The organism is Paraburkholderia sp. AV2 (assembly GCF_054968425.1).
Map to the genome: position 1 here is coordinate 1 of NZ_JBANLK010000026.1, position 56,301 is coordinate 56,301.

A 56,301-nucleotide genomic window follows, 5' to 3' on the forward strand; every position below is an offset into this window, starting at 1 on the left:
GTCGCTCACTCAAAGCTGACAGGTTCTGAATAAATTCAAAAACCTGACTTACTTTAGTGTGAGACTCTTGATACTTGTGCTTTCCGACAGACTCCGAAGAATCCACCGGCCCGCCCACCGCATCAAGCGCCCACACCTGTCGGCTGTAAATTTTTAAAGATCGTTCGCAAAAACGCCGCTAAAACTCATCAACTGCCGGCTTCTTCCTGCGTCGCTGCGTCTGCAGCAGAGAAACGAGATTATGGAGACTGCCGGGTGATCTGTCAACAGGTTTTTTACTTCGCTTAACCTGCCGCCAACCTGCCCACCACCCGGAAGACCCCGGCGCCACAAGGCTTTCGCCCCAGGCTTCCCGTCTCCCCGCGCTCTCGTCGAAAGCGCGAAAGACCGAGATTCTAGTGACCCGGTCCCCTTCTTGCAAGCGGTTTTTTTGACCTGACCATCCGGGTATCGCGCAACGCACCTGCCGATCGTCCAGTCCATCCGGATGAAGTCGATCCCAGACCGGCCTCGCTCTACTATCGCCCCGCTCCACGTCATATAGACATATACGCCTGTCGTGATGCTGCGGCACAAACCGATGGCGCGCACGGAACCGACTAGAATACGAGGTTCTCTGCATTCCAAATCACAGATTTATGCGCTCGCGAATCGCCAAACGCCTTCCTCCAGACGCCGACAAACTCGTCGGCCTGTCGCTCGCCCTGTTCGCCTCGGGCAGCCGCACCGAAGACCGATTCTGGGAGGCCAAGCTTGACACGCTGCTAGCGAAGATCGTGCGCAACGGTAACCAGACGACGCTCGACGCCGCACTCGACCATCTGCAGCAAAACCATCCGGACGCCTACGGCGCCCTGGCGGACATGGCCGAAACGCACAGCGAATCGTTCATCGTCGAGCATGAAGGCGCTCAATACGAGGCGCTGCTCATCGCCGCGCCGGTGCTCGCCTGGACACGCTACGTCATCCCGTCGGGGCCGCTGAAGGCCGACAATTCCGACGCCCTTCGCAACCATCTCCAGGCCCACGTGCTGGCAAACGGTACGCGTGTGGCGATGGCGCCCTACCTCTACAGCATCGACCAGTTGCCGCGCCATCACGTCGAAACCTGGCGCCTCGCCCAGCAGCTTTCGCACGCCGCGTTAGGCGGCGCCGCCGCAAAGATCAGTTCCGGCGAACTGCCCGAGACATCCCCCATCCTCGCCGACCCGCGCTTCCTGCTCGCCGTTGTGGCAGCACCGGTCGGCGCCCCGCTCTTCCGCTGGCAGGAAGAGGAGCACAGTTCGCGCATCGAGCGCGGCCAGTGCCTCGAACAGTGGGCAACCCAGGGCGGCGCCAATCTCGCCGTCGTGATGCCGGGCTGCGAGTTCGAATGTCTGCTGCCGGACGCGTATTACTCGGCCTGCCGCGACGCCGACGAGCGTGTACGCCCTCACACGATCCGCACGGCTGTCCGTTACCTGCTCGACACGATCGGCGGCGGCGCGCAAGACCTGCGCGCAGTTGTCGCGGGCTTCGGTGAGCGTCGCATCGACGAATATCGCATCGGCTTCACGCGCCGCGGCAGCAACGACGTCCTCTACGGTGTCGTCTGGCCGCTGTACGGGCGTGAAAACGGCGACGCCGAGATCGACGAGGAACCGACAGAAGAAGGCGCCGGCAGCGGTCCGCTCGAGGAAATCGTGGCGCTGCTGAAGGAGTCGGGCATCACCGAGATTCGCCGTCATGCCGGCCGCTTCGAGCCGGAATATTGCGACGACTGCGGCGTACCGCTCTATGCAGACCCGCTCGGCGAGATAGTCCACGCCGAGATGCCAGAAGATGCTGAGCCCGTGCAGCCACATTTCCACTAAGAAACACGTCATATTCCTACCCGGTCCCGCCTGTGCGCGGGACTTTTTTTTGCCATTTGTCTTATGCCATCTGGACAGGCCGCCACGCTGCAAGCTTTTTGTCATCATGGCGACGTGGTTCCTCGCCAAGCGGCGTGCCCAGTAAATGCGCTGTGCATTCATTTCGAGAGGGCCTCAAAAACAGGAGGGCTTGTCCATGCGGTTCGCAGTATTTAATCCGGATGCCGAACGGCGCGAAGGGCTCAAGGCCCTGCTTAGGCAAATCGACCGTCGCGCACGCTTTAACGATGCTCCCGACTGGCGCAGTGCCGAGCGCGCCATGCAGCGTTTCGCACCGGATCTGTTCGTGGTCGACTGGCATGCCGGCATTCGCGCGGGAGAGCTCCGGAATTTCGCGAATCGCTACCGTAGCCTGCCGATTGCGGTCATCGTGGACGCAGAAACGCCCCCCACCGCGGTCCGCGACCTGCTCGCGGAAGGCGCACGCGGGATCATCCGTCGGACTACCGATTCAATTTTGATCGTCAAGCTGCTCGAACTCATCCTGCTTGGCGGCAACCATCTACCGGCCGATGTCCTCGCCGCGCCATGGCCGTCGCCGCAGCCGGCGCAACAGCCGGCGAGAAGCGACACGACGACGCGCCCTCGCCGCCCCGTGGTCCACCTGTCGCCGCGTCAGCAGCAGATTCTCCGTTGCGTCCACATGGGCAGCACGAACAAGATGATCGCCCGAGCCCTCGGCATTAGCGAAGGCACCGTCAAGATCCACCTGACCAGCATCTTCCAGCAGCTTGGCGCACCCAACCGGGCGGCGGCCGTCGCGATCTACAACGGTCTGCTCGCGAACCAGCTCGAGGTGCTGCGTGTCCAGATGGACCGCGCGCCCAAACCCATGCACGGCGAGCATGGCCCTATGCCGCTGCGGCCGCGCGAAACCGATTCGTTCCGGTACCCGTTGCTGACAGGCGACACCGCGCCGCCGCTGGCGATGGCTGCGGAACCCGATTGTCCGTGGGGAGAAACCGGGTTAGCGCAGTGCAGCGAGCCTGGCCTCGACAGCGACGGCGCCGACGACAATCCACCGGGGCCACCCTGCGCACACGTTTTGTCATCCAACGAGTAATATGAAGCCATGGGGTTCCTGTATACGCCGCTTCCGCTGTGGGTCGTCATCGGTGGGTGGATTGCCGCCGTGGGCCTGCTCGCGCTCGCGGTATGGAACAACCCGTTCAAGCGTCTCCAGGACGCTACGCTCCAGCACGTATGGCTCGCGATCGTCGTAGCCGTATCCGTGCTGTGGGCGAGCAATGCATGGCTCGAAGACGGCACCGTGCTGCATCTGCTCGGCGCAACGCTCGTCGTGACGCTGTTCGACTGGGACCTCGCACTCGTTGCGATGGCGGCGGTCGTCGCACTCGCGGCGCTCGTCTTCGACACGCCCTGGGACGGCGTCGCGCTCAGCTTCCTCGTATTCGGCGCCTTTCCGGTCGGAGTTTCGGCTTTGCTGCAACGAGCCTGCATCGCGTGGCTGCCGCGCAATCTCTTTATGTTTATCGTAGGTCAAGGCTTCGTCTCTCCGGCGATTGCCGTGGCCTGCGCAGCGTATCTCGCGCTCGGTACTCATATCGCCCTGAACGGCGACTCGATGGTCGTCGTGCCGGTCGGTTATGCCTTCAGCGTGTTCCTGCTGGCATCCGGCGAGGCCTGGTTCACTGGCATGGCTACGGCATTGATCGCCGTCTATCGACCGGCCTGGGTCACGACCTACGACGTGCGGCGATACCGGCTAGGCGGTCCACGCACCTGAGAACGCCCTCCGAAGATCAGGTCGTCTCTGCGCTACACACCAGTCTTCGCATCGCGCGTAGCGCCGCAGCACGAAGCGGTCTCGTGCACACCGTCCCGGCGACGGCACGGCCTTACGTAGGCACAAAATAATTGTTTCAGAATTGAACTCGCCCACGCATCGCAAGCTCTTATTGAGCCTGACGTCCCACCCCGCTTCGACATTAACCAGATGGACCGCAATTCCGCATCTCGCCGGTTGCTGACAATGGCCGGCCGACTGGCAGCATGCGCCGCAAGCCTCGCGCTTGCCCTCGCACTGCCCGCCAAGGCCGATCAACTCGATCAGCACAACGACCTGGTCAACACCTACATCAACCAGATGCATGCCGATCCGCTGGTCGCCGACTGCGCCGCGCATGGCAACTTCGTCGCCAGCACCTCGACGGCGCTCGACCACGTCGAGTTTCCCCCCTCGTCGTTCGATACCGCCCATGCCACCGTCACCCCATGGAACGATTCGTTCGACGAAGGTAAGCAGCGCGTGAAGGTCGATACGATCGTGACGGTCGACGGCATCGGGATTCCGCACGATAGCGACGCTTCGCCCTACGACCTCAAGTTCCGCTGCGGCTACGTGGGCAATCAGATGCTCGCCTTCAGCTGGAACGACCCCGTACCGCCGGCGCGCGCTCGTGCGGAGACCGGCGGGTCGTCGCACAGCAATGCGCACGGGCATGGCAAGCACTCAACGAAGAAGTCGACGGGCAAGACTTCGAAAAAAGGCACATCGAACAAGTCGAGCCGCAAGCCGGGTTCGTCCTCGAAGAAGACAACCGCGAAAAAGACAGCCTCGAAAAAGACAACGACGGCCCAATAACCGCCCACCGGCGCGGGCCAGCAAAAAGGGGGAAGCGACCTGGATCGCTTCCCCCTTTTCTCGTCTACCCCGCTCGTTACGCGAACGTCTCGACGTGATGCAGGATGGCCTGCAGCATCGCTGCGCCAAGCGCGGCGCTGCGCTCGCCATTCCAGCCCACGCGCTCGTCCGGCAGGTTGGCGTTGTCCTTGAACGGCATCTCCAGCGTCAGCGAAAGGCAGCCGTAGCGGTGGCCGATGTATTTGGACGCGAGCTTGAGCGCGTCCTCCCGGTAGCGGCTCGACTCGTAGCCGTGCTGGTCCTGAAAGTCAGGGCTCGCGATCTTGAACGCGTCGATAAACGCCTTTTGTTCGACACGCTGCTGCCCGGTGAAGCCCGGCAGCATCTCCGAACCGGCAACGAATACGTACGGCAGCGACTCGTCGCCATGGATGTCGAAGAAGAGATCGACGCCCGTGGCCTCGATCGCCTCTCGCACCACCAGCACCTCCGGGCTGCGCTGCGCGTCCGGCTCCATCCATTCGCGGTTCAGGTTCGCCCCGGCTGCATTCGTGCGCAGGTTGCCGTGCACGCTGCCATCGGGGTTCATGTTCGGCACGATGTGGAACACCGCGCGGTCGTAGAGCTTGCGCGCCACCGGGTCGCCCGCCCAGTCGCCCCAACCGGCGAGCCGCTTCACGAGCCCTTCGACGAACCACTCGGCCATCGTTTCTCCCGGATGCTGGCGCGCGATGATCCAGACCGTCTTCTTCGGCTTGCCGTCCGGTGTGGTGTCGCCCGCCGTGCCGAGCGTGAGCAGCGACATGGGCCGCCCCTCTCCCGTCTGGCCGAGTTCGGTCAGCGTGGCATGAGGCAGTTGCTGCAGTGCGCCGAGGAACTCCGAATGACGCTCCTCGCTGTACGGCTCGAAGTACGCGTAATAGACGCGATCGAAATCGGGCGTATGGTCGATCGTGAGCTTCTGGCCGTCGTACGAAGTCGGCACGCGGAACCAGTTCACGCGGTCGTAGCTCGCCGCCGCCTGGTAATTGCGCCATCCCTCCGGAAATGCGCAGGCCGCCGCGTTCTCGAACGTCATCACGCAGCGCTCGCCGCGCGCGCCCGAGAGCCGGAAGTAGAACCACTGCGCGAACTCCGACTGATTGTCGGAGCGCACACGCAGGCGGATATCGTCGGCGCGTCCGCACGACAGGACTTCGATCGCGCCGGCGTCGAACTGGCTGGTAATGGCTAGGGTCATGACGGTTCCTCTCGCTTATTCGGCAATGCGCCGGCGAAATATCCAGGTCGAGTCGTTGGATGCATCGGCATCGAATGCGTAGCCTTCGGCGTCGAAACCCTTGAGCGCCTGAGGCTCCGAGATGCGATGCTCGACCGCATAGCGCGCCATCAGGCCGCGCGCACGCTTTGCGTGGAAGCTGATGACCTTGTAGCGGCCACCCTTCCAGTCCTCGAACACCGGTGTGATAACCGGCGCCGCCAGCTTCTTGGGCTTGACCGACTTGAAATACTCGTTCGACGCGCAGTTCACGAGCACGCGCGCACCCTTCGTACGCCGGGCGTTATGGTCGAACTGGGCGTTCAGTGCGTGGGTGATGCGCTCGCCCCAGAAGGCATAAAGATCCTTGCCGCGCGCATTCTCGAAACGCGTGCCCATTTCGAGGCGATAAGGCTGCAGCAGGTCGAGCGGGCGCAGCAGACCGTAGAGGCCCGAGAGCACGCGCACGTGCTGCTGTGCGTAGTCGAGATCGGCGGCGGAGAGCGAGCGGGCCTGAAAGCCCTCGTACACATCGCCGTTGAACGCGAGCACGGCCTGCTTCGCGTTGGCCTGGCTGAACTGTTTCGACCAGTCGGCGTAACGCTGGAAATTCAGCCGTGCGAGCGGATCGGATAGGCTCATGAGCGTGCCGATCTGCTGCGGCGAAAGACGGCGCAGGCCGTCGATCAGTTCGGCCGCGTCGTCGACGAAGTCGGGAATCGTGTGGGTTTCGACGTGCGCCGGCGTGTCATAGTCGAGCGATTTGGCCGGCGACAGAACGATTATCATAGAGCGCTTGCAATGTCCAAAGGCGAAAGCCCGATTGTAGCGAATGTCCAGAATGACCGGTTTTCCGCCCCAGGCGCCCGCCCACGCCATCTCGGTAGTCCTCGATTCGAATGTGTGGATCGACATCCTCGTGTTCGACGATCCGCATACGCGTCCGATACGCGCCGGCCTTGAAAGCGGTGCGCTTGGCGCCGTGATCGACGCACGCTGCCTCGCCGAACTCGCGTATGTCCTCGACTACCCCCAGTTCGCAGGACGCGGCATCGAAAAGGCCGACGCGCTCGCCGCCATCTCGCGCCTCGCGCGTGAAATCGTGCCGCCCGCGCTCCCCGACGACGCGCGGCCCCTGCCGCAATGCCGCGACCGGGACGACCAGAAGTTTCTCGAACTCGCGCGCGCGAGCGGCGCGGCCTGGCTCGTCTCGAAGGATCGCGCCGTGCTCAAGCTCGCGCGGCGCATGGCGCGCGACTTCGGCTTTCGCGTGGCAACGCCTGGCGTCTTCGTTGCCGAAACGGGGCTTGAAGCAGGATTTGAAGCGGGACTTGAAGCGAGGCTCGACGGCACCGGAACCGACGCTACCTGAAGCCAGTCAACGGGCACTCCCGGAACAAGCGCAGGACACCCGCACGAACCCGCGCCGATTTGCCTAAAATCAGACTTTCCCGCTCAACCCAGACCCACTGCCCGTCCGCGCCATGAACGCACCGCACTCGTCGAACGAATCGCCCGCCACGCCGCTCACGCCCTCATTTCCTTCGCGTCTGCCGAACGTCGGCACGACGATCTTCACGGTGATGAGCGCGCTCGCCGCTGAAAAGGGCGCAGTCAATCTGGGCCAGGGCTTTCCCGACTTCGACTGCGACACGCGCATCGTCGATGCCGTCGCGCAGGCCATGCGCAGCGGCCACAACCAGTACCCGCCGATGGCGGGCGTGCCGACGCTGCGCGAAGCCATCGCCGACAAGATCGCCCAGGTGTACGGCCGTCGCTACGACGCGGCGAGCGAGATCACGGTGACGGCAGGCGCGACCCAGGCGATCCTCACGGCGATCTTGTGCGCGGTTCACCCCGGCGACGAAGTGATCGTAGTCGAGCCGACCTACGACAGCTATCTGCCGTCGATCGAGCTCGCGGGCGGCAAGCCCGTATTCGTCACGCTGGAGGCGCCCGACTACGCCATTCCGTTCGACCGCCTGGCCGCCGCCATCACGCCGAAGACGCGCCTCATCCTCATCAACACGCCGCACAACCCGACGGGCACCGTATGGCGCGCCGAGGACATGCGCAAGCTCGAAGCCATCGTGCGCGGCACCAGCGTGCTGATCCTCTCCGACGAAGTCTACGAACACATGGTCTACGACGGCGCGCCGCACGAGAGCGTCGCGCGCTATCCAGAACTGGCGGCGCGCAGCTTCATCGTGTCGAGCTTCGGCAAGACCTATCACGTAACCGGCTGGAAAGTGGGGTACGTCGCCGCGCCCGCGCCGCTCACCGCGGAATTCCGCAAGGTCCATCAGTTCAACGTGTTCACGGTGAACACGCCGATGCAGGTGGGTCTTGCGCAGTATCTGCGCGACCCGAAGCCGTATCTGGAGTTGCCGGCGTTCTATCAGAAGAAGCGCGATTTCTTCCGCGCAGGCCTCGCGAACACACGCTTCAAACTGCTGCCGTGCGAGGGCACGTACTTCCAGTGCGTCGATTACTCGGCGATCAGCAGCCTTTCCGAAGCCGAGTTCTCGAAGTGGCTCACGACCGAGATCGGCGTGGCCGCGATCCCCGTGTCGGCGTTTTATCGCGAGCCGCACGAATCGGGCGTCGTGCGCTTTTGCTTCGCAAAGCAGGAAAGCACGCTCGCGGCCGCGCTCGAACGGCTCGCGCGGCTCTAACGGCATCCATGCGCGATGAATCCGCGGACGACATGGCGTTCCCGATCATCGCGCGACGCAGCGAGGCGCTGCGCACGCGAGGCGCACCGCGTACGCCTCGCGACCGTTGCACTGCCGTTACGAGTTCGCGTCGATATACGCCTTGCGATCCGCGTTGACGCGCTGCGCCGACGGCCGCTCACCCACCAGCTGCGCGTACGGCTTCCAGTCGATGCCGGCCTCGACCACCATATCCTCGCCATAGACCCGCTGCGTCGCCCTCGCGACGAGCGGCAAGCTCACGTAGGCCGCCGTGTCGACCACGCCGAACCGCTCGCCCGCCACATACGGCGTGAACTTCGCGAGACGCCTGAAGGCCGCGAGATAGCGGCGCAGACGCTTTTGCGCCGTCGCCTTGACCTCGTCGCTCACCTTGCCGCCGAAGAACGCCTCGCTGTAGAGTTCGCGCGCTTCGAGTTCAAGGTGCGTTTCGACGAAGGTGATCAGTTCGCGCTCCTTCGCGGCCTCCCACAGATCCGCGGAGAAAATCCGCTTCTCGGGGTAGCGTGCGTTCAGATATTCGACGATGACCGCCGATTCGCACAGAAAGCCATGCTCCGTTTCGACGAACGGCACCTTTCCTGCGGGCGAGTGCGCAAGCAAGGCCTCGTCGAGCGGGAGCTTGTTGAAAACTTCCTCGAAGGGAATACCGTGCTCGAGCAGCACGAGCTTGACCTTGTTGTAGTAGTTCGAGAGCGCGAATCCATGCAGCTTGATCATCCTCATTCCTCCTTGGGGTCAGGCGACTGCCGATACAACGTCGCCGATCTGTTTTCGTGAAAATGTACGACCGTGCTATTCTAGGACAATCATGGAGCGAAGTTTCTAATGGCTTCCCATCATTTCAACATTGAGACACCTGGCAAAGCCAACGAACCGAACGAGGCCCGCGTATGAGCGCCGAACTCCGCAGTGCACGGCCGCAAGGCCATGAATCGACGCTCGTCCTGACGCTGTCGAATCCCGGCGCGCGCAATGCGCTGCATCCCGACATGTACGCCGCCGCCATCGAAGCGTTCGACGCCGCCGAGCGCGATGCCTCGCTGCGCGCGATCGTGCTGACCGGCGCCGATCATTTCTTCTGTGCAGGCGGCAATCTGAACCGCCTGCTCGAAAACCGCGCGAAAGATCCGTCGGTGCAGGCCGCCAGCATCGACACGCTCGCGAGCTGGGTCACGGCGATGCGCCAGTGCAGCAAGCCGATCATCGCCGCGGTGGAAGGCGCGGCGGCGGGCGCCGGCTTCTCGCTGGCGCTGGCCGCCGACCTCGTCGTCGCCGCCGAAGACGCGAAGTTCGTCATGTCGTATTCGCGCGTGGGCCTCACGCCCGACGGCGGCGGCTCGTGGTTCCTCGCACGCGCGCTGCCCCGTGCGCTCGCGACCGAACTGATGCTGGAGGCCAAGCCGATCGGCGCGGCGCGCCTGGCGGAGCTCGGCGTCGTGAACCGTCTCGCGAAGCCGCACGGAGCGCTCGACGCCGCGCTGGCCTGGGCCGACGACCTCGCGAAGGTCTCGCCGAACTCGGCCGCGCGCATCAAAGGCCTCGTCAATGCGGCGGAAACCCAGCCGCTTGCCGACCAGCTCCTTGCCGAGCGCGAGAGCTTCGTCGCCTCGCTGCATCATCGCGACGGGCTGGAAGGCATTACGGCGTTCCTCGAAAAACGTGCTCCAGTCTACAAGTAAATGAGCGGCTTCCAGATGCCCACGCGCCGGCGCATTTTTCTGATGCGGCATGGCGACGTCACCTACTTCGACGGCTCGGGCCGCGCGATCGACCCCGACACGGTGCCGCTCAACGAAAACGGCCGCGCTCAGGCAACGGCCGCCGGCCGGGCGTTCGCGTCGCAGAACGTGCGCTTCGACCGCGTGATCGTGAGCGGCCTCAGGCGCACGGTCGAGACGGCACAGCTTGTGCTCGCCGAAACGGGTCAGCAGATCGAGCTCGAAGTCCAGCCGGCGTGGGAAGAGATACACGGCGGACGTCTTGCCGAGATCCCGCCCGACGAAGTGGAGAGCGCCTTCCTGCGCGTATTCGAAGGCATCGTGCCTGAAACCACGCGTTTTCTGGGCGGCGAAACGGTGGGCGAGCTGCTCGACCGCGTGCTGCCCGAAGTCGCGAAGCTGCGCGCCGATCCGTCCTGGGACACCGCGCTGCTCGTGCTGCACGGCGGCGTGAACCGCGCGATCCTTTCGCATGCGCTCACGGCGGGAGGCCGCACGTTCTTCGGACATCTGGCGCAGGCCACCGGCTGCATCAATGCGCTCGACGTCGGCTCGGCGCCCGCAGACTGGGTCGTGCGCCTGCTCAATTTCTCGCCGCCGTCGCCGCTCCATCGCGACGTGCGCAACACCTCGATGGAAATGCTCTACGCGCAATTTTTGCGCTACCGCCCACAGGGCTAGCGCTCGGCGCCCGAACAGCATAAGGGAGACAGACATGGCGCAAGCCACCCCGGATGGAGACGCCCCGAAGCAACCCGACTACTCGGCATTCGAGGGCACGCGCCCCGTCGCCGAACGCCAGCGCTTCGACACCGAGGCGCTCGCCGCCTGGCTGGCCGCCCACGTCGATGGGTTCGCCGGGCCGTTGACGGTCGAACAGTTCGCCGGCGGCCAGTCGAATCCCACTTTCAAGCTCGTCACGCCAACGCGCACCTATGTGATGCGCGCCAAGCCGGGGCCGAAGGCCAGGCTGCTGCCGTCGGCGCACGCCATCGAGCGCGAATACCGCGTGATGGCCGCGCTCGGCAACACCGACGTGCCCGTCGCCAGGATGCTCGCGCTGTGCGAAGACGAAGCCGTGATCGGCCGCGCGTTCTACGTGATGGAATTCGTCGAGGGCCGCGTGCTGTGGGACCAGTCGCTGCCCGGCATGACGCGCGCGGAACGCGCGGCGATCTACGAGGAAATGAACCGGGTGATCGCCGCGCTGCACAACGTGAAGCCGGAGGCAATCGGGCTCGGCGATTACGGCAAGCCCGGCAATTATTTCGCACGCCAGATCGATCGCTGGAGCCGCCAGTATCAAGCGTCGGAGACCGAACCGATCGAGGCAATGCATCGCCTGATCGAGTGGCTGCCGCAGCACATGCCCGACGATACGGGCTCGCGCATCTCGGTCGTGCACGGCGACTACCGGCTCGACAACCTGATCTTCCACCCCACCGAGCCGCGCGTGCTCGCCGTGCTCGACTGGGAGCTCTCGACACTGGGCGACCCGCTTGCCGACTTCTCGTACCACTGCATGGCCTGGCACGTCGATCCGGCGCAGTTTCGCGGCATAGGCGGACTCGACTGGGCCGCGCTCGGCATTCCGGACGAAGAGGACTACGTACGGCGCTATCGCGAGCGTACCGGCCTCGAGATTCGTGGTGACTGGAACTTCTACCTGGCCTACAACATGTTCCGCATCGCCGCGATCCTGCAGGGCATCATGAAACGCGTGGTGGACGGCACGGCGGCGAGCGCCCAGGCCGCCGACGCAGGCAGCCGCGCGCGGCCGATGGCGGAACTCGCGTGGCACTACGCGCAGCAGGTCCGTTGACACCGCGATACCGATAGCGGCACGACAGCTCATTTCAAGGCGAGGTCACAGATGAACTTCGATTACACCCCGAAAGTTGAGGCACTGCGCAAGAGACTGCTCGCGTTTTTCGACGAGCACATTTACCCGAACGAGTCCGTCTATCACGCGGAAGTCGAGCGCAATCGCGCGAACGGCAACGCGTGGGTGCCGACGGAAATCGTCGAGAAGCTGAAGATCAAGGCGCGCGAAGCGGACCTGTGGAACCTGTTCCTGCCCGATTCGACGCGAGGCGCCGGCCTGACGAACCTGGAGTACGCGCCGCTGTGTGAAATCATGGGCCGCGTGTACTGGGCGCCGGAGGTGTTCAACTGCAGCGCGCCCGACACGGGCAACATGGAGACCATCGAGCGCTACGGCACCGAGGAACACAAGCGCCAGTGGCTCCAGCCGCTGCTGGAAGGACAGATCCGCTCGGCGTTCCTGATGACGGAGCCCGACGTCGCCTCGTCCGACGCGACCAACATCCAGACCCGCATCGAACGTGACGGCGACGAGTACGTGATCAACGGCACGAAGTGGTGGTCGTCGGGCGCCGGCGACCCGCGCTGCGCGATCTACATCCTGATGGGCAAGACCGATCCCGAGGGGCCGCGCCACGCGCAGCAGTCGATGATCCTCGTGCCGGCCGACACCGCCGGCATCACCGTGCGCCGCCCGCTGACGGTGTTCGGCTACGACGACGCCCCGCACGGCCACATGGAGATCGCGCTCGAAAACGTCCGAGTGCCCGCCTCGAACATCCTGCTGGGCGAAGGCCGCGGCTTCGAGATCGCTCAGGGGCGTCTCGGGCCGGGCCGCATCCATCACTGCATGCGCCTGATCGGCCTCGCCGAGCGCGCGCTCGAACTGATGGCGAAGCGCGCGTTGACGCGTGTGGCGTTCGGCAAGCCGGTGGCCCAGCAGACGGTCACGCAGGAACGCATTGCCGAGGCGCGCTGCATGATCGACCAGGCGCGCCTCCTCACGCTCAAGACCGCGTACATGATGGACACGGTCGGCAACAAGGGCGCGCGCGGAGAGATCGCGATGATCAAGGTGGTGGCGCCGAACATGGCCTGCCAGGTAATCGACTGGGCGATGCAGGTGCACGGCGCGGCGGGTGTGAGCGGGGACTTCCCGCTCGCCTACGCGTACGCCTCGGCGCGCACGCTGCGTTTCGCGGACGGTCCCGATGAGGTCCACCGCAATGCCATCGCCAAGCTCGAACTGGCGAGGCATATGGACGCCGATGCCGCCTCGCGCGTCGAGATGCCGGTCACGCGGTCCTGAAGCGGCGCCCCGCCTGCCCGGCTGCGATCTGTGCGCCGGGCGGGCGCCGTGATCCCCACGGTCATTGCCCATTCGGCCGATGGCCCTGACGTCAACGCGGACTCCTGTTCGCCCTCGGCAGCGCCCGCCGAACTATGCTAATTTCCGCGAGATCCGGCGAGGCGCCAAAGGCACGCCCGCCGCCCTTCTATCGCGCCATGGAGCCACGATGATCGACGTCTACAGTTGGGCCACGCCGAACGGCCACAAAGTCCACATCATGCTGGAAGAGACCGGCCTGGCGTACCGGGTGCATCCGGTCGATATCGGCGCGGGCGACCAGTTCCAGCCGGACTTCCTCGCCATCAGCCCGAACAACAAGATTCCGGCGATCGTCGATACGGAAGGTCCGGCGCGCGAGGACGGCAAGCCGTTTTCGCTGTTCGAATCGGGCGCCATCCTCATCTATCTCGCCGCGAAGACCGGCAAGTTCATGCCCGAGGATCTCGCCGCGCGCTACGACGTGCTGCAGTGGGTGATGTTCCAGATGGGTGGCCTCGGGCCGATGCTCGGTCAGGCGCACCACTTCCGCATTTACGCGCCGGAGAAGATCGAGTACGCCGTCAATCGCTACACGAACGAAGCCAAGCGGCTCTACAACGTGATGGATACGCAGCTCGGCAAGACCGAATATCTGGCAGGCAATGAGTACACCATCGCCGATATCGCCGCGTTCCCGTGGACGCGTTCGTGGCAAAACCAGGGCATCGACCTCGACGCGCTGCCGAACGTGAAGCGCTGGCACGAAGCCATTGCGGCGCGCCCGGCGGTCAAGCGCGGCGTCGAGGTGCTGGCTTCGGCGCGCAAGCCGATTACCGACGACAAGGCACGCGAGGTCTTGTTCGGCGCGACGCAGTACAAGAAGCACTGAGCACCGCGCGCGCAAACGGACTCTGCAAAAAAGGGGCGCCCGGCCTTCACGGCCGGACGCCCCTTCTTCATTCATCGCGCCTGGATGCGCTCAGAAATAGTGCCGCGTGAGAAACTCCGCGACGCACGCGGGCCGCTCGCCACCTTCGCGCTCGATGGTCACGTCCCACGTTACCTGTACGCCGCCGTCGCCGACCTCGCTCACTTCCTTCACGCCGAAGCGCGCCCGCACCTTCGCTCCCACGGGCACCGGTGAAGTGAAGCGCACGCGGTTGAGCCCGTAGTTGACGCCCATGCGCTGACGCATCTGCACGGTCTGTTCGAGCAGCGCCGGGATCAGCGAAAGCGTGAGAAAACCATGCGCGATCGGACCGCCGAACGGCGACTCGCGGCGCGCGCGTTCCGCGTCGACGTGAATCCACTGATGGTCGCCGGTGGCATCGGCAAAGCCCAGTACCTGCGGCTCGCCTACTTCGATCCAGCCGCTCACGAACGGCGCGCCGCCTGCAAGCGCGCGCAGCGCGGCAAGGTCGGCGATCTGCACGATACCGCTCTCGCTCACGATGCGCTCCCGGTTTGGCCCACGCCAGGATGGCGCAATCCGAACAGCCCTTTCGAGCGCACCGTCACGACGGTCTCGCCGTGCTGGTTGACGCCTTCCCAGCGCGTTTCGACGATACCGCGATCGGGCTTGCTCTCCGACACGCGCTTGCTGACGATGGTGTTCTTCATCGTCAGCGTGTCGCCGACGCGCGTCGGCTTGAGCCAGCGGATCTCGTCGACGCCGGGCGAGCCCATCGAGGTCGAATCGCGCAGGAAGTGGCGCACGAGCAGCCCCATCATGACCGAGCACGTGTGCCAGCCGCTCGCCACGAGGCCGCCGAACATCGACGCCTCGCCGCCCGCCTCGCTCACGTGGAACGGCTGCGGATCGAACTGCTCCGCGAAATGCACGATCTCGTCGCGCGTGAACGTATGCGAGCCGACTTCATACGTCTTGCCCACTTCCAGGTCTTCGTAGCTCAAGCCCATCGTTGCTTCCCTCGCTGCTGCCGCGGTGTTCACGCCGCCGCCTTCGCAAAGCCCGGCAGCGCGGCGAACCGCTCCAGATGATGATCGACGTCGCCAAGCGTCGTGTCGATGATCGTGAGGCGCTTGAACAGATGCGCCGCGGCGACCTCGTTGGTGACACCCATGCCACCGTGCAGCTGCACGGCCTGCTGGCCGACGTAACGCGCCGCCTGCCCCACGCGCACCTTCGCGGCGGAAATCGTGCGGCGGCGCTCGTCCGGCGACTCGCTACTGTAACGCGCCGCGGCAAGATACGTGAGCGAGCGCGCCTGCTCGGCGTGGATCAACATTTCGGCCATGCGATGCTGCAGCGCCTGGAAACGCGCGATCGGCACGCCGAATTGCTGACGCGTTTTCGTGTACTCGACGGTCGCGTGATTGAGCGCATCCATCGCGCCGACGGCTTCCGCGCACAGCAGGAAGGTCGCGTAGTCGGCGATCTGCTCGAGCGTTGCCGCGCCCACCGAGGCATCGCCCAGACGCCGCGCGGGCGTGCCGTCGAACCTCAGCGTCGCGGCACGCTGGCCATCGATCGTGCGGTAATCGCTCACTGCAACACCCTCGGCGTCGCGGGCCACGACAAACAGCGCGATGTCGCCACCAAGACGCGCCGGCACGATCCAGTAGTCGGCCTGAGCGCCATGCTGCACGACGGACTTGGCGCCCGAAAGCGCAAAGCCGTTGCCGGTTTCCTTTGCCATGGTCTCGATCGAGAACAGGTCGTAACGCGCATCGGGCTCGTGAAACGCCACGGCAACGCGCGCCTCGCCTGCTGCCACGCGTTCGAGCAGTTGCGCGTTCTCGGGCTGCGCGGTTCCCGCCAGCCTGAGCGCCTCGACACCCACCGCCGTCGCCCAGTAAGGCTCGACCACGAGCGCGCGGCCAAGCTCCTGCATGACGACCAGCATGTCGAACGGCGTGCCGTCGAAGCCGCCCTGGTCCGCCGGCACCGGCAGCGCCGTGAGACCGAGTTCGACGAACGCGCTCCAGTGGTCGGCCGAGACACCTTCAGCCGTCTTCACGATCGCCTGGCGCGCTTCGAAGCCGTAGTTCTTGTCGAGATAGCGACGCAGTGCGTCGGTGAGTTGCTGTTGCTCTTCGGTGAAATTGAAGTTCATGCGCCGCTCCTCAAAGCCCCAGGATCATCTGCGAGATGATGTTCTTCTGGATTTCGTTCGACCCGCCGTAGATCGACGTCTTGCGATAGTTGAAGTAGTAAGCCGCGAGCGGGGCCGCATCATCGTCGCCGCCGGCCGCATGTGCGTCTTCGCCTTCGAGGAAGGCCGGATCGAACGGTGCGGCGAGCGGGCCGACCGCGTCGACCATCAGCTCGGTCAGCGCCTGCTGGACCTCGGTGCCCTTGATCTTGAGCATGGACGCCTCGGGACCGGGCCCGCGCCCGGCGCCTTCGCTCGCGATCACGCGTTCGACGGTCACCTCGAGCGCCATCAGCTCGATCTCGACGGCGGCGACGCGCGCCGCGAAGAGCGGGTCTTCGAGCAACGGCTTGCCGTGCTTCTTTTGCTTGAGCGCGAGCTTCTTGAGGAACGCGAGTTCGCGCTTCGAGGCGCCCACGCGCGCGATGCCGGTGCGCTCATGACCGAGCAGATACTTCGCGTACGTCCAGCCGCGGTTCTCCTCGCCCACCCGATTTTCGACGGGAACCTTCACGTCCTCGAAGAACACTTCGTTCACCTCATGCTCTTCGTCGAGCATGATGATCGGACGCACGGTGATGCCTGGCGTCTTCATGTCGACCAGCAGGAACGAGATGCCTTCCTGCTTCTTCGCAGCCGGATCGGTGCGCACGAGGCAGAACATCATGTCGGCGTGCTGGCCCAGCGTGGTCCAGGTCTTCTGGCCGTTCACGACGTAGTGATCGCCCGAATCGTCCTGGACCCGGACGGCGCGCGTGCGCAGCGAAGCGAGGTCGGACCCGGAGCCGGGTTCGGAGTAGCCCTGGCACCACCAGTCGGTTCCCGCCAGGATGCGCGGCAGATAGTAGCGCTTCTGCGCTTCGTTGCCATACTTCATAATCACCGGCGCGACCATCGACACGCCGAATGGCAGCACCGGCGGCGCGCCGATGCGTGCGCACTCCTCGTCCCAGATATGACGCTGAGCGGTGTCCCAGCCCGGGCCGCCGTACTCCACGGGCCACGCGGGCGCGGACCAGCCGCGTTGACCGAGCAGCTTGTGCCAGCTCGCGATGTCGTCACGACTCAGACGTTTGTGGTTGAGAATCTTCTCGCGCGCGGCTTGAGGCACGTTAGCCTCGAGCCAGGCGCGGATTTCGGCGCGGAATGCGTCGTCGGCGGGGGAATAATCGAGATCCATGCGCAGTGTCTCCTGGCCGCGGCCGGTGCGGGACAACCCCGCGCCGCGGCGAAGACCCGCAGGATTACTGCAGCGAGTCCTTCAGCGCGGCCGGAACCGGCAGCGGCATCACGTCGATGCCTTCTTCGACGAGGGCTTGCGCATCTTCCGCGGAAGCGACTCCGCGGATGTTGCGCGACGGCGCTTCGTTGTAGTGAATACGCCGTGCCTCCTCGGCGAAACGGTCGCCCACGTTCTCCGTCTTCTCCAGGACCTCGCGCAGTGCGCGCATCGCCTTAGCCTGCCAATGCGCCGCGCCATCCGGGGCAGGCCGCTGGCTCGCCTCGGCGGCACCCGACAAATTTAGCCGGGGTGCGGACGGCAGGCGGCTCACTTCCTTGGCGCCGCACATCGGACATTCGACCAGCTTGCGAGAAAGCTGCGACTCGAAGTCGTCAGCGGACGCGAACCAGCCTTCGAACCGATGGCCGTCTGGACACTGTAAATCGAGAACCTTCATGGGGAATCGGGGCTTGGCAACGAGTGTAGCGCAAAATGACGATTTGTGAACGACCGTTCGTAAATTTTCCGGCAGGCCGTTCTCGGCGTAACCATTTATTGTAGCGCTGCGTAGCTTGCGCCGCTCATGCCCTCAACCCTGCTCGATCTTGCCCAGCGGCCAGGTTCCCGAGAGTGCCTTCTCGAGCCAGAACGTGCCGATGATCGTCTTGACGTCGGTGATCTTGCCGTTGCGCACCCATTCGAGCAGTTCCGGCACGGTCGCCGTGAACGTCTCCAGGAACTCGCCTTCGTCGAGCTTCGCCTCGCCCGCGGTCAAACCGCGCGCGAGATAGATGTCGATGAATTCCGTCGAGTACGAGATGACCGGATGAATCTGGGTCAGGTAGAGATACTCGCGCGCCGTATAGCCCGTTTCTTCCTGAAGCTCGCGTTTCGCGCAGGCCAGCGCTCCTTCCTGCGGGTCGAGCTTGCCGGCCGGAAACTCGGTCATCACGCGCGCGAGCGGATAACGGTATTGACGCTCCATCAGCACGCGGCCGTCGTCGAAAAGGGGGATCACCATCACGGCGCCTGGGTGCACGACGAATTCGCGCGTCGCGTGCTTGCCGTCGGGCAACGCTACCGTGTCGCGTTTGAGGGTCAGGAAGTTACCCGAATAGAGCGTCGTGCTTTGCACGCACGTCTCGGCAAGTGCCGGGTCGTGTTTCTGATGTTCAGCCATTTTGAACCTCTGGATAGCGCACAGATGCGGCAGTGCAAAGAGAGTGCCCGCGCCTCATGACAAAACGAGGCGCGTGGGACGCAGATTACGCCGGGCGGCGCTTGACGAGATATTGCCAGGTGAAGCCGGGGAACGCGAACACCACGAACAGGCTGAACGTGATGGCGTAGAACTGCCAGCCCTGATCGAACCGGTTGCCGGCGCGCGCTTCGAACATGAACCCGAACGCGCCGACCACAAAATACAGCACGATCAGTTCGGCGATGCGCAGCCACGCGCTCTTCTTCTGGGTGCGCAGCGACACGACGCCGAACAGCCGTTGATTGACGAACGGCAGGTTGGCGCCGGCGAGCGCCAACAGCACGATAAACCAGCCCGCTGCCGACATTACAGCGGCAGCGTATGCGCGACGGCTCGCAGGCAGAGCGACATCAGCGGACCAGGAAGGATGCCGAGCACCAGCACGGCCGCACCGTTGACCGTGAGCAGCGCGCGGTTGAACGTATGGCCTTCGATCGGCGCCGTGTCGTTCGGCGCGTCGAAGTACATCAGCTTCACGATACGCAGGTAGTAGAACGCGCCGAACAGCGACGTGATCACCGCAAGAATCGCGAGCCAGGTCAGGCCGGCGTCCATCGTCGCTTCGAGCACCGCGAGCTTCGCGTAGAAGCCCACCGTCGGCGGAATGCCGGCGAGCGAGAACATCATGAGCAGCATGACGAACGCGAACACTGGGCTGCGCTGATTCAGGCCCTTGAAGTCGTCGAGCGTTTCGGCTTCGAAGTCGCGGCGCGTCAGCAGCATCACGATACCGAACGCGCCGAGCGTCGTAAGCAGATAGATGATGCTGTAGAACATGGCCGAACTGTAGGCGCTGGCCGCCCCGCTCGCCTTGCCGTCCACGATGCCGGCCAGCAGGCCGAGCAGCACGAAGCCCATGTTCGAGATCGCCGAGTACGCCAGCATGCGCTTGACGTTGCGCTGAACGATACCCGTGATGTTGCCGACGATCATCGAAAGCGCGGCGAGGATGATGAGCATTTCCTGCCAGTCGACGGCGAGCGGCAAAAGTCCCATCACGAGAAAGCGCACGGCCCACGCGAAAGCCGCGACCTTCGGGCCGCCGCCGGTAAGCAGCGTCATTGCCGTTGGCGCGCCCTGATAGACGTCAGGCACCCACATGTGGAACGGCACCGCGCCCATCTTGAACGCCACGCCCGCGACGACGAACACCACGCCGAACAGCAGCACGATGTCGTTGATGTGGCCCGACGCCACGGCCTTGAGCACTTCGTTCAGTTCGAGCGAGCCGGTCGCGCCATAGAGCATCGAGATGCCGTACAGCAGGAAGCCCGAAGCGAGCGCGCCGAGCACGTAGTACTTCATCGCGGCTTCGTTCGACTGGCCGGTATCGCGGCGAATCGCGATCACGGCGTAGAGCGAGAGCGACATCAGCTCGAGGCCGAGATAGAGCGTGAGGAAGTTGTTGCCCGAGATCATGACGAGCTGACCGAGCAGCGAGAACATGCCGAGCAGGAAGAACTCGCCCCGGAACATGTCCCGGTCTTCCAGGTACTTGCGCGAATAGACGATCGACACGGCGTAGCCGAGCGACACGACCGCTTTCATCGCGCTGGCGAACGCATCGACCACGTACATCCGCGAGAAGTAGTAGTACACGTGCGGATCGAACGCATTCGCCGCGAACCAGATGCCGGCCACGAGCGTGGACAGCAGTGCGATGAGGTACGTCGTCTTGCGGCCCGAGGGACCGGTGAACGTGTCGTTGAGCCACGCGACGACGACGGCGGTCATCACCAGCGCGTCGGGCAGCAGTTCGTTCATAGGGGCGTTTGGCATAATCTTTAAGTCCTCCGCTCGGTATTACTGCGACAGCGGCAGCTTCGACACTGCGACGTGGGAGAGGAGGTTATCCACTGAAACGTGCATCACATCGGTAAAGGGCTTCGGGTAGATGCCCATGAAAAGCGTCAGCAGCGCGAGCACTGCCAGCATGAGGTACTCGCGACGGTCGATGTCCTTCAGATCGCGGACGTGGTCGTTCACGACCGCGCCGAAGTACACGCGCTTGTACATCCACAACGTATAGGCCGCGCCGAGTATCAGCGTGAACGCTGCCGCGAAAGCGATCCAGAAGTTGAACTGCACCGCGGCCAGAATCACCATGAACTCGCCGACAAAGCCCGACGTGCCCGGCAAGCCGCAGTTGGCCATGGCGAACAGCATCACGAGCGCGGCGAACTTCGGCATCGTGTTGACGACGCCGCCGTAATCGGAGATCTGGCGCGTATGCATGCGGTCGTACAGCACGCCGATACAAAGGAACATGGCGCCCGAAACGAAGCCGTGCGAGATCATCTGGATGATCGAGCCTTCCATCGCCAACTGCTGGGATGGGCCGAACATAAAGAAGCCGAGCGTGACGAAGCCCATGTGGGCGATCGACGAGTACGCCACCAGCTTCTTCATGTCCGCCTGCACCATCGCGACCAGTCCGATATAGATGACCGCAATGAGTGACAGCGTGATGATGAACGGCGCGAGATAGTGACTCGCGTCGGGCGTGATGGGCAGCGAGAAGCGCAGGAAACCGTACGCGCCGAGCTTCAGCATGATCGCGGCCAGCACGACCGAACCGCCCGTGGGCGCCTCCACGTGCGCGTCCGGCAACCACGTATGGATCGGGAACATCGGCACCTTCACCGCGAAGGCGAAGAAGAACGCGATGAAGAGCAGGATCTGCGGCGTCATGCCGAGTCTCGCGGCCTGCCACGTGGCGAGATCGAAGGTGTGCGTCTCGCGGTACATGTACAGCAGCGCGACCAGCATCAGGAGCGAACCGGCCAGCGTATAGAGAAAGAACTTGAACGCCGCGTACACGCGATTCGGGCCGCCCCAGATACCGATGATGATGTACATCGGGATCAGCGTGGCTTCGAAGAACACGTAGAACAGCAGGCCGTCGGCGGCGCAGAAGACGCCGATCATCAGCCCCGACAGGATCAGGAACGCCGCATAGTATTGCGCAACGTTCCTCTGGATGACCTGCCAGCCCGCGATCACGACGATCACGGTCATGAGCGACGTCAGCACGACGAACCACATCGCGATGCCGTCGATGCCCAGGTGATAGGCAATATTGAACCGCTCGATCCAGACCGACTTCTCCTCGAACTGCAGGGCAGCCGTGGTCGTGTCGAAGCCCGAAACGAGCGGAAGCGTGACGAGGAAACTCAGCACAGAACCGATGAGCGCGAGCCAGCGGTCCGCGCTCGAGCTCCGAAGGGAACCCACTACCAGAACTACGATGCCGAACAGGATCGGCAGCCAGATCGCAATACTTAGAATCGGATATGTGTGCATTCAGTTTCCCTCGCCTTATTTGCCGCCGAGCGTTACAAACAGGGTCAGGAGGCCGAGCATACCAATGATCATGGCAAATGCGTAGTGATAGATATAGCCGGATTGCAGGAATCGAATAACAGTTGCAAACCAGCCGATAAACTTGGCGCTCCCGTTCACGACGCCGTCGATCACGACGACATCGCCCTCCTTCCACAGACCGCGACCGATCGCGACCGCTCCGCGAGCGAAGACGATTTCGTTGATCTTGTCGAGGTAATACGCGTTAGCCAGCAGCTTGTAGACCGGCGAGAACGTACGCGACACGACGGCCGGCAGATCTGGGCGCTTCATATAGAAGAACCACGCCACCACCACGCCCGCGAGCGCGAGCCACACCGGCAGGCCGGAGAATGCATGCGCACCCATCGCGGCCCAACCCTGGAACTCCTGACTCATGTCGGCAAGTCCCGGGTGGTTCTGGCCGATGAAGATGACGTTCTGGAACGCCACGCCCGGCGAGAAAAAGCCGCCGTAGAGCAACGGCTGGATCGCATAGGCGCCCGAAATCACCGAAGGAATCGCGAGCAGAACGAGCGGCACCCAGATCACCCACGGCGACTCGTGCGGCTCGTGCGCATGGTGGTGATCGTCGTGGTCGTGGCCGCCATGGGCCGCCGCATGGGCTGCCTGCGCGGCCTCGATGCCCATCGGCGACTCGGGATGCTTTGGACCGCGGAAGCGCTCGGCGCCATGGAACACGAGGAAATACATGCGGAACGAGTACAGCGCCGTCACGAACACGCTCGCGACCACCGCGAAGTACGCGAAGCCCGAACCTGCCAGGTGCGAGGCCTTCACCGCATCGATGATCGAATCCTTCGAATAGAAGCCCGAGAAGAACGGCGTGCCGATCAGCGCGAGCGAGCCGATGAGCGAGGTGATCCACGTGATCGGCATGTATTTGCGCAGACCACCCATGTTGCGCATGTCCTGATCGTGGTGCATGCCGATGATGACCGAACCCGCGGCGAGGAACAGCAGCGCCTTGAAGAACGCGTGCGTCATCAGGTGGAAGATCGCGACCGGATAGGCCGACACGCCGAGCGCCACGGTCATGTAGCCGAGCTGCGAGAGCGTGGAGTACGCGACCACGCGCTTGATGTCGTTCTGGACCACGCCAAGGAAGCCCATGAAGAGCGCGGTGATGGCGCCGATCACGACGATGAACGAGAGCGCCGTTTCCGAGAGTTCGAAGAGCGGCGACATGCGCGCGACCATGAAGATACCGGCCGTCACCATGGTTGCCGCGTGAATCAGCGCGGAGATCGGCGTCGGGCCTTCCATCGAGTCGGGCAGCCAGACGTGCAGCGGAAACTGCGCCGACTTGCCCATCGCGCCGATGAAGAGGCAGATACAGGCCACCGTAAGCAGGTTCCACGAGGTGCCTGGGAACGTCAGCGTGGCGAGCTCGTTACCCTTCGCGAACACGTCGCTGTAGTTCAGCGAGCCGCCATAGGCAAGCAGGAGACCGATGCCGAGCAGGAAGCCGAAGTCGCCCACGCGGTTCACGAGGAACGCCTTCAGGTTCGCGTAGATGGCGCTTTCACGCTTGAAGTAGAAGCCGATCAGCAGGTACGAGACGAGGCCCACCGCTTCCCAGCCGAAGAACAACTGCAGGAAGTTGTTGCTCATCACGAGCATCAGCATCGAGAAGGTGAAGAGCGCGATGTACGAGAAGAAGCGCTGGTAGCCGTCCTCGTCCGCCATGTAGCCGATGGTGTAGATGTGCACCATCAGCGACACGAAGGTCACGATGACCATCATGAGCGCCGTGAGCGAGTCGACGAGGAAGCCAACTTCGAACTTTAGCCCGCCAACCGACATCCATTCGTACACGGTCGCGTTGAAGCTCGCGCCGCCGAGCACGTCGAGCAGCGTGATGCACGAGAGCACGAACGCGATCGCGACGCCGAGAATGGTGACCGTATGCGCACCCGCGCGGCCCACGGTCTTGCCGAAGAGACCGGCAATCAGGGAGCCGGCAAGGGGTGCCAGCGGAATCGCCAGCAACAGGGATTCGTTGAGTGTTGTTGCCATAGCCGCCTGCCTTAGCCTTTGAGCTGATCGAGATCCTCGACGTTGATCGTGTCGAGGCTGCGGAACAGAGTCACAAGAATAGCCAGACCAATCGCGGCTTCCGCTGCCGCAACCGTTAGCACGAAGAACACGAAAATCTGTCCGTGTATATCACCCAGATAGTGCGAGAACGCGACGAAATTCGTGTTCACCGCCAACAGCATCAGCTCGATCGCCATCAGGATGATGATGACGTTGCGCCGATTCAGAAAAATGCCGACGATCGAGATCGCAAAAAGGATCGCGCCGAGGACGAGATAATGGGCCAGGGTCAACATGGTTCGCTCCTCCGCGCTTTAAGCCTTGGTACCGGCCGGGGCGTCGCCCGCGGCGGCGCCATCGGTTGCCTGCACCGTTTCCGGCACTTCCTTCTCCGGCTGCATCTTCACGAGGCGCACGCGATCCTGACGGCGCACGCTCACCTGCTTCGCGACGTCCTGGCGCTTGGAGTCCTTCGGCTCGCGCACGGTCAGCGCAATCGCCGCGACGATCGCCACGAGCAGCACGAGACCCGCCACTTCGAACGCGAAAATGTAGTCGGTATAAATGATCTTGCCGATCAGATGCGTGTTCGACACGGCCGTTGCGGCAGCGGCCGACGTATCGGGCACGGGCTGCAAGGTCGCGCCGTAACCACGCCACAGGATCAGCGCGGTCTCGACCACGATGATGCCGCCCACGATGGTCGCCACCGGAATGAAGCGCTTGAAGTCGCGGCTCAGCACGTCGACGTTGATGTCCAGCATCATCACCACGAACAGGAACAGCACCATCACCGCGCCCACGTAGACGAGCACCAGCAGGATCGCGAGGAATTCCGCCTCGAGCAGCATCCAGATCGCGGCCGCGTTGAAGAACGCCAGAACGAGGAAGAGCGCCGACGCAACGGGGTTGCGCGACGTGATCACCTTCAGCCCTGACAACGTCAGCAGCAGGGCGAAGATGTAAAACAGGACGGTCGTGAATTCCATGATTACGGGTTCATCGTTGAGGCCATCTTAAGGCGGGTTGCGCGGCGCAGGCTGGCGGCCAGACCAGGGAGCGTCGCGCCGCGGCGTTTCGGGCTGGGGAAAGGTGCCGTTTTCCGGCACAGCCCTTCCCCACAGCCGGCCCCGCCGCGGGCCGATGCAGCGTCAAACTGAATATCAACGGTACGGTGCATCCGCTGCCTTGTTTGCTGCGATCTGTGCTTCGTAGCGATCGCCAACAGCCAGCAGCATGTCCTTCGTGAAATACAGATCGCCACGCTTCTCGCCGTGATACTCGAGAATGTGCGTTTCGACGATCGAATCGACCGGGCAGCTCTCTTCACAGAACCCGCAGAAGATGCACTTGGTCAGGTCGATGTCGTAACGTGTCGTGCGGCGCGTGTTGTCCTCGCGCACCTCGGATTCGATCGTGATCGCGAGCGCGGGACACACGGCCTCGCACAGCTTGCACGCGATGCACCGCTCTTCGCCGTTCTCATAGCGGCGCAGCGCGTGCAGGCCGCGAAAGCGCGGCGAGATGGGTGTCTTTTCTTCCGGGAACTGCACGGTGAACTTGCGCTTGAAGGTATAACGGCCAGTCAGCGCGAGACCTTTGAGAATCTCGGTCAGAAAAAACGTCTTGAAGAAGTTTTGGATAGCGTTCATTGCGTCGCCCCTTATTTCCAGATGCTCAACGGCGACATGTACCAGAAGCCGACGACGATCAGCCACACCACGCAGACCGGAATGAACACTTTCCAGCCCAGACGCATGATCTGGTCATAGCGGTAGCGCGGCAAGGTCGCGCGCGCCCAGATGAACACCGAAAGGAGACAGAAGACCTTCAGCACGAGCCAGAACACGCCCGGGATGAAGTCGAGGAAACCGAACGGCGCGCTCCAGCCGCCGAGGAACAGCACCGAGGCCAGCGCCGAGATCACGATCATGTTGATGTACTCGGCGAGGAAGAACAGCGCGAACGCCATCCCCGAGTAATCGATCATGTGACCCGCGACAATTTCCGACTCCCCTTCCACCACGTCGAACGGGTGGCGGTTCGTCTCAGCCAGACCCGAGATGAAGTAGACGACGAACATCGGCAGGAGCGGCAGCCAGTTCCACGAGAGGAACGTGATGCCCCAGCTCGCGAACATGCCGCGCATCTGCCCTTCTACGATGTCCGAGAGGTTCAGGCTGCCCGAGACCATCAGCACGACGACGAGCGCGAAGCCCATCGCGATTTCGTACGACACCATCTGCGCCGCGGCGCGCATCGCGCCAAGGAACGCGTACTTCGAGTTCGAGGCCCAGCCCGCGAGAATCACGCCGTACACGCCAATCGACGAGATCGCCATCACGTAGAGCAGGCCCGCGTTGATGTTGCCGAGCACCGCACCCGCCTGGAACGGGATCACGGCCCAGACGGCGAACGCCGGCACCACCACCATGATCGGCGCGACCATGTAGATCCAGCGACTGGCCTGGGCGGGCTGGATGACTTCCTTGAGCAGCAGCTTCAGCACGTCGGCGATCGGCTGCAGGAGACCGGCGGGACCCACGCGGTTCGGGCCGAGACGCACGTGCATCCAGCCGATCAGCTTGCGCTCCCAGAGGATCAGGTACGCCACGCACAGCAGGATCACCACCGCGACGACGAGAATGCGCACCAGTGCCCACACGGTGGGCCATGCCACGCCGAGCAGCTGGCTGCCGCCTGCATTGATCGTATCGAACAAGCTCATTTAGGCCTTCTCCACCAGCAGTTCACCGAACAGGCTGCCGAGCTGCGCGCCGGCCGGCGTCGCCGCCGAAACGCGCACCACCGTCGGCGCAAGATTCGCATCGCGCGTAGCCGGCGCTGTGACCGACAGGTCGCCCTGGCGCACGCGCACCGCTTCGCCTTCCTTCAGACCGAGCTGGTCGAAAAGCGCGGCCGGCAGACCGACTGTGTTCGCCACGCGTGCGGCCGTCGTGAGCTGCAGCGACTCGGCGCGGCGCACGAGCGGGTCGGCGTGGTAGATCGGCACGTCGGAAATGCGTTCGAAACGGCCTTCGGCTGCCTTCGCCGCAGTGCCCTTCGCGACCGGTGCGCCCGCCCGGTTCGAGAGACGCTGCGCGAAATCGCCGTCTCCCAGCGCCTTGCGGCGCACTTCTTCCGACGTGTCGTATTCGAAGCCGTGCGCGCCGAGCAGCGTGCCCAGCACGCGCAGCACCTTCCATGCGGGACGCGTCTCGCCAAGCGGACGCACCACGCCGTTGAACAGCTGCACCGTGCCTTCGGCGTTCACGAACGTGCCGGCGGTCTCGGTGTACGGCGCGATCGGCAGCAGCACGTCGGCGTACTCGAGGCCCGTCTTGAACGGCGAGAGCATCACGACCATTTCGGCCTGGCCCAGCGCGGCGCGCGCCGCAGCCGGGTTCGCCGTGTCGAATTCGGGCTCGACGTTGAGCAACAGGTAGCCCTTGCGCGGCTGTTCGAACGCTTCGCGCGCGTTCAGGCCGTCGTTGCCCGGCAATGCGCCCACGAGGTAGGCGCCAACCGTGTTGCCTGCTTCGGTCAGGAAGCCGAGCGTCGCACCGGTCGTTTCGGCGATGAACTGCGCCGCGGCATGCAAGCGCGAGAAGTCCGGATGCTGGACGGCAGCATTGCCGAGCAGCACGAAGCGGCGCTCGCCGCTCGCGAGCGAGGCGGCGACCTGCTTCGCACCATCGCTCGCCTGCGTGCCCGCAAAGGCTTCCGGCAACGCGACGCCCTTCGCCTCGGCCGCCGCGGCGGCAATGCCGGCCAGTTCGTCGAGCCACGCCGAAGGCGCGGCGACGATGCGCTGCGCGCCCGGGATCAGCGAGCCGTCGGCCGTAGCCTGCAGCAGCGCGACCTGCGCGCCGCCCTTCGCGGCCTGGCGCAAGCGCGCAGCGAAGAGTGCGTGGTCGCGGCGCAGGAACGAGCCGATCACGAGCGCGGCATCGGCGTACGACAGATCGGCGATCTTCGTGCCGAGCCACGGCGCACCCGTCAGCGGCGCCGAGAAGTCGCTCTGGCGCAGGCGGAAGTCGACGTTCGGCGTGCCGATCGCGTTCGCAAGCTGCTTGAGCAGATAGAGTTCTTCCGTCGTGCTGTGCGGGCTGGCAAGCGCGGCGATCATGTTCTCGCCGTGCTCGTCGCTGATGCCGTTGATGCCCTTCACGACGTAGTCGAGCGCCGTCTGCCAGTCGGTCTCGACCCACTCGCCGCCCTGCTTGAGCATCGGGCGGGTCAGGCGGTCTTCGCTGTTCAGGCCTTCGTATGAGAAGCGATCCTTGTCCGAGATCCAGCACTCGTTGATCGCCTCGTTTTCGTACGGCAGCACGCGCATCACGCGGTTGTTCTTGACCTGGACGATGAGGTTCGCACCGGTCGAATCGTGCGGGCTCACCGACTTGCGGCGCGAGAGCTCCCACGTGCGCGCCGAGAAGCGGAACGGCTTGCTCGTGAGCGCGCCGACCGGGCACACGTCGATCATGTTGCCCGAGAGTTCCGAGTCCACCGTCTTGCCGACGAACGACGTGATTTCCGAGTGCTCGCCGCGGCCTAGCATGCCGAGCTCCATCACGCCCGCGATCTCGTCGCCAAAGCGCACGCAGCGCGTGCAGTGAATGCAGCGCGACATCTCTTCCATCGAGATGAGCGGACCCACGTTCTTGTGGAACACCACGCGCTTTTCTTCGCTGTAGCGCGAGGCCGATTTGCCGTAGCCCACGGCCAGATCCTGCAACTGGCATTCGCCGCCCTGGTCGCAGATCGGGCAGTCCAACGGGTGGTTGATGAGCAGGAACTCCATCACAGCTTGCTGGCCCTGCACGGCCTTTTCGGACGACGTGCGCACGACCATGCCCTGGGACACCGGGGTCGCGCAGGCGGGCACGGCCTTCGGCATCTTCTCGACATCGACAAGACACATCCGGCAGTTGGCCGCAATCGACAGCTTCTTGTGATAGCAGAAGTGCGGGATGTACGTGTCCACCCGCTGCGCAGCCTGGATCACCATGCTGCCCTCGGGCACCTGCACCTTCTTGCCGTCTATTTCAAGTTCAACCATGATGGTTAATCGTCCCTAACCTGTTACCGCGCTATTGCGCTTTCACGCCTGTCGCGGTCTACCCCGTTGCGTCCTGCCACGCGGCTCGCGCCCAACGTGCTGCCTGTCCTGTTCGCCGGCCTTTTACCGTCAAGCGGCCACCGTCTCCGATGCCGCGTGCGAGTCGGCATGTCCGCCGACGAGGCAACGCTTGTTGTGCACGTGATATTCGAATTCGTCCCAGTAGTGCTTGAGCATACCGCGCACGGGCATGGCCGCCGCATCGCCGAGCGCGCAGATCGTGCGGCCCATGATGTTGCCCGCCACCGAGTTCAGCAGGTCCAGGTCTTCCTGGCGGCCAAGGCCGTGCTCGATTCGATGAACCACGCGATAGAGCCAGCCCGTGCCTTCGCGGCACGGCGTGCACTGGCCGCACGACTCTTCGTAATAAAAGTACGAGAGGCGCAGCAGCGAGCGCACCATGCAGCGCGTTTCGTCCATGACGATGACCGCGCCCGAGCCGAGCATCGAGCCCTGCTTGGCGATCGAGTCATAGTCCATGTCGGTCTGCATCATGATGTCGCCCGGAATGACCGGCGCCGACGAGCCGCCCGGAATCACGGCCTTGAGCTTCTTGCCGCCGCGCATGCCGCCGGCGAGCTCCATGAGCGTCGCGAACGGGGTGCCGAGCGGGATCTCGTAGTTGCCCGGACGCTCCACGTCGCCCGAGATCGAGAAGATCTTCGTGCCGCCGTTGTTCGGCTTGCCGAGTTCCATGTACGTCTGCGGGCCGACCGTCAGCAGGAACGGCACCGCCGCGAACGTCTCGGTGTTGTTGATCGTGGTGGGCTTGCCGTACACGCCGAAGCTCGCCGGGAAAGGTGGCTTGAAGCGCGGCTGGCCCTTCTTGCCTTCGAGCGATTCCAGCAGCGCGGTTTCCTCGCCGCAGATGTACGCGCCGTAACCGTGGTGCGCGTGCAACTGGAACGAGAAGTCCGTGCCCAGAATGTTGTCGCCGAGCAAGCCCGCCTGGCGCGCTTCTTCGAGTGCAGCCTCGAAGCGGCGATACACCTCGAAGATTTCGCCGTGGATGTAGTTGTAGCCCACGGTAATGCCCATCGCGTACGCGCCGATGGCCATACCTTCGATCACGGCATGCGGGTTCCAGCGCAGGATGTCCCGATCCTTGAACGTGCCGGGCTCGCCCTCGTCCGAGTTGCAGACGAGGTACTTCTGGCCGGGGAACTGACGCGGCATGAAGCTCCACTTCAGGCCGGTCGGAAAGCCCGCGCCGCCGCGGCCGCGCAGACCGCCGGCCTTCACGTCGGCGATCACCTGCTCGGGCGGAATCTTCTCTTCGAGAATGCGGCGCAGCTGCTTGTAGCCGCCGCGCGCAACGTAGTCTTCGAGGTGCCAGTTCTCGCCGTTCAGGCCCGCGAGAATCAGCGGTTTGATGTGACGGTCGTGCAACGAAGTCATTTCGAAAGCTCCTCGAGCAACTGGTCGATCTTCTCGCGGCTCATGAAGCTGCACATGCGGTGATTGTTCACGAGCAGCACCGGTGCGTCGCCGCACGCGCCCATGCACTCACCCTCCTTGAGGGTGAACTTGCCGTCGGACGTGGTCTCGCCGAAGTCGATGCCCAGCTTCTCTTTCAGGTATTCGGCGGTAGCCTCGGCGCCGCCGTGCGGGCCGAGCTGGCACGGCAGGTTCGTGCAGAGCGTGATCTTGTGCTTGCCGACGGGCGTTGTCTCGAACATCGTGTAGAACGTGGCGACTTCCTGGACCGCGACAGGCGGCATGCCGAGGTAGTCGGCGACGAACTGCATGAGCTCGGGCGACAGCCAGCCATGCTCTTCCTGAGCAACGGCCAAAGCCGCCATGACGGCGGACTGTTTCTGATCGGCGGGGTACTTGGTCAGCGCGCGATCGATTTCTTTCAGGCCTTCAGCTGAGATCATTTTCAGACACGACTCTTTCAATTCCTACCGTTTCGATTCCCGCCAGACACAAACCTGCCGCGCGTTACATGGACCTGCTCGCTGCGACAGACGTGGCGTTCCCGGTATTTCGCCGCGCACCCTTCCCGATCGGGCGCGCCGGCCATTTGCTGCCTAGCGGTCGATTTCCCCGAACACGATGTCCTGCGTGCCGATGATCGTAACCGCGTCGGCAATCATGTGCCCGCGCGCCATTTCGTTCAGCGCGGACAGGTGGGCGTAACCCGGCGCGCGGATCTTCAGACGATACGGCTTGTTCGCACCGTCCGACACCAGGTAGATGCCGAATTCCCCCTTCGGATGCTCGACGGCGGCATAGGCCTCGCCCTCGGGCACGTGGAAACCTTCGGTGAAGAGCTTGAAGTGGTGAATCAGCTCTTCCATGTTCGACTTCATGTTCACGCGCGAAGGCGGCGCAATCTTGTGATTGTCGACCATCACGGGGCCGGGATTCTTGCGCAGCCACTCAATGCACTGTTTCGCAATGCGAGTGGACTGACGCATTTCCTCGACCCGGACGAGATAGCGGTCGTAGCAGTCGCCGTTCACGCCCACCGGAATGTCGAAATCCATCTGGTCATACACTTCGTACGGCTGCTTCTTGCGCAAATCCCATTCGATACCCGAACCGCGCAGCATCGCACCCGTCAGGCCGAGCTGCATGGCCCGCTCCGGGGTCACCACGCCGATGCCGACGAGACGCTGCTTCCAGATCCGGTTGTCGGTGAGAAGCGTTTCGTACTCGTCGACACAGCCCGGGAAGCGCGTGAAGAAGTCGTCGATGAAGTCCAGCACCGAGCCCTGGCGCGCTTCGTTCATGCGCGCGAGCGCCTTCTCGTTGTGGATCTTCGACGCTTTGTATTGCGGCATCGCGTCAGGCAGGTCGCGATAGACGCCGCCCGGACGATAGTAGGCCGCGTGCATGCGCGCGCCCGACACCGCCTCGTACACGTCCATCAGGTCTTCGCGCTCGCGAAACGCGTAGAGGAACACCGCCATCGCGCCGACGTCGAGCGCGTGCGAGCCGATCCACATGAGGTGGTTCAGCACGCGGGTAACCTCGTCGAACAGCACGCGGATGTACTTCGCGCGGATCGGCGGCTCGATGCCGAGCAGCTTTTCGATCGCAAGCACGTAACCGTGCTCGTTGACCATCATCGACACGTAGTCGAGTCGGTCCATGTACGGCACCGACTGAATGAAGGTCTTGTTTTCGGCAAGCTTTTCGGTCCCGCGATGCAGAAGGCCGATATGCGGATCGGCGCGCTGGATCACTTCCCCGTCGAGTTCGAGCACGAGGCGCAGCACACCGTGCGCTGCCGGGTGCTGCGGGCCGAAGTTGAGCGTGTAGTTCTTGATCTCTGACATGCGACCCTCTTACTGTTTCTTCAGACCGCCGTACCGATCCTCGCGGATCACGCGCGGCGTGATTTCACGCGGCTCGATCGTCACCGGCTGATAGACCACGCGCTTCTGCTCCGGGTCGTAACGCATTTCGACGTAGCCGGAGATCGGGAAGTCCTTGCGGAACGGATGGCCGATGAAGCCGTAGTCGGTGAGGATGCGGCGCAGGTCGGGATGGCCGTCGAACACGATGCCGAACAGGTCGAACGCCTCGCGCTCGTACCAGTTCGCCGAGTTCCAGATCTCGAAGACCGAGGGCACGATCGGCACCTCGTCGTCCGGCGCGAAGACGCGCAGGCGCAGGCGCCAGTTATGCGTGATCGAGAGCAGTTGCGACACGGCGGCAAAGCGCGGGCCGTCCCAGGCCCCGTCGCCGTAAGTCTGGTAGTCCACCCCGCTAACGTCGATGAGTTGCTCGAAGCGCAGCGTGGGGTTGTCGCGCAGATCCTTCGCGACATCGAGGTAGTCGCCCGCTTTCACGACCAGCGTGAGTTCGCCGAGCGCCTCGGTGAGGCTGACGATGCGCGCGCCAAGAGCCGTTTCGAGGTTCGCTTTCAGGGTCTCGAGTTTGCTTGCCATATTGTGGGAGGCACGCGGCCTTTATTGACGTGCGATGGTATTGGTGCGGCGGATCTTCGCCTGCAACTGGATCACCCCGTAGACCAGCGCTTCCGCGGTGGGCGGGCAACCCGGCACGTAGACATCGACCGGCACGATACGGTCGCAGCCGCGCACGACCGAGTACGAGTAGTGGTAGTAGCCGCCGCCGTTGGCGCACGATCCCATCGAGATCACCCAGCGCGGCTCGGCCATCTGGTCGTAGACCTTGCGCAGCGCGGGCGCCATCTTGTTGCAGAGCGTGCCGGCGACGATCATGACGTCGGACTGGCGCGGGCTGGGACGGAACACAACCCCGAAGCGGTCGAGGTCGTAACGGGCGGCGCCCGCATGCATCATCTCGACCGCGCAACACGCGAGCCCGAACGTCATCGGCCACAGCGAGCCGGTGCGCGTCCAGTTGATCAGCTTGTCAGCCGTAGTGGTGACAAACCCTTCCTTCAAGACCCCTTCGATACTCATGTGTTTTCCACTCCAGACGGACGACCAGCAGTGTGCCTGTAGAGCCGCCCTTACGCTATCCGGTGATTAACCCGTCACTCCCAGTCGAGGCCACCCTTCTTCCAGATGTAGGCGAAGCCCAGCAGGAATTCGAGCAGGAACAGCATCATCGACAGGAAGCCCGGCCAGCCGATGTCGCGCAGGGCCACACCCCACGGGAACAGGAACGCCGTTTCGAGATCGAAGATGATGAAAAGGATGGCAACCAGGTAGTAGCGTACGTCGAACTTCATACGCGCGTCTTCGAACGCTTCAAAGCCGCACTCGTAAGGCGAGTTCTTTTCGCTGTCTGGCCGGTTGGGGCCGAGGATCTTGCCGATGGTAACCAGCGCTACGCCCAGACCGAGACCTACGAGGAGGAACAACAGGACAGGGTAATAGGCAGCGAGGTTCAAGGCTATCCTCTATCGGTTGGTTCAGGGTTCCGCAGAACATGTCGCTCCGCGGGGTCACTTCACGTACTTCGCGCTGCGAACAATAAACGAACACGATGCCAGAAGCAAAAATGCCAGCCCGAGCTGAAGCAAGTGGCTGGCATTTTGTAGAATAACATTGGTGCCGACGGCGAGACTCGAACTCGCACAGCTTTCGCCACTACCCCCTCAAGATAGCGTGTCTACCAATTTCACCACGTCGGCACTACATGCAATCCGGGAGGACAATTTTGTTGAAACCCGCGAATCGCTTCAAGACTTAAATTCTAACTTGCCTTAGCGATTTGTTCAATGCACAAAAACAAGTTTTTCTAAATTTATTTCGGCACATCATTACCTGGAGCCGAGCCCGCCTTTGCCGGCGATGCTGCTGCCGGAGCGGATGCGGCAGGCGCTGCAGCAACCACACTGGCAGGCGCTACAGCAGCCGGAACCGAAGCAGCGACAGGTGCCGGAGACGCAGCACCCAACACACCAGCCGACGGCTTCGCATGATACGACCCCAAGTAGGTTAATGCAAGGGTCGAGGCGAAAAAGACCGTGGCAAGAACCGCCGTCGTACGCGAGAGGAAATTAGCGGAACCGCTCGCGCCAAACAGGCTGCCCGAGGCGCCACTACCAAATGCGGCACCCATGTCCGCGCCCTTGCCGTGCTGAAGCAGCACGAGGCCAATTACCCCGATCGCCGACAGAAGCTGAACGACGATAATCAACGTTTTCAAATACAGCATCACACTCACCTGAGTCCTGGTTGAACGCAGCCGGGTCACGGCCTGCGCATACGCGCCTCACGCGCTCATTCAAGCGCGCGGGCGCAACTTCCTAGCCCTTTAACCCGCGACATCCGCGCCCGCCGCAGCGGCCGCGCAAATCGCGAGAAAATCTTCTGCCTTCAACGAGGCGCCGCCGATCAGGCCGCCATCGATGTCGGCCTGGCGGAACAGCTCCGCCGCGTTCTCCGGCTTCACACTGCCGCCGTAGAGCAACAGCACGCCGGCCGCCTGCGCGCCCTTCGCCGCAAGCCGCGCGCGCAGAAACGCGTGCACCTGCTGCGCCTGCTCCGACGTCGCGCTCCGACCCGTGCCAATAGCCCAGACCGGCTCGTACGCCACCACGATACGCGCGGCCTCGCCGGCCGTCAGCACAGCCAGCACGGCCTCGAGCTGCGCGCCGACCACCTTCTCCGTCGCGCCCGATTCGCGCTCTTCGAGCGTTTCGCCCACGCAGACAATGGGCGTGAGCCCCGCTGCCAGCGCGCGCTGCGCCTTCGCCGCCACGAGTTCCGAGCTTTCGCCGTGATACGCGCGCCGCTCCGAGTGGCCCACGATCGCATACGTGGCCTCGAAGTCGGCAACCATACCCGCCGCGACCTCACCGGTGTACGCGCCCTGCTCGTGCGCCGATATGTCCTCCGCACCCCAGGCTACCCGGCTACCGCCAAGCAGCGCCTGAGCCTGCGCGAGATACGGGTGCGGCACGCACACGCCGACACGCACCTCCTGAGGCAGCGCCTCGGCGCCACGCGCGACACCTTCGAGCAGCGCCGCGTTGACCGCGAGGCGACCATGCATCTTCCAGTTACCGACTACCAGCTTGGCTCGTTGATTCGACATTGTTTCGGTTGCGGTTAAAAGCGGGCGCAAAACACGCAATTTTACTGCGCGAAATCGAAGCGGGTCAAACCGCCGCGTTTCGTTCGCGCCCTTTGTCACGCAGAAAGGTGGCGGAATTCAGGCCTGCGACTCTCCATCAGACTAAATCGGCCTCAATCATCCCAGGCGAGGACGATCTTGCCGATATGCTCGCTGCTCTCCATGAGCGCATGCGCTTCGGCCGCCTGCGCCGCGGGAAACACGCGGAACACCACCGGTTTGATATGGCCCTCCTCTATCAGCGGCCATACGCGCTCCTTCAGGTCGCGTGCGATCCGCGCCTTGAATTCGACCGGGCGAGCACGCAGCGTCGACCCCGTGATCGTCAGTCGCCGACGCATGATCTCGGGCAGGTTGACCTCCGCTTTCGCACCGCCCAGCGTCGCGATCAGGACGATGCGGCCACCGTCGGCCAGCGCGGTCAGCTCGCGCGGCATATAGCCGCCTCCCACCATGTCGAGGATCACGTCCACGCCGCGATCGTTCGTGAGCGCCTTCACCACGTCGACAAAATCTTCGCTGCGATAGTTGATCGCCCGTTCCGCGCCCAGTTGCTCGCAGGCGCGGCATTTGTCGTCGGAGCCCGCCGTCACGAAGACGCGATAGCCGAGCGCATGCGCCATCTGGATCGCCGCCACGCCGATACCGCTCGAACCGCCCTGCACGAGCAGCGTCTCGTTCGCGCCGCCCTCGCCCGCGCCAAGCTGGCCGCGCTGGAACACGTTCGTCCAGACCGTGAAGAAGGTTTCCGGCAGCGACGCGGCCTCGATGTCCGACAGCCCCTGCGGAACCGGCAGGCACTGGCCGAGCGGCGCCACGGCGTACTCGGCGTAGCCGCCGCCCGCGATCAGCGCGCATACGCGCTCGCCGATCTTCAGGCCGAACGGATTGTTCTTCTCGTCGATCGTCCCGCCGATGATTTCACCCGCCACCTCCAGCCCCGGCAAATCGGAGACGCCCGGCGGCGGCGCATAGGAGCCCTTGCGCTGGAACACGTCGGGCCGGTTCACGCCCGCCGCCGCGACCTTGATCAGCACTTCGCCCGACTTCGGCTCGGGCATGGGACGCTCGGTCAGCTTGAGCACGTCCGGTGCACCAAATTCGGTAATCTCGACAGCCTTCATCTCGCGTCCCCCTGAGTCTGGATGGCATTGCGCACGCGGCGCCCGCTCCATGCATGAGCAATGTCATACAGACATTCCATCATGAAAAACGGCCGGCGCGCCAAAGCGCTGCCGGCCGTTACAGGCTACCGCATTATTGCTGCGGCTCGCCTTGCGGTGCACTGCCGCCGTTGCCGCCTGCCGCTGCGTCGTTCAGCAGCGCCTTGGCCGACAGGCGCACGCGGCCCTTCTCGTCCGTCTGGATGACCTTGACCTTCACGATCTGGCCTTCCTTCAGATAGTCGTTGATGTCCTTGATGCGCTCGTTGGCGATCTCGGAGATGTGCAGCAGACCATCCTTGCCCGGCAGCAGGTTCACGATCGCGCCGAAGTCCAGCAGCTTGAGCACCGGGCCTTCGTAGATCTGACCGACTTCGATTTCGGCCGTGATGTTCTCGATGCGCTTCTTCGCTTCGGCCATGCCTTCGCTCGACGTGCTCGCGATGGTCACGACGCCGTCGTCCGAGATGTCGATCGTGGTGCCGGTTTCTTCGGTCAGCGCGCGGATCACCGAACCACCCTTGCCGATCACGTCGCGGATCTTTTCCGGGTTGATCTTGACGGTGATCATGCGCGGAGCGTACGCCGACAGCTCCGTGTTCACGCCCGACACCGCCGACGTCATCTTGCCGAGGATGTGCATGCGGCCTTCCTTCGCCTGTGCGAGCGCGACCTGCATGATTTCCTTGGTGATGCCCTGGATCTTGATGTCCATCTGGAGCGCGGTCACGCCCGCTTCCGTGCCCGCCACCTTGAAGTCCATGTCGCCGAGGTGGTCTTCGTCGCCGAGGATGTCGGTCAGCACGGCAAACTTGTTGCCTTCGAGGATCAGGCCCATCGCGATGCCCGCGACGTGCGCCTTCATCGGCACGCCGGCGTCCATCAGCGCGAGGCAGCCGCCGCACACCGATGCCATCGACGACGAACCGTTCGACTCGGTGATTTCCGAGACCACGCGGATCGAGTAGCCGAACTCCTCGGCGCTCGGCAGGCACGCGACGAGCGCGCGCTTGGCGAGACGGCCGTGGCCGATTTCACGGCGCTTCGGCGAACCCACGCGGCCCGTTTCGCCGGTCGCGAACGGGGGCATATTGTAGTGGAGCATGAAGCGGTCGCGGTACTCGCCTTCGAGCGCGTCGATGATCTGCTCGTCGCCCTTGGTGCCGAGCGTCGCGACCACGAGTGCCTGCGTCTCGCCGCGCGTGAAGAGCGCCGAGCCGTGGGTGCGCGGCAGCACGCCGGTGCGGATCTCGATGGGGCGCACGGTGCGCGTGTCGCGGCCGTCGATGCGCGGCTCGCCGTTCAGGATCTGCGAGCGGACGATCTTCGCTTCGAGGTCGAACAGGATGTTGCCGACCGAAGCCTTGTCGGCCGCAACCGTGCCGGCAGCAGCCGCTTCTTCTTCGAGCTTCTTCGAGGTTGCCGAATAGACTTCCTTCAGCTTCGTCGAACGCTGCTGCTTGTCGCGCAGTTGATACGCGGCCAGCAGTTCGTTGTAGGCGATGTCCGTGACGCGCGCGATGAGCGCCTCGTCCTTCGGCGCCGGCTGCCAGTCCCACTCGGGCTTGCCGCCGTCGCGCACGAGCTCGTGGATCGCGTCGATGGCCGTTTGCATCTGCTCGTGGCCGAACACCACGGCGCCGAGCATCACGTCTTCCGGCAACTGATCCGCTTCCGATTCCACCATCAGCACCGCGCGCTCGGTACCGGCCACGACGAGGTCGAGGCGCGATTCCTTGCTTTGCGAGCGCGTCGGGTTCAGCACGTACTCGTTGTTGACGTAGGCGACGCGCGCTGCGCCGACCGGGCCGTTGAACGGCAGGCCCGAGATCGCCAGCGCTGCCGACGCGCCGATCAGCGCGGGAATGTCAGCCGGGATTTCCGGGTTGATCGACAGGACGTGGATCACGACCTGGACTTCGTTGTAATAGCCTTCCGGGAAGAGCGGGCGCAGCGGACGGTCGATCAGGCGCGAGATCAGCGTCTCGCCTTCCGACGGACGGCCTTCGCGGCGGAAAAAGCCGCCCGGGATCTTGCCGGCCGAGTAGGTCTTTTCGATGTAGTCGACGGTCAGCGGGAAGAAGTCCTGACCCGGCTTGGCGGTCTTCGCGCCGACGACGGTCGCGAGCACGACGGTATCTTCGACGTCGACGATGACGGCACCGCTTGCCTGACGGGCGATCTCACCCGTCTCGAGGCGCACATTGTGCTGGCCCCATTTGAATTCTTTCACGACTTTATTGAACATGGTCATGGTCTAGTCACTCCTTACTCGTTGTTATGCTGCGTGGCCTGCCATGGGCAGGCGACACGGCAATACACGGACCGGTGCCGCGCAGGAAGAGGAGTGTTATGCCATTCCAGCGAATCGCGGGTAAAGCGTACGCCCGGCGCGTGACCCGCTGGAATGACACAAAGCTCTGCCCCGTGGACCGGCCCTGCTGATGCTGCTGTTTTAGCCGCTTTTTAGCGGCTTGTCCGACTCTGGTGCTGCCTGTCCTGCCGATGCGCTCCGCCTCGCGCCAGGGCGGTGCCGGGCATCACGAAGCGGACCGTTCAAAAACAAAATGCCTGCATCAGTGGAACTGACACAGGCATCTTTCTGGAAGACCTTCCGGTTACTTGCGCAGACCCAGCTTTTCGATCAGCGCGCGGTAACGATCGGCGTCCTTGCCCTTCAGGTAGTCGAGCAGCTTGCGGCGGCGGCTCACCATGCGCAGCAGGCCACGGCGGCTGTGGTGATCCTTCGCGTGCGACTTGAAGTGGCCAGTCAGTTCGTTGATACGCGACGTGAGGAGGGCCACCTGAACTTCGGGCGAACCCGTGTCACCGGTGCCGCGCGCGAATTGCGCGACGATGTCGGATTTCTTGATATCTGCTACGGACATTTGCTTTTCCTTTAAAGCTAACGGGCGGTCACGGAAGAAAGGCCGTGCCGTGGATTACATCGCCGCGGGCTGCATTCCTGCCTGCCCTTTACGGCGAAGCGCGCATTGTAGCACAGGCCGGGTTTGCCGCGAACCCGGGCATCGCCGGCGAACGCGGGCACTGCGCTCAGGGCCGGTTCATATGGCACGTCGTCGGCAGCACGGTCTGCTGTGGCGGTAATTCCCGCACCGTCCGGAAGCCGTAGCCCGAGCCTTCGTTGTCGTAGCGCACGCCCGGCGTGCCCGCTTTGTCCATTTGCATCACATAAAGGGGCTGGATCACCTGATGATCGTCGGGGCGCATCCACATCGGATGAAAGCCGCTTTCGTCGCCCATGAACCGCAGCCCTTCCAGCGCCTTCGCCACCGCGGTGGGGTCGGCCGTGCCGGCGCGGGTCATGGCCTGCGCCAGCATCTCGACCAGCATTTCCACGCGCAGCATCGGGTAATCGTCCCGCGGGGCCGGGTAGCGCGTGCGGAATGCGGCGTACCACGCGTCGGAGGCGCTGCCGCCGGCGTTCGGATGCCAGTCCGCCACCGCGATCACGCGCTTCACGCCTGCGTCGCCCAGCGCCGCCGGCGCCCCGAGACTGTTGCCGTAGAACGTATAGAACTTCGCGTCGAGCCCCTGCTCCCGCGCGGCTTTCACGAGCAGCGTGAGGTCGTCGCCCCAGTTGCCGGTGACGATGGCGTCGGCGCCCGAAGCGCGGATCTTCGCAATATAGGGCGTGAAGTCCTTGACGCGGCCGATCGGGTGGAACTCGTCGCCCACGATCGCGATGTCGGGCCGGCGCCGAATGAGCGCGGTGCGCGCGAGCGTGCTCACATCGTGGCCAAAGCTGTAATCCTGGTTCAGCAGATAGACCTTCCTGACGGAACGATCGGCGGCGATCACGTCCGCGAGCGCATCCATGCGCATGCCGGCGTGAGCGTCGAAGCGGAAATGCCAGAAGCTGCAGTTCGCGTTCGTGAGCGCGGGGTCGTCGGCGGAATAGTTGAGGAAGACTTCGCGGTTATCGGGCTCGCGCGCGTTCTGGCGCTCGACGGCCGTCACGAGCGCCGCCGCCACCGCCGAGCTGTTGCCCTGGAGGATGAAGCCGATGTGCCGGTCGGCGGCCGCGTGCAACTGGATCAGCGCCGTCGCGGCGCTGCCCTTGCTGTCGAGCACGACCAGTTCGAGCGGATGCCGGCCGTCGCGCAACGTCACGCCGCCGCGCGCGTTGACGCGCTCCACACCGAAGCGAAGATTGCGTTCGACGGCTGCGCCCGCGTCGGCGAACGGTCCCGACATGCCCTCGATCAATGCGAGCCGAATCGGCGCGCCCGCCGGATCCTGCGCCTCGGCCGCCTGAGCCCGCACCGCGCCCGTCGATGCGACGACAAGCGCAGTCCCGAACGCCATCGCAAGCGCGCTCACCCGTGCTCCCAGCCCCGCCGCCGCGCGGCCGATTCGTGCCTTCATACCCTCTTCCTCCGATGTCGCGCCCGACCCAATGCAACCCAACGCAACCCAACTCGATACCCGGCGCGGACGAAGCGCGGATCATAGGGTGCGCAGTGTCAATGCCGCAAGCCCAGGCGCCATTGCGTGTCAAAATAGGGCATTGATAACAATGGCGTTCTTCGGAACATCGCCTTTGGGAGATTCCATGCTCAACCGCTTTACCCGCGCGCTGGCAGCCGGCCTCGGAGCGCTCGCGCTCGCCGGATGCGTGCAGCCTTGGCAGCGATTCCATACGGGCGACGACGCGCAAGCCGTGATCGCCCGCTTTGGGCCGCCGAGCGAAATCTATGACCTGCCGAACGGCGGCAAGCGCCTGATGTGGCCAACCCAGCCGATGGGCGAGACGACCGTCGCCGCCGACATCGACGCGAGCGGCAAGGTCGTGAACGTGCGCCAGGTGCTGCAAAACAGCGAGTTCTATCGCGCCGAGATCGGCAAGTGGACGCGCGCCGACGTGCTCGTGAACTTCGGCCGCCCCGAAGACACGTCCTACTACCCGTTGATGAAGCGGCAGACGTGGACGTACCGGTATCTGGACGACGACATCTGGTACATGCTCTACAGCTTCTACTTCGACGACGACGGCGTTCTTCGGCTCATGCAGAAGACGCCCGATCCGCTGCACGACCCGGACGAGCGCCGCGGTTTCTTCTAATCCGCGGCGATATCTCGCCCAAAAGCAAAACCCCCGCGCTCTCATGCGCGGGGGTTTTGCTTGTGCCCCGAAGCGGTAGACGCAACGGGGTGCGCCGCCGCTTACGAACGCTGCGGATTGAGCTTGTCGCCCGAGTAGAGCTTGTTGAGCGCCGAGATATACGCCTTCGCCGAAGCGGCGACGATATCCGGATCGGTGCCCACACCGTTCACGATACGGCCAGCCTTCGACAAACGCACGGTCACTTCGCCCTGGGCCTGGGTGCCGGTGGTGATTGCGTTCACCGAATACAGCAGCAGTTCGGAGCCGCTGCCGACTTCGGTCTCGATGGCGTTGAGCGTCGCGTCGACCGGGCCGTTGCCGGCCGCCTCGCCCGTCACTTCCTTGCCGTCGGCCGAGAACACGACGCGGGCGTGCGGACGCTCGCCCGTTTCCGAGTGCTGCGCGAGCGAGAGGAACTTGTAGTGCTCCTTCTCCTGCGCCTCGGCCGACTCTTCCGTGACGATCGCGATGATGTCTTCGTCGAAGATCTCGGCTTTGCGGTCCGCCAGTTCCTTGAAGCGCGCGAACGCGTTGTTCAGTTCGGCTTCGCTGTCGAGCTGAATGCCCAGTTCCTGCAGACGCTGCTTGAATGCGTTGCGGCCCGAAAGCTTGCCGAGCACGATCTTGTTCGCGCTCCAGCCCACGTCTTCCGCGCGCATGATCTCGTAGGTGTCGCGCGCCTTGAGCACGCCGTCCTGATGAATGCCCGAGGCATGCGCGAACGCGTTCGCGCCCACCACGGCCTTGTTCGGCTGCACGACGAAACCGGTGATCTGCGAAACGAGCTTCGAGGCCGGCACGATCTGCGTGGTGTCGAGGCCGAGGTCGAGGCCGAAGTAGTCCTTGCGGGTCTTCACGGCCATGACGATTTCTTCGAGCGAGGTATTGCCGGCGCGCTCGCCGAGACCGTTGATCGTGCACTCCACCTGGCGCGCGCCGCCGATCTGCACGCCGGCCAGCGAGTTCGCGACGGCCATGCCGAGGTCGTTATGGCAGTGCACCGAGAACACGGCCTTGTCCGAGTTCGGGATGCGCTCGCGCAGCGTCTTGACGAGGTTGCCGTACAGCTCGGGAATGCCGTAGCCGACCGTATCGGCGATGTTGATCGTCGTGGCGCCTTCGTTGATGACGGCTTCGAGCACGCGGCACAGGAAGTCGAGATCCGAACGGCTGCCGTCTTCCGGCGAAAACTCCACGTCGTTGGTGAACTTGCGCGCAAAGCGCACCGCCAGCTTCGCCTGCTCGAACACCTGCTCGGGCGACATGCGCAGCTTCTTCTCCATGTGCAGCGCCGAGGTGGCGATGAACGTGTGGATGCGGAAGTGGTCGGCAGGCTTGAGCGCGTCGGCGGCGCGCTGGATGTCCTTGTCGTTGGCGCGGGCGAGCGAGCAGATCGTGCTGTCCTTGATCATGCCGGCGATCGTGTGGATCGCGTCGAAGTCGCCGTTCGAGCTGGCCGCGAAGCCCGCCTCGATCACGTCGACCTTCATGCGTTCGAGCTGCTTCGCGATGCGAATCTTCTCTTCCTTCGTCATCGACGCACCGGGCGACTGCTCGCCGTCACGCAACGTCGTATCGAAGATGATGAGCTTGTCTGCTGCCATTTCGGGTCTCCAGGGGGACTTGTTCAGTGTCTAAAACGGATTTCGGGTGTTCGCGCCACCGATGGCGACGCTGACAATGAACGAGGCTTACGGAGGGCGAGCGAGATCAGCGCGGCAGGCGCGCTAGAGCTAGCGCGCTTAGGAGCGCACCGGCTTGAAGAGAAAGAAGGGGGAACGAGATCGTTGCCATGCCGCCGACTATAGCCGGATTCGGCCGATAGTGCAATCGGATGGGCCCCGGAGCGGCCGGGAACCGTAGCGAGCGCCGGAAACGACCGGGGCCGCCGAAAGCGGCCCCGAATGCGGGCGTGCCGGGTCGCGTAAAACGCGCCCGTGCTACCGGTCGCGCGGCGAGGAACGCGCCGGATTGGCGCGACCGCGCGCGGCCTGCCAGGCCCAGAACACGTAGCCCGAGAGGCCATACAGCACGAACAGGCCGAACAGCATCAGCGGCGGATCGGACGAGACGAGCACGAACGCCACCACCACGAGCAGGATCGCCGCGAACGGTACGCGGTGCCGCACGTCGAGCGCCTTGCCACTGTAGAACGGCGCGTTCGACACCATCGTCACGCCCGCGTAGATCGTCAGCACGAACGCCACCCACGGCAGCCAGGCAAGCTTGACCGGCACGCGGTTGTCGGTGGACAGCCAGACGAAGCCGGCAATCAGCGCCGCGGCCGCCGGGCTCGGCATGCCCTGGAAGAAGCGCTTGTCGACCACGCCGATGTTCGTGTTGAAGCGCGCAAGCCGCAGCGCGGCACCGGAACAGTAGACGAAGGCCGCGAGCCAGCCCCAGCGCCCGAGGTCCTTGAGCACCCACTCGTACATCACGAGTGCGGGCGCGACGCCGAACGACACCATGTCCGAAAGGCTGTCGAACTGCTCGCCGAACGCGCTCTGCGAGTGCGTCATGCGCGCAACGCGCCCGTCCATGCCGTCGAGCACCATCGCCACGAAGATCGCGATGGCCGCCACTTCGAAGCGCACGTTCATCGCCTGCACCACCGCGAAGAAGCCGCAAAACAGCGCCGCAGTGGTGAACGCGTTGGGCAGCAGGTAGATGCCGCGCTTTTTCAGGAACTGCTGACGGGCGGCGCGGCGCGTCGCCGCAACGCCCATCGGCGGGTCCTGCAAGGACTTGTTGCGGCGGAACGGCCGCGGCAGCGGTCCGCCCGTCGCATTGCGGGGACGACGCGGTTTGAGTCCGGCCATCGCAACCCTCCTTATGCCGATTGCGTTTGCAGTTCGGCGAGGATCGTCGACGAAGCGGACACCTTCTCGCCGATCGACACACGCGGACGGCTGCCCACCGGCAAATACACGTCGACACGCGAGCCAAAGCGGATGAAGCCGTAGCGCTGGCCGCGCGAGAGCGGCTCGCCCGAACGCACGTAGCAGAGAATCCGCCGCGCGATCAGGCCCGCGATCTGCACCGAGGTGACGACGGTGCCGTCGGCCATCGTCAGCACGACAGCGTTACGCTCGTTCTCGGTCGAAGCCTTGTCGATGGCCGCATTCAGGTAGGCGCCCGGGAAGTATTCGACCTTCGCAACGGCGCCGTCGACCGGCGAGCGTTGCGAGTGCACGTTGAACACGTTCATGAACACGCTGATCTTGAGCGCCTCGCGGTTCGCGTACGGATCGTGCGCGGTCTCCACGGCGACGATACGGCCGTCGGCCGGGCACAGCACGGCGTTGGCCTGGGTCGGGATCGGGCGCGGCGGGTCGCGGAAGAACTGCACGACAAAGATGAGGATCAGCCAGAACGGCCACGCGAGGCCGAACCCTGCGACGGCATGGATCAAGAGCGCCACGACGGCCGCAATGGCGATGAACGGCCAGCCTTCGCGGGCGATGATCGGGTGAGGGTAATTCATGGTGGCTTCGGTGTTTTTTTAAAAACCGTAGGATAGCAAAAGCCGCCCAAGCTTCATCCCACCTGGGCGGCTTTTGCTGGAACTGGCGGCGGCGGCGCGGCGGCGTTGCGAAAAATTCTCCGGCCGCCTGGCCGCACGAGCAAGGTCAGATCAGTTCTTCGACTGGTCGACGAGCTTGTTCGCGGCGATCCACGGCATCATCGCGCGCAGCTTCGCACCGACCTGCTCGATCTGGTGCTCGGCCGTCAGGCGGCGGCGCGATTGCAGCGTCGGGGCGCCGGCCTTGTTTTCGATGATGAAGCTCTTCGCGTACTCGCCCGTCTGAATGTCGGTCAGCACCTGCTTCATCGCCTTCTTCGTTTCAGCCGTCACGATCTTCGGACCCGTCACGTACTCGCCATACTCGGCGTTGTTCGAGATCGAGTAGTTCATGTTCGCGATGCCGCCTTCGTAGATCAGGTCGACGATCAGCTTCAGTTCGTGCAGGCACTCGAAATACGCCATTTCCGGCGCGTAGCCCGCTTCCACCAGCGTTTCGAAGCCGGCCTTGATCAGGTCGACCGTACCGCCGCACAGCACAGCCTGCTCGCCGAACAGGTCGGTTTCGGTTTCTTCGCGGAAGTTCGTTTCGATGATGCCGGCACGGCCGCCGCCGTTCGCTGCCGCGTACGACAGGGCGATGTCACGCGCCGCGCCCGACTTGTCCTGGTGGACAGCGATCAGGTGGGGCACGCCGCCGCCTTGCGAGTAGGTGCCGCGCACCGTGTGGCCCGGCGCCTTCGGGGCGATCATGATGACGTCCAGATCCGCGCGCGGAATCACCTGGCCGTAGTGGACGTTGAAGCCGTGCGCGAAGGCGAGCGCAGCGCCATTCTTGGCGTTCGCGTGCACTTCCTTCGCGTACACGTCGGCGATCTGCTCGTCGGGCAGGAGCATCATCACGACGTCGGCGTTCTTGACGGCTTCGGCGACTTCCTTGACCGCGAGGCCGGCGTTCTCGGCCTTGCTCCACGAAGCGCCGCCCTTACGCAGGCCGACCGTCACGTTCACGCCGCTGTCCTTGAGGTTCAGCGCGTGGGCGTGGCCCTGCGAGCCGTAACCGATGATGGTGACCTGCTTGCCTTTGATGAGGGAGAGGTCGGCGTCCTTGTCGTAAAAAACTTTCATGTCTGTTCCCTGGCGAGAGTACAAAAATAAGCGAAAAAATTGAGAAATCCGGTACTGCCGTATGTGAATCCGACGAATGGCGAGGTGTCGTCACACCTTCAGGATGCGCTCCCCGCGCCCGATGCCCGAGCCGCCCGTGCGGACGGTTTCGAGAATCGCGGTGGCGTCGATCGCCTCGATGAACGCGTCGAGCTTGTCGCTCGCCCCCGTCAGCTCGATCGTGTAAGTCTTTTCGGTGACGTCGATGATGCGGCCGCGGAAGATATCCGCCATCCGCTTCATTTCCTCACGCTCCTTGCCAACCGCCCTGACCTTGATCAGCATTAGCTCGCGCTCGATGTGGGCGCCCTCGGTCAGGTCGACCACTTTCACCACCTCGATCAGGCGGTTCAGATGCTTCGTGATCTGTTCGATCACGTCGTCCGAGCCAATGGAAACGATGGTCATGCGCGACAGCGAACGGTCTTCGGTCGGCGCCACCGTCAAGGTTTCAATGTTGTAGCCGCGTGCGGAGAAGAGTCCGACCACGCGCGAAAGCGCGCCCGGCTCGTTTTCCAGCAAAACGGAAATGATGTGTCTCATGGTGTAATCCGCGATTTATCCAGTGGAGCTTGACTGCCGCCCTTCCCCGCGAACCCGCGCGCCCTTTGTGTGGACGCGCGCCGCGCGAGGTCGAAACGGCGCCGTGCAAATACCGTTACAGGTCTTCCGAACCGAGCAGCATCTCGGTGATGCCCTTGCCGGCCTGAACCATCGGCCAGACGTTTTCGGAAGGGTCGGTCTGGAAATCGAGGAACACCGTGCGGTCCTTCAGGCGCAGCGCTTCCTTGAGCGCCGGCTCCACATCAGCGGTCTTTTCGATCCGCATGCCGACGTGGCCGTACGCCTCGGCGAGCTTCACGAAGTCCGGCAGCGCATCCATGTACGAATGAGAATAGCGCTTGCTGTATTCGATCTGCTGCCACTGGCGGACCATGCCGAGGTAGCGGTTGTTCAGCGAGATGATCTTCACGGGCGTGTCGTACTGCTTGCAGGTCGACAGCTCCTGAATGCACATCTGGATCGAGCCTTCGCCCGTGATGCACAGCACGTCGTCGTCCGGGTGCGCCATCTTCACGCCCATCGCCGCCGGCAGGCCGAAGCCCATCGTGCCAAGGCCGCCGGAATTGATCCACCGGCGCGGCTGGTTGAAGCGGTAGAACTGCGCAGCCCACATCTGGTGCTGGCCCACGTCCGAACACACGAACGCGTTGCCGCCCGTGAGCTCCCACGCCTTTTCCACCACGTACTGCGGCTTGATGATCTCGCTCGAACGGTCGAACTTCAGGCAGTTCTTCTCGCGCCAGCCTTCGATGTCCTTCCACCAGTCGGCAAGCGCGACCGTATCGGGGCCGTGCTCGGCGTGCTGGAGTTGCTCGATGAGCTCCTTGAGCACTTCCTTCACGTCGCCGACGATGGGGATATCCACCTTCACGCGCTTGCTGATCGACGACGGGTCGATGTCGATGTGAATAATCTTGCGCGGGCGCGAGGCGAAGTGCGCCGGGTCGCCGATCACGCGGTCGTCGAAGCGCGCGCCGATCGCGATCAGCACGTCGCAGTGCTGCATCGCCATGTTGGCTTCGAACGTGCCGTGCATGCCGAGCATGCCGAGGAACTTGCGGTCGCTCGCGCGGTAGCCGCCCAGCCCCATCAGCGTGTTCGTGACCGGATAGCCAAGCAGGTCCGCGAACTGGTTCAGCTCGCGCGACGCATCGGCGAGGATGATGCCGCCACCGGTATAGATATACGGACGTTTGGCCGTCAGCAGCAGCGAAACCGCCTTGCGGATCTGCCCCGAGTGGCCCTTCGTGACCGGGTTGTACGAGCGCAGCGCGATGCTTTTGATCGGTTCGTACGCGCACGGCGTCTTCGACACGTCCTTCGGAATGTCGATCAGCACGGGGCCGGGACGGCCGGTGCGCGCAATGTAGAAAGCTTTCTTGACGGTGGCGGCGAGATCGCGCACGTCCTTCACGAGGAAGTTGTGCTTCACGCAAGGGCGCGTGATGCCGACCGTGTCGCACTCCTGGAAGGCGTCCTGACCAATCGCGGCGGTAGGCACCTGGCCGCTGATGACCACCATCGGGATCGAGTCCATATAGGCCGTCGCGATGCCGGTCACCGCATTGGTGACGCCGGGGCCCGAAGTCACGAGACACACGCCGACCTTGCCGGTCGAGCGGGCGTAGGCGTCGGCCGCGTGCACGGCTGCCTGTTCGTGGCGCACGAGCACGTGCTGAATCTTGTCCTGCTTGTACAGCTCGTCGTAGATGTAGAGTACCGAGCCGCCGGGATAACCCCAGATGAATTCGACCTGCTCGTCGGCGAGCGCCTTCATCAGCACGGTTCCGCCGATGGACTGGCCTTGCTGGCCATGAGGGTCAGATTCGTTTGAAACGGGGGAAACCGACGTGGAGAATTCCGCGCTGGGCATATTCATCGTTCACCTTTCGAATTTTCGGCAAAAAATTGATCGGGTGCTCTCTGCCGGGCTTGTGGCTCGGGTTCAAGCGGCGCGTCCAGTTGACAGATGAGCTTCTTGGGCCACATCCGAATTGAGACAAGTCACTTATGTTGCGAACCGTCGAAGATAGCGACTCGTGCCCCACTGGTCAAGCAATTCTTGCAGTCCATGCATGACGCAAATTCCATTATCTAACCGCAGTCTGGCCGCGCCATTACCCCGTGAGCGCGAAAATTTGCTAGCATCCGCGAGTTTTACGACATTTTTCGAACGATTACGCGTACGCTCTGGTGGCGGCGCCCTGCAACGGATGGCATCAGACAAAGAACTCGCCGATTTTCTGGCGGGCGTCGAGAGACGCGCGTTCAAGCAGACGGTCTACGCCGTGCGGGACGACGACGCCTCGCTCGATATCGTGCAGGACGCGATGATCAAGCTCGCGGAAAAATACGGAGACCGACCGGCAGCGGAACTCCCGCTGCTGTTCCAGCGCATCCTGCAAAATGCGACACATGATTATTTTCGCCGGCAAAAAGTACGCAATACTTGGGTGAGCCTGTTCTCCTCGCTCGGCAACGCCGACGACGAGGACTTCGACCCGCTCGAAATCTTCGAGGCCGAGCAGGGATCCGCGGGCGCCGAAAGCAGCGAACAGCAACTGGAACGGGAACAGGTTCTCAACCTGATCGACCAGGAGATCCAGAAATTACCGGCACGTCAACGGGAGGCGTTTCTCATGCGTTATTGGGAAGATATGGATGTCGCCGAGACTGCCGCCGCGATGGGCTGCTCCGAAGGCAGTGTGAAAACGCACTGCTCCCGGGCTACCCACACGCTGGCACAAGCGCTCAAGGCAAAAGGAATCACGCTATGAGCTCCACTCTCGAAAACAAAGAACTAGAGTTCGTGCGGGAGCTGCGCCGTGCCCTCGACGAGAGTGCCGCCGGCCTGCCCGCCTCCGCTACGGATCGCCTCGCCGCCGCCCGTCGTACCGCGCTCGCCCACAAGAAGGCCGAGCTGGTGTTCGTGCGCGTGCCGGCGCTCGCACCTGCCGGCGCCGCTGTCGGTGCTTCTGCTGGCTTTTCTACCGGCGTCGGAATACCCGGCGGTCTTGCCGCACCGCGCCGCCGGTCGCCGTTTGCGCGCCTCGTGCTCGCCTGGCCGCTCGTCGCGCTCGTGGCGGGCCTCTTCGCCATCGCGTATTTCGAAGATCAGCAGCGCACGGCCGAGCTTGCCGATATCGACGCCGCCATGCTGAGCGACGACCTGCCGCTCACTGCGTATCTCGATCACGGCTTCAACGCCTACCTGTCGCGATCGCATTAACGGGGAGACGCACGGGGTGAGCTACAAGCGCGGCCTGGCCGTAGCGATTGGATCGGTAGTCGCGGCACTCGTGTCGTATGTGGCGACCTATCCGCGCTTTCACCCCGAAGCCGCGCCTGGCGCGGCGGCCAGCACGCCGGCCAGCGGAGCCTCGGTCGACACGTCGATCGCCACGGCCTTTACGCCCCTGCCGGGCCGCAAGGATCCCCTCGCCTGGGCAAATCTTACCGATGCGCAGCACACGGCGCTCGCGCCGTTCGCTCTGGAATGGGACAAGTTCAGCGACGAGCGCCGGAAGAAGTGGCTGAGAATCGCCGCGCGTTACCCGAAGTTGACGACAGATGCACAAAAGCGACTGCATGACCGCATGACCGAATGGGTCCGCATGACCCCCGAGCAGCGGCGTGTCGCGCGCGAAAATTATCAGGTGTCGAAAGAACTGCCGGCGCAGGCGCGCCAGCGTGCCTGGAAGGACTATCAGCAGCTCTCGCCCGAGCAGAAGGCGAAGCTTGCCGCGACCGAGCGCAAGCGCCGCACGGTCGTCAGCGCACCGCCTAGCAGCACCAAGAGCGAGGTCCGCGACATCGACCGCCTCGTCGACGAACGCGATCGCCGCAACCAGCCGCACTCGCCGGCTTCCGCACCGCTGGTGCCGGGCGTGCGCCCGGGTTCGGCGCCGGGCGCCATGAACGCGCCGGCAGCCACCGCGGCAATCCCCCCGGCCGCAAGCTACGCGCCGGCCGCGCCCGCTCCCGTTTCGCCGGCCGCCGAAGCATCCGCGGTGTACAAGGGTTCGTAAGCCCCCTCCCGCTGCTTTCCCCTGGTTGCCGGAACGGGGGCGTTCGCAGGTATGCTTGAGGCATCCTGTCCTCCCCCCCTTTTCCGACTTCCGGCGCCACCGTGACCGAACCCGCCATTGCCGAGGTGCAAGCGTCCCCTTCCGCCACGAACGCCGGGACGCCCCCGTCCATCCGCCGGCGCCTTGCCGCGCTCCTGTACGAAAGCGTGCTGCTGTTCGGCGTGATCTTCATCGCCGGACTCGCGTTCAGCCTCGCCCTCGGCCAGCGCAACGGGCTCACCTATCATCACCTGATGTCGGTCTGGATCGCGATCGTCGCCGGCGTCTACTTCGTCGGCTTCTGGCACCGCGGCGGGCAAACGCTGCCGATGAAAACCTGGCGCCTGCGCGTGGTCGGCCCGCACGACGCCCCGCCATCGCTCCCACGCGCGACGCTGCGCTACCTCGCCGCCTGGCTCTGGTTCCTCCCGCCGCTCGCGCTGCATCCGCTCTTCGATCTCTCGATTCCGCGTACGCTCCTGCTCGCGGTCGTCTGGTTCGCGCTCTGGGTCGCAAGCGCGCGCTTCGGTACGAGCCGCCAATTTCTGCACGACCGTATCGCCGGCACGCGCATCGCCGCCGTGCCGCGCTAGCTCTCGCGGTTTTGCAACATTTCGCAGCACCGCAGGACTGCGTAACAAGAACATCTTGTGACTGTCACGGCACCGTCACGCCCGCATGGCGCAATGCGCGTATTGCAAACCCGCAGCGCGAGCCATGGCCCAGAACCCGACCGCGACCACGCTGTTCCGGCAGACCACCGGACCGGCCACCGACCCCGCCGCTTTTCACTCCGGCTCTGGCGGCGCCACTTTTTCCCCACCGCCGCCGCCGATCTCCACCGATACCGCCACCGGCCCCCACGACGACGACCATCCCGCCCCGCATCGCTACCGCACCATCTGGCTCTCCGATATCCACCTCGGATCGAACGGCTGCCAGGCGAACTACCTGCTCGACTTCCTGCGTCACAACGAGTCGGAATACCTGTACCTCGTCGGCGACATCATCGACGGCTGGCAGTTGAAGAAGGGCTGGTACTGGCCGCAGGCGCACAACGACGTGGTGCAGAAAGTGCTGCGCAAGGCGCGCAAGGGCACTCAGGTCGTGTACATCCCGGGCAATCACGACGAAGCGGCGCGCCAGTTCTGCAACCTCGCGTTCGGCGACATCCACGTGCGCGACGAGGCGTTTCACACGACGCTCGCCGGCAAGCGCCTGTGGGTCGTGCACGGCGATCTGTTCGACGGCGTGATCCAGCACGCCAAATGGCTCGCCTACCTCGGCGACTCGGCGTACACGGTGATCCTCGTGCTGAACCGCTGGTTCAACCGCATCCGCGCGAAACTGGGCTTCCAGTACTGGTCGCTCTCGCAGTACCTCAAGCACCAGGTGAAGAACGCCGTGAACTTCATCTCGTCGTTCGAGCGCGTGATGACGGACGAAGCGCGCCGCCGCGGCTGCGACGGCGTGGTTTGCGGCCACATCCACAAAGCCGAGATCCGCGACATCGACGGCGTGTTGTACTGCAACGACGGCGACTGGGTGGAAAGCCTCTCGGCGCTCGTCGAAACCTTCGAGGGCGAACTGCGCATCGTCTACTGGACGGTGATGCAGGCTCCCGAGGCGCAAGGCGCCTCGCGCAAGGCGCGCATCAGCGCCTGAACGCGCGCCCGGCGATCCGCGAGGAGTGCGGATCGCCTTCGTGCCCGCAGCCGGGCCAGCCTGGCCGGCCGGACAGAACAACCGCAATACGAGAGAGCCGACGACCGATGAAAGTAATGATCGTGACCGATGCATGGGAGCCGCAGGTCAACGGCGTAGTACGGACGCTCAAGAACACGACGCGCGAGCTGATCGCGCTCGGGCATCAGGTCGACCTGCTTACGCCGCTGGAATTCCGCACGATCCCGTGCCCGACCTACCCCGAGATCCGTCTTTCGCTGCTTCCGAAGCGCCATCTGCGCAAGCGCATCGACGAGTTCGGTCCCGATGCGCTGCATATCGCCACCGAAGGCCCGCTCGGCCTCGCCGCGCGCGCCTACGCGATCGAACACGACCTGCCGTACACGACCGCCTATCACACGCGCTTTCCCGAGTACGTGCAGGCCCGCTTCGGCATTCCGCTTTCGGCCACCTATCGCTTCCTGCGCTGGTTTCACAAGCCTTCGCTCGCGGTGATGGCGCCCACGCCGGTCGTGAAGGCCGACCTGGAGAAGTTCGGCTTCACGAACGTCGTGCTGTGGACGCGCGGCGTCGATCTCGACATCTTCGAGCCGATGGATTCGAAGGTGCTCAACACGGCACGCCCGATCTTTCTCTATGTGGGCCGGGTGGCCGTGGAGAAGAACGTCGAGGCGTTCCTCAAGCTCGATCTGCCGGGTTCGAAGTGGGTCTGCGGCGAGGGTCCGGCGCTCGCCGAGCTGAAGTCGCGCTATCCGCAGGCGAACTACCTCGGCGTGCTGAGTCAGCCGGAGCTGGCCAAGGTCTACGCCGCCGCCGACGTGTTCGTGTTCCCGAGCCGCACCGATACCTTCGGCCTCGTGCTGCTCGAAGCGCTTGCCTGCGGCACGCCGGTCGCCGCTTATCCGGTGACGGGCCCGATCGATGTGCTCGGCAACGGCCACGCGGGCGCGATGAACGAGGATCTGCGCGAAGCTTGCCTCGAAGCGCTCAAGATCGACCGCGCCACGGCGCGCGCATGGGCCGAGCGCTTCTCGTGGCGCGCCGCGTCCGAGCAGTTCGCGTCGCACCTCAAGCCGCGGCCGCGCACGACGATGCAGGAATCGAGCGCCACGGCCTGAAGCCGGGAGGTTCGCGATGACCCGGCCTTCGACTGCGCGCGTGCCCACCCGCGAGGGCGCGCAGGATCAGCCCACCAACACCCCCAAGGCGGTTGCCGCGGCGGATGCGTCCGGCGCAGCGACCCGGGCGGCGTGCGATACTGGTGCGACCGCTCGCACCGCCATGCCGCCACGCTCGCCTTCACCGCAGGGATCCGCCCAGCCCGCCGCCGTCGCGCTGCAGCGGCGCGCCGCGCCCGATCATCCCGACAACGCGGCCGGCGCTGCCGTGGACGAAGCGCCCCAGCCGCCGCTCTCGCACCACGACGCCGCCGAGCCCGTCGATCCGCACGAACCCCACGAACCGCTCGGCCCGGACGATCCGCTCGCGCCGCCGCCGTTCAATCCCTACAAGGGCAATCGCGGCGTGACGCGCGCCTGGCACGCGCTCAAAAACTCGATTGCAGGTTTTCGCGTGGCGATCGAGGAGGAAAGCGCGTTCCGCCAGGAACTCACGCTCGCGGCCATTCTCCTGCCGATCGGCCTCGTCATCCCGGTGGAGCCCGTGGCGCGCGTGCTGCTGCTCGGTTCGGTGATGCTCGTGCTGATCGTCGAACTCATCAATTCGAGCATCGAAAACGCCATCGACCGCATCGGCCTCGAGCGCAACGAGCTCTCGAAGCGCGCCAAGGACCTCGGCAGCGCGGCCGTCACCGTGGCGCTCGTTCTCTGCGTGATGACATGGGGGCTGATCCTCGTGCCGCTCTTCGGACCGCCGCTCGTACGCTGGCTCGCCTCGCTGTAAACCCTGCCGCGCGATGCCGGGCGCATGGGTGCCCGCGCCCCGCTCCCGTTACGATTCCTTACAGGCCGAATCGTCGGTTTATAATCGTTCGATAGTCTTGAAAAGACCAACCGTATCCGGGCTGTCCACGCAGCAGCAAACCTGCAGCAGCGCGCAAGCCCGGCACTTTCTGGGCCGGACGACATGGAAGCCAAAACTCCCCGCCGTACACGCGAACGGATACTCGAACTCTCGTTGAAACTGTTCAACGAGATCGGCGAGCCCAACGTCACCACGACGACCATCGCCGAGGAAATGGAAATCAGTCCAGGCAACCTGTACTACCACTTCCGCAACAAAGACGACATCATCAACAGCATCTTCGGCCAGTTCGAGCAGGAGATCGAAAAGCGGCTGCGCTTTCCCGACGACCATCGGGCAACCATCGACGAGATGTGGGCCTATCTGCAGTACATGGTCGATTTCACGTGGCGCTACCGCTTCCTCTACCGCGACCTGAACGATCTGCTCGCGCGCAACCGCACGCTGGAGATGCACTTCAAGCAGATCATCAGCCACAAGGTGCACTTCGCGAAGCAGTTCTGCGAGCAGCTCGTGGCGGACGGCGAAATGGTGGCCACGCCCGCCGAGATCGACGTGACGGCGACCAACATCGGCGTGATCGCCACCTACTGGCTCTCCTACCAGTTCGTGATGAACCCGCGCAAGTACAACGATCAGGAAGCGATTCGCGACGAGCTCCACCAGGTGAGCGTGCAGATCGTTTCGCTGATGGCGCCCTACCTGCGCGGACGCGCGCGCCAGCTTTTCGACGACCTCGTCTCGGGCAAGCTGGAAAAGCGCGAGTTCTACGACTACCTGCCGCCGCGCGACGGCGCGGCGCGTGACAACAAGGACGTGCGCGAATGAAAGCGGTCTGTGTGTATTGCGGCTCCTCGCACGGAGTCAGTCCCGTCTACACCGAAGCGGCCCGCGCTTTCGGCCGGGCACTCGTTGCGGCGGACCTCGGCCTCGTCTACGGCGGCGGCAAGGTGGGCCTGATGGGCGTAATCGCCGACACCGTGATGGCCGAAGGCGGCCGCGC

Annotated in this window: 57 protein-coding genes and 1 tRNA gene (1 of these 58 only partly in view); 21 read left to right on the plus strand and 37 right to left on the minus strand. The window is 64.1% G+C overall.

Annotated elements, in window-relative coordinates; translation table 11 throughout:
- The first annotated feature begins 638 nt into the window (after positions 1–638).
- The 4 genes from V8683_RS18340 to V8683_RS18355 all read left to right on the plus strand — a co-directional run bounded on the left by V8683_RS18340 (position 639) and on the right by V8683_RS18355 (position 4,518).
- On the plus strand, positions 639–1,853 hold the full coding sequence (locus tag V8683_RS18340; RefSeq protein WP_411190069.1) for a DUF2863 family protein: 1,215 nt from the start codon (positions 639–641) through the stop codon (positions 1,851–1,853).
- Positions 1,854–2,049: 196 nt separating this feature from the next.
- The gene (locus V8683_RS18345; RefSeq protein WP_411190070.1) at positions 2,050–2,976 is read left to right on the plus strand and encodes a helix-turn-helix transcriptional regulator; all 927 of its coding nucleotides are present in this window, start codon (positions 2,050–2,052) and stop codon (positions 2,974–2,976) included.
- A gap of 9 nt (positions 2,977–2,985) precedes the next feature.
- On the plus strand, positions 2,986–3,660 hold the full coding sequence (locus V8683_RS18350; RefSeq protein WP_411190071.1) for an energy-coupling factor ABC transporter permease: 675 nt from the start codon (positions 2,986–2,988) through the stop codon (positions 3,658–3,660).
- Positions 3,661–3,870: 210 nt separating this feature from the next.
- On the plus strand, positions 3,871–4,518 hold the full coding sequence (locus tag V8683_RS18355) for a BspC domain-containing protein (protein ID WP_411190072.1): 648 nt from the start codon (positions 3,871–3,873) through the stop codon (positions 4,516–4,518).
- Positions 4,519–4,594: 76 nt separating this feature from the next.
- On the opposite strand, the gene V8683_RS18360 is transcribed toward V8683_RS18355, so the two are convergent.
- The gene (locus tag V8683_RS18360; protein WP_411190073.1) at positions 4,595–5,758 is read right to left on the minus strand and encodes a M14 family metallopeptidase; all 1,164 of its coding nucleotides are present in this window, start codon (positions 5,756–5,758) and stop codon (positions 4,595–4,597) included.
- A gap of 15 nt (positions 5,759–5,773) precedes the next feature.
- Positions 5,774–6,565 carry a peroxide stress protein YaaA gene (gene yaaA, locus V8683_RS18365; protein ID WP_411190074.1) on the minus strand — a complete coding sequence of 264 codons (792 nt, stop codon included), beginning with the start codon at positions 6,563–6,565 and terminating at the stop codon, positions 5,774–5,776.
- A gap of 52 nt (positions 6,566–6,617) precedes the next feature.
- Between yaaA and V8683_RS18370 the strand changes: the two genes are divergently transcribed.
- On the plus strand, positions 6,618–7,148 hold the full coding sequence (locus V8683_RS18370) for a putative toxin-antitoxin system toxin component, PIN family (protein ID WP_411190579.1): 531 nt from the start codon (positions 6,618–6,620) through the stop codon (positions 7,146–7,148).
- 112 nt (positions 7,149–7,260) lie between these two features.
- On the plus strand, positions 7,261–8,451 hold the full coding sequence (locus V8683_RS18375; RefSeq protein ID WP_411190075.1) for a pyridoxal phosphate-dependent aminotransferase: 1,191 nt from the start codon (positions 7,261–7,263) through the stop codon (positions 8,449–8,451).
- A 117-nt stretch (positions 8,452–8,568) separates the two neighbouring features.
- On the opposite strand, the gene V8683_RS18380 is transcribed toward V8683_RS18375, so the two are convergent.
- Positions 8,569–9,210, minus strand: coding sequence for a glutathione S-transferase family protein (locus tag V8683_RS18380; protein WP_411190076.1), 642 nt, complete (start codon positions 9,208–9,210; stop codon positions 8,569–8,571).
- Between the two features lie 173 nt (positions 9,211–9,383).
- On the opposite strand from V8683_RS18380, the gene V8683_RS18385 reads away from it, so the two are divergent.
- The 5 genes from V8683_RS18385 (at position 9,384) to V8683_RS18405 (ending at position 14,254) form a co-directional block, all read left to right on the plus strand.
- A complete protein-coding gene (locus V8683_RS18385; protein WP_411190077.1) occupies positions 9,384–10,172 on the plus strand; it encodes an oxepin-CoA hydrolase, alternative type in 789 nt (262 codons plus the stop codon).
- Positions 10,173–10,892, plus strand: a complete 720-nt coding sequence (locus V8683_RS18390; RefSeq protein WP_411190078.1) for a histidine phosphatase family protein — start codon at positions 10,173–10,175, stop codon at positions 10,890–10,892. It abuts the gene before it with no gap.
- A gap of 34 nt (positions 10,893–10,926) precedes the next feature.
- Positions 10,927–12,033 carry a phosphotransferase gene (locus V8683_RS18395; protein ID WP_411190079.1) on the plus strand — a complete coding sequence of 369 codons (1,107 nt, stop codon included), beginning with the start codon at positions 10,927–10,929 and terminating at the stop codon, positions 12,031–12,033.
- Positions 12,034–12,084: 51 nt separating this feature from the next.
- The gene (locus V8683_RS18400) at positions 12,085–13,344 is read left to right on the plus strand and encodes an acyl-CoA dehydrogenase family protein (protein ID WP_411190080.1); all 1,260 of its coding nucleotides are present in this window, start codon (positions 12,085–12,087) and stop codon (positions 13,342–13,344) included.
- 208 nt (positions 13,345–13,552) lie between these two features.
- Positions 13,553–14,254, plus strand: coding sequence for a glutathione binding-like protein (locus V8683_RS18405; RefSeq protein WP_411190081.1), 702 nt, complete (start codon positions 13,553–13,555; stop codon positions 14,252–14,254).
- A gap of 90 nt (positions 14,255–14,344) precedes the next feature.
- Here V8683_RS18405 and V8683_RS18410 read toward each other — a convergent pair whose 3' ends face one another.
- From V8683_RS18410 to V8683_RS18545, 28 genes are all read right to left on the minus strand, one after another.
- On the minus strand, positions 14,345–14,815 hold the full coding sequence (locus V8683_RS18410) for a MaoC family dehydratase (RefSeq protein ID WP_411190082.1): 471 nt from the start codon (positions 14,813–14,815) through the stop codon (positions 14,345–14,347).
- On the minus strand, positions 14,812–15,285 hold the full coding sequence (locus V8683_RS18415) for a MaoC family dehydratase (RefSeq protein WP_411190083.1): 474 nt from the start codon (positions 15,283–15,285) through the stop codon (positions 14,812–14,814). The genes V8683_RS18410 and V8683_RS18415 overlap by 4 nt, the downstream gene beginning before the upstream one ends.
- A 29-nt stretch (positions 15,286–15,314) precedes the next feature.
- Positions 15,315–16,442: an acyl-CoA dehydrogenase family protein gene (locus tag V8683_RS18420; protein WP_411190084.1), complete on the minus strand. Its 1,128-nt coding sequence runs from the start codon at positions 16,440–16,442 to the stop codon at positions 15,315–15,317.
- A 10-nt stretch (positions 16,443–16,452) separates the two neighbouring features.
- The gene (locus V8683_RS18425; protein WP_411190085.1) at positions 16,453–17,661 is read right to left on the minus strand and encodes an acyl-CoA dehydrogenase family protein; all 1,209 of its coding nucleotides are present in this window, start codon (positions 17,659–17,661) and stop codon (positions 16,453–16,455) included.
- 64 nt (positions 17,662–17,725) lie between these two features.
- Positions 17,726–18,160 carry a DUF1178 family protein gene (locus V8683_RS18430; RefSeq protein WP_411190086.1) on the minus strand — a complete coding sequence of 145 codons (435 nt, stop codon included), beginning with the start codon at positions 18,158–18,160 and terminating at the stop codon, positions 17,726–17,728.
- A 132-nt stretch (positions 18,161–18,292) separates the two neighbouring features.
- The gene (locus V8683_RS18435; protein WP_411190087.1) at positions 18,293–18,883 is read right to left on the minus strand and encodes an NUDIX domain-containing protein; all 591 of its coding nucleotides are present in this window, start codon (positions 18,881–18,883) and stop codon (positions 18,293–18,295) included.
- 85 nt (positions 18,884–18,968) lie between these two features.
- Complete coding sequence (locus V8683_RS18440; RefSeq protein WP_411190088.1) at positions 18,969–19,271, minus strand: DUF2818 family protein; 303 nt, start codon at positions 19,269–19,271, stop codon at positions 18,969–18,971.
- Positions 19,271–20,743, minus strand: coding sequence for an NADH-quinone oxidoreductase subunit NuoN (gene nuoN, locus V8683_RS18445; RefSeq protein WP_411190089.1), 1,473 nt, complete (start codon positions 20,741–20,743; stop codon positions 19,271–19,273). Before nuoN ends, V8683_RS18440 begins: the two co-directional genes overlap by 1 nt.
- A gap of 24 nt (positions 20,744–20,767) precedes the next feature.
- Positions 20,768–22,267: an NADH-quinone oxidoreductase subunit M gene (locus V8683_RS18450; RefSeq protein WP_411190090.1), complete on the minus strand. Its 1,500-nt coding sequence runs from the start codon at positions 22,265–22,267 to the stop codon at positions 20,768–20,770.
- Between the two features lie 15 nt (positions 22,268–22,282).
- A complete protein-coding gene (nuoL, locus tag V8683_RS18455; protein WP_411190091.1) occupies positions 22,283–24,346 on the minus strand; it encodes an NADH-quinone oxidoreductase subunit L in 2,064 nt (687 codons plus the stop codon).
- 11 nt (positions 24,347–24,357) lie between these two features.
- Positions 24,358–24,663: an NADH-quinone oxidoreductase subunit NuoK gene (gene nuoK, locus V8683_RS18460; RefSeq protein ID WP_027795463.1), complete on the minus strand. Its 306-nt coding sequence runs from the start codon at positions 24,661–24,663 to the stop codon at positions 24,358–24,360.
- Positions 24,664–24,681: 18 nt separating this feature from the next.
- Entirely contained in the window at positions 24,682–25,356 is a 675-nt protein-coding gene (locus V8683_RS18465; RefSeq protein ID WP_411190092.1) for an NADH-quinone oxidoreductase subunit J, read from the minus strand.
- Between the two features lie 174 nt (positions 25,357–25,530).
- Positions 25,531–26,019, minus strand: a complete 489-nt coding sequence (gene nuoI, locus V8683_RS18470; protein ID WP_411190093.1) for an NADH-quinone oxidoreductase subunit NuoI — start codon at positions 26,017–26,019, stop codon at positions 25,531–25,533.
- A gap of 11 nt (positions 26,020–26,030) precedes the next feature.
- Positions 26,031–27,095: an NADH-quinone oxidoreductase subunit NuoH gene (gene nuoH / locus V8683_RS18475; protein WP_411190094.1), complete on the minus strand. Its 1,065-nt coding sequence runs from the start codon at positions 27,093–27,095 to the stop codon at positions 26,031–26,033.
- Positions 27,096–29,429 (minus strand): NADH-quinone oxidoreductase subunit NuoG, encoded by a 2,334-nt coding sequence (gene nuoG, locus V8683_RS18480; RefSeq protein WP_411190095.1) that lies wholly within the window; start codon positions 29,427–29,429, stop codon positions 27,096–27,098. It abuts the gene before it with no gap.
- 129 nt (positions 29,430–29,558) lie between these two features.
- On the minus strand, positions 29,559–30,887 hold the full coding sequence (nuoF, locus tag V8683_RS18485) for an NADH-quinone oxidoreductase subunit NuoF (RefSeq protein WP_027795468.1): 1,329 nt from the start codon (positions 30,885–30,887) through the stop codon (positions 29,559–29,561).
- Complete coding sequence (nuoE, locus tag V8683_RS18490) at positions 30,884–31,369, minus strand: NADH-quinone oxidoreductase subunit NuoE (RefSeq protein WP_411190096.1); 486 nt, start codon at positions 31,367–31,369, stop codon at positions 30,884–30,886. Before nuoE ends, nuoF begins: the two co-directional genes overlap by 4 nt.
- Positions 31,370–31,522: 153 nt before the next feature.
- Positions 31,523–32,776, minus strand: a complete 1,254-nt coding sequence (locus V8683_RS18495; protein ID WP_411190097.1) for an NADH-quinone oxidoreductase subunit D — start codon at positions 32,774–32,776, stop codon at positions 31,523–31,525.
- A 9-nt stretch (positions 32,777–32,785) separates the two neighbouring features.
- A complete protein-coding gene (locus V8683_RS18500; protein ID WP_411190098.1) occupies positions 32,786–33,391 on the minus strand; it encodes an NADH-quinone oxidoreductase subunit C in 606 nt (201 codons plus the stop codon).
- Positions 33,392–33,412: 21 nt separating this feature from the next.
- Complete coding sequence (locus tag V8683_RS18505; RefSeq protein ID WP_006052903.1) at positions 33,413–33,892, minus strand: NuoB/complex I 20 kDa subunit family protein; 480 nt, start codon at positions 33,890–33,892, stop codon at positions 33,413–33,415.
- A 74-nt stretch (positions 33,893–33,966) separates the two neighbouring features.
- Positions 33,967–34,326, minus strand: a complete 360-nt coding sequence (gene ndhC / locus V8683_RS18510) for an NADH-quinone oxidoreductase subunit A (protein WP_027795472.1) — start codon at positions 34,324–34,326, stop codon at positions 33,967–33,969.
- A 158-nt stretch (positions 34,327–34,484) separates the two neighbouring features.
- Positions 34,485–34,569 (minus strand) — tRNA-Leu (locus tag V8683_RS18515).
- Positions 34,570–34,682: 113 nt separating this feature from the next.
- Positions 34,683–35,096 (minus strand): preprotein translocase subunit SecG, encoded by a 414-nt coding sequence (gene secG / locus V8683_RS18520; protein WP_411190099.1) that lies wholly within the window; start codon positions 35,094–35,096, stop codon positions 34,683–34,685.
- Positions 35,097–35,195: 99 nt separating this feature from the next.
- On the minus strand, positions 35,196–35,978 hold the full coding sequence (gene tpiA / locus V8683_RS18525) for a triose-phosphate isomerase (protein WP_411190100.1): 783 nt from the start codon (positions 35,976–35,978) through the stop codon (positions 35,196–35,198).
- Between the two features lie 152 nt (positions 35,979–36,130).
- Positions 36,131–37,141 carry an NAD(P)H-quinone oxidoreductase gene (locus V8683_RS18530; RefSeq protein WP_411190101.1) on the minus strand — a complete coding sequence of 337 codons (1,011 nt, stop codon included), beginning with the start codon at positions 37,139–37,141 and terminating at the stop codon, positions 36,131–36,133.
- 133 nt (positions 37,142–37,274) lie between these two features.
- Positions 37,275–39,434 carry a polyribonucleotide nucleotidyltransferase gene (gene pnp / locus V8683_RS18535; protein WP_411190102.1) on the minus strand — a complete coding sequence of 720 codons (2,160 nt, stop codon included), beginning with the start codon at positions 39,432–39,434 and terminating at the stop codon, positions 37,275–37,277.
- A 364-nt stretch (positions 39,435–39,798) separates the two neighbouring features.
- Positions 39,799–40,068 (minus strand): 30S ribosomal protein S15, encoded by a 270-nt coding sequence (rpsO, locus tag V8683_RS18540; protein ID WP_027795476.1) that lies wholly within the window; start codon positions 40,066–40,068, stop codon positions 39,799–39,801.
- A gap of 166 nt (positions 40,069–40,234) precedes the next feature.
- Entirely contained in the window at positions 40,235–41,509 is a 1,275-nt protein-coding gene (locus V8683_RS18545; protein WP_411190580.1) for a branched-chain amino acid ABC transporter substrate-binding protein, read from the minus strand.
- 247 nt (positions 41,510–41,756) lie between these two features.
- On the opposite strand from V8683_RS18545, the gene V8683_RS18550 reads away from it, so the two are divergent.
- Positions 41,757–42,266 (plus strand): hypothetical protein, encoded by a 510-nt coding sequence (locus tag V8683_RS18550; RefSeq protein ID WP_411190103.1) that lies wholly within the window; start codon positions 41,757–41,759, stop codon positions 42,264–42,266.
- 101 nt (positions 42,267–42,367) lie between these two features.
- Here the strand turns inward: V8683_RS18550 and V8683_RS18555 are convergent, their stop codons facing one another.
- The 6 genes from V8683_RS18555 to V8683_RS18580 form a co-directional block, all read right to left on the minus strand.
- Complete coding sequence (locus V8683_RS18555) at positions 42,368–43,912, minus strand: 2-isopropylmalate synthase (protein WP_411190104.1); 1,545 nt, start codon at positions 43,910–43,912, stop codon at positions 42,368–42,370.
- A gap of 336 nt (positions 43,913–44,248) precedes the next feature.
- Entirely contained in the window at positions 44,249–45,127 is an 879-nt protein-coding gene (gene pssA, locus V8683_RS18560; RefSeq protein ID WP_411190105.1) for a CDP-diacylglycerol--serine O-phosphatidyltransferase, read from the minus strand.
- Positions 45,128–45,138: 11 nt separating this feature from the next.
- Positions 45,139–45,792: a phosphatidylserine decarboxylase gene (locus V8683_RS18565; RefSeq protein ID WP_027795481.1), complete on the minus strand. Its 654-nt coding sequence runs from the start codon at positions 45,790–45,792 to the stop codon at positions 45,139–45,141.
- Between the two features lie 150 nt (positions 45,793–45,942).
- A complete protein-coding gene (gene ilvC, locus V8683_RS18570; RefSeq protein WP_411190106.1) occupies positions 45,943–46,959 on the minus strand; it encodes a ketol-acid reductoisomerase in 1,017 nt (338 codons plus the stop codon).
- A gap of 90 nt (positions 46,960–47,049) precedes the next feature.
- A complete protein-coding gene (ilvN, locus tag V8683_RS18575) occupies positions 47,050–47,541 on the minus strand; it encodes an acetolactate synthase small subunit (protein ID WP_027795483.1) in 492 nt (163 codons plus the stop codon).
- A 115-nt stretch (positions 47,542–47,656) separates the two neighbouring features.
- Positions 47,657–49,441 carry an acetolactate synthase 3 catalytic subunit gene (locus tag V8683_RS18580; protein ID WP_411190107.1) on the minus strand — a complete coding sequence of 595 codons (1,785 nt, stop codon included), beginning with the start codon at positions 49,439–49,441 and terminating at the stop codon, positions 47,657–47,659.
- Positions 49,442–49,775: 334 nt separating this feature from the next.
- On the opposite strand from V8683_RS18580, the gene V8683_RS18585 reads away from it, so the two are divergent.
- The 9 genes from V8683_RS18585 to V8683_RS18625 all read left to right on the plus strand — a co-directional run.
- Positions 49,776–50,339, plus strand: coding sequence for an RNA polymerase sigma factor (locus V8683_RS18585; protein ID WP_411190581.1), 564 nt, complete (start codon positions 49,776–49,778; stop codon positions 50,337–50,339).
- On the plus strand, positions 50,336–50,791 hold the full coding sequence (locus V8683_RS18590) for a DUF3619 family protein (RefSeq protein WP_411190108.1): 456 nt from the start codon (positions 50,336–50,338) through the stop codon (positions 50,789–50,791). Before V8683_RS18585 ends, V8683_RS18590 begins: the two co-directional genes overlap by 4 nt.
- 16 nt (positions 50,792–50,807) lie before the next feature.
- Positions 50,808–51,590 carry a DUF3106 domain-containing protein gene (locus V8683_RS18595; RefSeq protein ID WP_411190109.1) on the plus strand — a complete coding sequence of 261 codons (783 nt, stop codon included), beginning with the start codon at positions 50,808–50,810 and terminating at the stop codon, positions 51,588–51,590.
- Between the two features lie 101 nt (positions 51,591–51,691).
- The gene (locus tag V8683_RS18600; RefSeq protein ID WP_411190110.1) at positions 51,692–52,222 is read left to right on the plus strand and encodes an RDD family protein; all 531 of its coding nucleotides are present in this window, start codon (positions 51,692–51,694) and stop codon (positions 52,220–52,222) included.
- A gap of 124 nt (positions 52,223–52,346) precedes the next feature.
- Positions 52,347–53,294 (plus strand): UDP-2,3-diacylglucosamine diphosphatase, encoded by a 948-nt coding sequence (locus V8683_RS18605; RefSeq protein WP_411190111.1) that lies wholly within the window; start codon positions 52,347–52,349, stop codon positions 53,292–53,294.
- 107 nt (positions 53,295–53,401) lie between these two features.
- On the plus strand, positions 53,402–54,433 hold the full coding sequence (locus V8683_RS18610; RefSeq protein WP_411190112.1) for a glycosyltransferase family 4 protein: 1,032 nt from the start codon (positions 53,402–53,404) through the stop codon (positions 54,431–54,433).
- A gap of 163 nt (positions 54,434–54,596) precedes the next feature.
- A complete protein-coding gene (locus tag V8683_RS18615) occupies positions 54,597–55,217 on the plus strand; it encodes a diacylglycerol kinase (protein WP_411190582.1) in 621 nt (206 codons plus the stop codon).
- Positions 55,218–55,400: 183 nt separating this feature from the next.
- Positions 55,401–56,126, plus strand: coding sequence for a TetR/AcrR family transcriptional regulator (locus tag V8683_RS18620; protein WP_411190113.1), 726 nt, complete (start codon positions 55,401–55,403; stop codon positions 56,124–56,126).
- Positions 56,123–56,301, plus strand: partial view of an LOG family protein gene (locus V8683_RS18625; RefSeq protein WP_411190114.1) — the start only. Its footprint extends 406 nt past the window's final position; 179 of the gene's 585 nt are visible here — the first part of the coding sequence; the start codon lies at positions 56,123–56,125; its stop codon lies off the right edge, out of view. The genes V8683_RS18620 and V8683_RS18625 overlap by 4 nt, the downstream gene beginning before the upstream one ends.

Excerpts from the sequence above, each read along its gene's own strand:
- V8683_RS18340 (WP_411190069.1), top strand. The coding sequence starts at position 639 with ATGCGCTCGCGAATCGCCAAACGCCTTCCTCCAGACGCCGACAAACTC.
- V8683_RS18345 (WP_411190070.1), top strand. The coding sequence starts at position 2,050 with ATGCGGTTCGCAGTATTTAATCCGGATGCCGAACGGCGCGAAGGGCTC.
- V8683_RS18350 (WP_411190071.1), top strand. The coding sequence starts at position 2,986 with ATGGGGTTCCTGTATACGCCGCTTCCGCTGTGGGTCGTCATCGGTGGG.
- V8683_RS18355 (WP_411190072.1), top strand. The coding sequence starts at position 3,871 with ATGGACCGCAATTCCGCATCTCGCCGGTTGCTGACAATGGCCGGCCGA.
- V8683_RS18360 (WP_411190073.1), bottom strand. The coding sequence starts at position 5,758 with ATGACCCTAGCCATTACCAGCCAGTTCGACGCCGGCGCGATCGAAGTC.
- yaaA (WP_411190074.1), bottom strand. The coding sequence starts at position 6,565 with ATGATAATCGTTCTGTCGCCGGCCAAATCGCTCGACTATGACACGCCG.
- V8683_RS18370 (WP_411190579.1), top strand. The coding sequence starts at position 6,618 with ATGACCGGTTTTCCGCCCCAGGCGCCCGCCCACGCCATCTCGGTAGTC.
- V8683_RS18375 (WP_411190075.1), top strand. The coding sequence starts at position 7,261 with ATGAACGCACCGCACTCGTCGAACGAATCGCCCGCCACGCCGCTCACG.
- V8683_RS18380 (WP_411190076.1), bottom strand. The coding sequence starts at position 9,210 with ATGATCAAGCTGCATGGATTCGCGCTCTCGAACTACTACAACAAGGTC.
- V8683_RS18385 (WP_411190077.1), top strand. The coding sequence starts at position 9,384 with ATGAGCGCCGAACTCCGCAGTGCACGGCCGCAAGGCCATGAATCGACG.
- V8683_RS18390 (WP_411190078.1), top strand. The coding sequence starts at position 10,173 with ATGAGCGGCTTCCAGATGCCCACGCGCCGGCGCATTTTTCTGATGCGG.
- V8683_RS18395 (WP_411190079.1), top strand. The coding sequence starts at position 10,927 with ATGGCGCAAGCCACCCCGGATGGAGACGCCCCGAAGCAACCCGACTAC.
- V8683_RS18400 (WP_411190080.1), top strand. The coding sequence starts at position 12,085 with ATGAACTTCGATTACACCCCGAAAGTTGAGGCACTGCGCAAGAGACTG.
- V8683_RS18405 (WP_411190081.1), top strand. The coding sequence starts at position 13,553 with ATGATCGACGTCTACAGTTGGGCCACGCCGAACGGCCACAAAGTCCAC.
- V8683_RS18415 (WP_411190083.1), bottom strand. The coding sequence starts at position 15,285 with ATGGGCTTGAGCTACGAAGACCTGGAAGTGGGCAAGACGTATGAAGTC.
- V8683_RS18420 (WP_411190084.1), bottom strand. The coding sequence starts at position 16,442 with ATGAACTTCAATTTCACCGAAGAGCAACAGCAACTCACCGACGCACTG.
- V8683_RS18425 (WP_411190085.1), bottom strand. The coding sequence starts at position 17,661 with ATGGATCTCGATTATTCCCCCGCCGACGACGCATTCCGCGCCGAAATC.
- V8683_RS18430 (WP_411190086.1), bottom strand. The coding sequence starts at position 18,160 with ATGAAGGTTCTCGATTTACAGTGTCCAGACGGCCATCGGTTCGAAGGC.
- V8683_RS18435 (WP_411190087.1), bottom strand. The coding sequence starts at position 18,883 with ATGGCTGAACATCAGAAACACGACCCGGCACTTGCCGAGACGTGCGTG.
- V8683_RS18440 (WP_411190088.1), bottom strand. The coding sequence starts at position 19,271 with ATGTCGGCAGCGGGCTGGTTTATCGTGCTGTTGGCGCTCGCCGGCGCC.
- nuoN (WP_411190089.1), bottom strand. The coding sequence starts at position 20,743 with ATGCCAAACGCCCCTATGAACGAACTGCTGCCCGACGCGCTGGTGATG.
- V8683_RS18450 (WP_411190090.1), bottom strand. The coding sequence starts at position 22,267 with ATGCACACATATCCGATTCTAAGTATTGCGATCTGGCTGCCGATCCTG.
- nuoL (WP_411190091.1), bottom strand. The coding sequence starts at position 24,346 with ATGGCAACAACACTCAACGAATCCCTGTTGCTGGCGATTCCGCTGGCA.
- nuoK (WP_027795463.1), bottom strand. The coding sequence starts at position 24,663 with ATGTTGACCCTGGCCCATTATCTCGTCCTCGGCGCGATCCTTTTTGCG.
- V8683_RS18465 (WP_411190092.1), bottom strand. The coding sequence starts at position 25,356 with ATGGAATTCACGACCGTCCTGTTTTACATCTTCGCCCTGCTGCTGACG.
- nuoI (WP_411190093.1), bottom strand. The coding sequence starts at position 26,019 with ATGAACGCTATCCAAAACTTCTTCAAGACGTTTTTTCTGACCGAGATT.
- nuoH (WP_411190094.1), bottom strand. The coding sequence starts at position 27,095 with ATGAGCTTGTTCGATACGATCAATGCAGGCGGCAGCCAGCTGCTCGGC.
- nuoG (WP_411190095.1), bottom strand. The coding sequence starts at position 29,429 with ATGGTTGAACTTGAAATAGACGGCAAGAAGGTGCAGGTGCCCGAGGGC.
- nuoF (WP_027795468.1), bottom strand. The coding sequence starts at position 30,887 with ATGACTTCGTTGCACGACCGTCACATCAAACCGCTGATTCTCGCGGGC.
- nuoE (WP_411190096.1), bottom strand. The coding sequence starts at position 31,369 with ATGATCTCAGCTGAAGGCCTGAAAGAAATCGATCGCGCGCTGACCAAG.
- V8683_RS18495 (WP_411190097.1), bottom strand. The coding sequence starts at position 32,776 with ATGTCAGAGATCAAGAACTACACGCTCAACTTCGGCCCGCAGCACCCG.
- V8683_RS18500 (WP_411190098.1), bottom strand. The coding sequence starts at position 33,391 with ATGGCAAGCAAACTCGAGACCCTGAAAGCGAACCTCGAAACGGCTCTT.
- V8683_RS18505 (WP_006052903.1), bottom strand. The coding sequence starts at position 33,892 with ATGAGTATCGAAGGGGTCTTGAAGGAAGGGTTTGTCACCACTACGGCT.
- secG (WP_411190099.1), bottom strand. The coding sequence starts at position 35,096 with ATGCTGTATTTGAAAACGTTGATTATCGTCGTTCAGCTTCTGTCGGCG.
- tpiA (WP_411190100.1), bottom strand. The coding sequence starts at position 35,978 with ATGTCGAATCAACGAGCCAAGCTGGTAGTCGGTAACTGGAAGATGCAT.
- V8683_RS18530 (WP_411190101.1), bottom strand. The coding sequence starts at position 37,141 with ATGAAGGCTGTCGAGATTACCGAATTTGGTGCACCGGACGTGCTCAAG.
- pnp (WP_411190102.1), bottom strand. The coding sequence starts at position 39,434 with ATGACCATGTTCAATAAAGTCGTGAAAGAATTCAAATGGGGCCAGCAC.
- rpsO (WP_027795476.1), bottom strand. The coding sequence starts at position 40,068 with ATGTCCGTAGCAGATATCAAGAAATCCGACATCGTCGCGCAATTCGCG.
- V8683_RS18545 (WP_411190580.1), bottom strand. The coding sequence starts at position 41,509 with ATGGCGTTCGGGACTGCGCTTGTCGTCGCATCGACGGGCGCGGTGCGG.
- V8683_RS18550 (WP_411190103.1), top strand. The coding sequence starts at position 41,757 with ATGCTCAACCGCTTTACCCGCGCGCTGGCAGCCGGCCTCGGAGCGCTC.
- V8683_RS18555 (WP_411190104.1), bottom strand. The coding sequence starts at position 43,912 with ATGGCAGCAGACAAGCTCATCATCTTCGATACGACGTTGCGTGACGGC.
- pssA (WP_411190105.1), bottom strand. The coding sequence starts at position 45,127 with ATGGCCGGACTCAAACCGCGTCGTCCCCGCAATGCGACGGGCGGACCG.
- V8683_RS18565 (WP_027795481.1), bottom strand. The coding sequence starts at position 45,792 with ATGAATTACCCTCACCCGATCATCGCCCGCGAAGGCTGGCCGTTCATC.
- ilvC (WP_411190106.1), bottom strand. The coding sequence starts at position 46,959 with ATGAAAGTTTTTTACGACAAGGACGCCGACCTCTCCCTCATCAAAGGC.
- ilvN (WP_027795483.1), bottom strand. The coding sequence starts at position 47,541 with ATGAGACACATCATTTCCGTTTTGCTGGAAAACGAGCCGGGCGCGCTT.
- V8683_RS18580 (WP_411190107.1), bottom strand. The coding sequence starts at position 49,441 with ATGAATATGCCCAGCGCGGAATTCTCCACGTCGGTTTCCCCCGTTTCA.
- V8683_RS18585 (WP_411190581.1), top strand. The coding sequence starts at position 49,776 with ATGGCATCAGACAAAGAACTCGCCGATTTTCTGGCGGGCGTCGAGAGA.
- V8683_RS18590 (WP_411190108.1), top strand. The coding sequence starts at position 50,336 with ATGAGCTCCACTCTCGAAAACAAAGAACTAGAGTTCGTGCGGGAGCTG.
- V8683_RS18605 (WP_411190111.1), top strand. The coding sequence starts at position 52,347 with ATGGCCCAGAACCCGACCGCGACCACGCTGTTCCGGCAGACCACCGGA.
- V8683_RS18610 (WP_411190112.1), top strand. The coding sequence starts at position 53,402 with ATGAAAGTAATGATCGTGACCGATGCATGGGAGCCGCAGGTCAACGGC.
- V8683_RS18615 (WP_411190582.1), top strand. The coding sequence starts at position 54,597 with ATGCCGCCACGCTCGCCTTCACCGCAGGGATCCGCCCAGCCCGCCGCC.
- V8683_RS18620 (WP_411190113.1), top strand. The coding sequence starts at position 55,401 with ATGGAAGCCAAAACTCCCCGCCGTACACGCGAACGGATACTCGAACTC.